Source organism: Rhodococcus (subgen. Prescottella) equi, from assembly GCF_003013675.1.
Lineage (GTDB): Bacteria > Actinomycetota > Actinomycetes > Mycobacteriales > Mycobacteriaceae > Prescottella > Prescottella equi.
The window spans coordinates 461,374-518,895 of sequence record NZ_CP027793.1; the positions used below are offsets into that span (position 1 = coordinate 461,374).

Consider the following 57,522-nt stretch of genomic DNA (forward strand, 5'->3'; position numbering starts at 1 on the left):
CTCCATCCGAAGTCTTCCTTCACGCGGGGCAGGAGCGTGCCGAAGAGGATGAAGTCGTAGACAGCGACCGTCCAGGCCAGGAAGGCGATGATCGTGGACTTGCGGGTCTCCCGAATGCTGAAGCGCGGGAGTTGCTTGGTCGGTTGCGCGGAAGTTTGCGATAGTGGATGTTCCTCGGCCGTCTGGCTCATAGGTGTCCTTCCCGGGACTGATGATGTCGGAGGCTGGGGCGACGGTGGGAGCGCGGGCCTTGCGCTCCCACCGTTTTCGTGCGCTGGAGAGGTCAGTTCCGGCGCGGGAACCGTTCCTTGAAGTCGTCGGCCATCTGGTCGAACGTGACCCACTCGACGCCGTCGTGCTTGTTGATGTGCTCGATGAGGCGCTCGAGCATGAGCAGGGACTGCGGACGGCCGGACACGTCGGGATGGATGGTGATCGGGAAGATCGCGTAGTCCATCTCGCGGTAGACCCAGTCGAACTGGTCGCGCCACATCTCCTCGAGATGCCGCGGGCTGACGAAACCGTGGCTGTTGGGGCTGGACTTGATGAACATCTGCGGCGGCAGATCGTCGAGCAACCAGTTCGCGGGAATCTCGACCAGGTCGGTCTCCGCGCCACGCTCGAGCGGCTTCATCCAGGTCGCGGCCGGCTGGCTGTAGTCGATCTTGGTCCAGGAGTCGCCGACACGCACGTAGTAGGGCGTGAAGTCGTTGTGCATGAGCGAGTGGTCGTACTTGATGCCGCGCTCGACCAGCAGTTCGTTGGTCACCTTGGAGAACTCCCACCACGGTGCCGTGTAACCGGTGGGCTTGCGGCCCGTGAAGGACTCGATCAGCTCGATGCAGCGGTCGAGGACCGCGGTCTCCTGCTCACGCGTCATCGCGATCGGGTTCTCGTGGCTGTAGCCGTGGATGCCGATCTCGTGGCCGGCGGCGACTACCTGCTCGATCTCGCGCGGGAACGTCTCGATCGAGTGGCCGGGCACGAACCAGGACGTCGTGATGCCGTACTTCTCGAACAGCTTGACCAGCCGCGGAACGCCGACCTCTCCTGCGAAGAGGCCGCGGGAGATGTCGCCGGGCGAGTCCTCGCCTCCGTACGACCCGAGCCAGCCGGCGACGGCATCGACGTCGACACCGAAGTTGACGTAGATCTTCTTGGACATGCGTACCTCTTTCATCGGTGGGACGAATGCGACGTGGCCGGGGCGGCCACGGTTGGATGTGTGTGGGAGCGAACGATATTCGCGATCTCGGATACGGGAGCGACGGCCAGGGCAGACGCCAGCAGGATGCGAGCCTGGGCCGGGCGAAGCAGCCCGGCCGGAAGCACGCCCCTATCGGCGAGGTCGGCCCCGCCGCCGTTGCCGTACCGGGCGACGATGTCGCCGTTCGGCACCCGGGTGCCGACGATCACGGGGATCCCGGCCGCGATGCAATCCTGCGCGGCGGCAACGAAGCTCGGATTCGCATTGCCGACGCCGGTGCCGACGATGACCATTCCACGGGCGCCGGCCTCGACGGCGGCATCGAGGAGAGTGCGGTCCGCCCCGGGGTGCACCGCGACGATGTCGACCCGGGGGAGGGCGTCGGGCAGCGGCAGTGGCTGCGGCCGTTCCGGACGGTGGTCGATCGCGACCACTCCGTCGCGCACGTGACCGAGGACTCCGCCCGCTCCGTTGTCGAAGGCATCGAGCGCGGTGGTGTGGCACTTGCGAGTTCCGGCCGCGGGCAGGATCCGACCGTGGAAGACGATGACGGAGCCGATCCCGCGCGCGGTGGGAGCCGCAGCGACCACCACGGCATCGCTCAGATTCCGGGCGCCGTCCCACACCTCGGAATCGGCGGCCAATTGCGCGCCGGTGAACACGACAGGCCGATCGCCCGCCTGGTGGAGATCGCACAGGTACGCAGTCTCCTCCATGGTGTCGGTTCCGTGGGTGACGACGACGCCGCTCACGTCCGGATCGCTCGAGGCATCGGCGATCGCGCGGAGGATCGTCAACTGGTCGTCCGGCGTGAGCAGGTAGCTGCCGGTGGTGAGGACGTCGCGGCCTTCGACACGGATGCCGCTGGGTGCGACGGACGCGAGCAGCGAGGAGACGTCGTCAGCCGCGACGGCATTTCCCGACGAATCGTTGCGGGAGGCGATGGTCCCGCCGGTGGCGAGCACGACAACCTTGCTCATGACGTCCCTTCAGAGATTGCGCAAACGTTTGGGCCAAACGTTTGCGCTCATTAGAATGGTGACCGCGGCCACGTGTCAAGAGGGAGCGGGCTACGTTTCACAGCGTTTACATGGCGTGGAAGGATCGACTGTCGTGGGGAACCCGAAGAAGCCGCGGGCTACGTTGCGGCTCATTGCCGACGAGCTCGGCGTGCACGTGTCGACCGTCTCGCGTGTCCTCAACGGAACGTCGGCGCCCGGCACGCGCACCGCGTCGGCGGCAACCGCCGAACGCATCCGGACACTCGCCGACAGCCTCGGCTACCGTCCGAACCTGCACGCCGCGAGCCTGCGGACGAACCGCACGAACCTCATCGGCGTCCTCGTTCCCCGGTTGTCCGACTACGTGCTTGCCACGATCTACGAGGGGATCGAGGAGGCTGCCGAGGAGTCCGGTCTGTCGACGTTCGTCACGAACTCCCTGGACAATCCGGAGAACCAGTCGACGCGAACGGAGATGCTGCTTGCCAGAAATGTCGACGGGCTCATCTTCGGTGACGCCCATCTCGATCACCGTTTCCTCGACGGTGTCGCCGAACGCGGGACACCGTTCGTCCTGGTGTCCCGGCGTGCGGGGGGCCACCCGTCCGTGACGTGTGACGACTGCGCGGGGGGAGCCCTGGCCGCGGAGCACCTGCTCGCCCGCGGGCACCGTCGGGTGGGGGTGATCGCGGGTCTGCCGTTCGCGAGTACCACGGTGGACCGCACCAGTGGGTTCGTGGATGCGTTCGCCCGTGCGGGTCACGCCGTCCCTGCCGACGACATCGTCTACACCGGGTTCGACGCGGCCGGTGGTCGTCAGGGGGCGACCGCGCTCCTCGAACGATCGCCCGACCTCACCGCGATCTTCGCCACCAACGACTTCGCGGCGATCGGTGCCTACGGGGCGCTGCGCGACGCCGGCAGGGAGGTGGGCCGCGACGTCGCGGTGATCGGGTACAACGACGTGCCCCTCGCCGCGGAGATGACGGTCGCGCTCACCACGGTGCGCTCGCCGATGCACGCGATGGGGCGGGAGAGTGTGCGCATGCTGGTGTCCATCCTCGGAGGAACCGAGGTGGACTCGGAAAGACTTGCGCCCGAACTCGTTCCGCGCGCCTCCAGTGACTTCACCCTGTGAGGCGGAGACGGTTCCGACTCAGCGCACCCGCAACCGCTCGCGGCGCAGCAGATCCACTTCGGGCAGCTCGAGCGGCGCGAGTTCGTCCACACCCAGGGCGCGCTTCAGTAGCAGGTCGGCCAGTTCCGGGTTCCGGGCGAGCACCGGTCCGTGCATGTACGTGCCGATCACCGAGCCCTGCGTGACACCCTCGAGTCCGTCGCCGACGCCGTTGCCGACACCGCGGGTCACCCGCCCCACCGGCTTGGCGTCGGGGCCGAGTGTCGTTCCCCCTCTGTGGTTCTCGAACCCGGACAGTGGTGCGGTGAGGCCGTCTATCAGCGGTGTCGTGACGACCTCGCCGATCGAGCGCGTCGCCTGCGGGGACGTGGTGGCGTCGAGCATCGACACGCCCTCGACCCGCTCGCCCGACGACGTCTCGTACCAGTGCCCGAGAACCTGGATGGCCGCGCAGATCGCAAGCACAGGGGCGCCGCGTTCGGCGGCCTTCTGCAGGCCCGGGTAGGTGGTGAGGTGCCGCGTCGCGAGGCGCTGCGCCGAGTCCTCGGCGCCACCGAGGGTGTAGACGTCGAGCGACTCGGGGACGGGATCGCCGAGCGTGATCTCGACGACCTCGGCGTCGTAGCCGCGCATGCGCAGGCGCTGACGCAGGATGAGGGCGTTTCCGCCGTCGCCGTAGGTGCCCATGACGTCGGGCAGGACCAGGCCGATGCGGACCGTCGACTCAGACATCGCGGCTGTTCTCCTTCGCGATCGCGGTGTTGAGGTCACGGAACGCCGTGTAGTTCGCCAGCACCTCGACCCGTCCGGGCGGGCACGACGCGATCGCACGCATCGGGTCGTGCTCGAGCGTGTGCTCCACGCCCGCGTAGGTGAGCCGGACCGCGAGGTCGGTGCCGCGTTCGCCCGCGGCGACCACCTTGACGCCCTCGAAGTGCTCGAAACGCACGTCCCACAGCCAGGACAGGTCCTCGCCGTCGGGGACCTGGCCGTTGACGGCGATGACGAGGCCGTCGACGCTGTGGTCGATCATCGACAACGCTTCCTGCCAGCCGGCCGGGTTTTTCGCGAGCAGCATGTGCACGGAGTGCGCGCCCACCTGGACGGTGCTGTACCGGCCGGCGACCTCGTCGACGATCGATGCGGCGGCGACCGCGTCCTCGGCTCTCGCCCCCATCGCGACCGCCGCCGCCACGGCCTGTGCCGCGTTGCCGCGGTTCGCCTTGCCGGGCAGTGTCAGCTTCATCGGGATCACGAGCCCGTCCGGGCCGTACAGATTGTCGTCGTCGAGCCACCAGTCCGGCGTGGGGCGCGCGAAGTCGGACCCGGTACTGCGCCAGTGCGGCCCGTCCCACACGATCGGTTCGCCGGTGCGTGGGCAGCTCACCGAGTCGTTGGCCCACCCCCCGCCGGCGGCGACCCACACGACGTTCTTGCAGTCGTACGCGACGGAGGTGACGAGAACGTCGTCGCAGTTCGCGACCACGACGGCGTCGGGGTGCCTCTGGAGTCCGGCGCGCAGCGCGCGCTCGATCATGTTGATCTCACCGACCCGGTCGAGCTGGTCGCGGCTGAGGTTCAGCAGGACCACGACCTCGGGGTTCACGGCGTCGGACACGTGCGGTACGTGCAGCTCGTCGACCTCGAGCGCCGCCAGCGGCGCGTCCGGGCGGGCGGTGAGCGCAGCGACGATGCCCGCGTCCATGTTGGCGCCGTCCGCCTGGGTGGCGACCTCGTCGAGCGTCGCCAGCGCGGCGGCCGTCATCCGGGTCGTGGTGGACTTGCCGTTGGTGCCGGTGATGACCACGCTGCGCCGTCCGCGACCGAGCTGCTGCATGAGCGTCGGATCGATCTTCAGCGCGATGAGGCCACCGATCATCGACCCCTTGCCGCGTCCGGCCTTCTGCGACGCCCAGGCCGCAGCGGCGGCGGCGCGCATGGCGAGGCGTCCACGCAGGTTGATTCGAGTGCTGGTTCCCACGTGACGAGTTTTCCACAGGCCCGAGCGGGCCGTCGCCCTGCGCTGCGGTGCCGCTCCGTGAACGGCGACGCCGCGCCCCCGATCGGGAGCGCGGCGTCGTGAAGAGCGGAGCGTGTGACCGGGTCAGCCCGCCAGCGCTTTGGCCTTGAGCGACTCGAACTCCTGTTGCGTGATGGTGCCCGCGTCGAGGAGCGCCTTCGCGTCGGCGATCTGTTCGGGGCCCGACTTGCCCGCGACCTGGCGGATGTAGGCGTCCTGCGCGCTCTGCATGTCGTGGGCGGCACGAATCGAACGCTTCGTCATGTTGTCGCCGTTGACGATGAGATAGATCAGCGCGGTGATGAACGGCAGGATGATCAGGAAGACCACCCAGATCGCCTTGACCCAGCCGGACGTCTTGTGGTCTCGGAACAGGTCCGTGATGATCGAGAACAGCAGCATCAGGTACGCGACGAACGCGAAGCTGACGAGAATCACCCAGAGAAAATCCCAGAAAGAGTCCATCGGTAGAGCTCCATTCACGTGTCCTGACGAAAGTGCACCTGACTTTGACACATCGGACGCCACAATTGGCTCATTCGCCGCGGATGAAATTCACGTCACTCTCTCCCGCGTTTTGCGCACTTATCGCGCGTTCCCGCCTCCGCACACCGCGTTTTGCGCACTTATCGCGCTCCGGGAGGGCTCAGGCCCGCGTTTTGCGCACTTAGCGCGGGGTGCGGGGCGGGCGTGTGGCGCCGACGTCCCATCCTCTTCCGGGCGTTTCGGTACGAGGAGCCCCGCCGACGTCGCGGCTGCGATAGACGATGTAGGGCCGGAAGAGGTATTTCACCGGCGCGCTGAAGGCATGGACGAGTCGGGTGAAAGGCCACAGGATGAACAGCACGATGCCGATCAATGCGTGCACCTGGTACGTGAGTGGCGCCGATGCGATCAGGTGAATCTCCGGCTGTAGGATGAACAGGCTGCGGAACCAGGGCCCGATGGTCTCGCGGTAGTTGTAGCCCTGGTGCAACGAATTGGCGGCGACCGTGGTCCACAGCCCCGCGCAGATTGTGGCGACGAGGACGAGATACATCATCTTGTCGTTGCGGGTGGTGGCCATGAACACCGGGCCCTTGGTGCGTCTGCGGTACAGCAGGATCGCGATCCCCACGAGGGTGCAGAAGCCGGCGAGGCCGCCGAGGACGTAGGCCACGTAGTGGTACCGCGTCTCGGTCACCCCGAGCGCGGCGGTCCACTCGTCGGGGATGATCAGGCCGAGGACGTGGCCGGCGACGACGAACACCAGACCGAAGTGGAACAGCGGGCTGCCGATCCGCAGCAGCCGGGACTCGTACAGTTCCGACGACCTCGTGGTCCAACCGAACTGGTCGTACCGATACCGCCACGCGACGCCGGTCACGAAGATCCCGACCATCACGTAGGGGAGCACCGCCCACAGCAGGATGTCGGTGAGGCTGCTGTCGGTCATCGGGCACCTCCGGTCGGGAACGGTTCCAGTCCCACGTCTTCCTGTGGAGGACCGCTGCGCGCCAGCGCGAGTACCGCGTCCCGGTCCTCGGCGGTGGGCCCCGGCAGTGTCGACAGCAGCGCATCGAGCACCGCGAGATACGGGCTGTCCACCTCGAGGAGACCGAGCCTGATCAACTGCAGTCCCAGCACGTGCCTGACGAGCAGCGAACGGTCACCGGTGGCAGCCGCGAACTCGAGGACGACGGGCAGGAAGTCGGGCAGGTCGGCGGCGGCGAACTCCACACCGGCCCGCCGGTAGTACTGCTTGAGCCGGACCAGGGTCACCCCGCGTCTGCGCGTGTCGCCGTCGGCGTAGTAGGTCAGGTACAGGCAACTCTTGCGCCGCAGGTCGAAGGTTTCGACGTAGTGCCGGGTGAGATCCGGGAGCGGCTGTGTCCGCAGGTGGCCGACGAATCCGGTGAGCGATCGCGTTGCGGCGGTGCGCGGCAACTCCGACAGTGCCTGCTCGACGGCGGGCAGCCGTCCCGACAGGGCAGGGGTGGGGTAGTCGAGGAACAGTGACGACGCCTGGTCGAGGACGCGCAGGTCCGCGGCCCTCATCGCCGGCCGCCGTTCCGGTCGTCTCCGTCGCGCTTCGGGAACATGCCGTCCACGACACCCTTCCCGTCCCAGTTGAGGAGGTTGACGCGCGCCGACCGGTCCTGCGCGTCCGCGACGTCGTCGGCGGTCTGCCGGTGTTTGAGTGCGTGGAACGTCTCGACCGCGACGGGGACGGGGCGGCCCGACGCCTCCCCGAACGGTCCGCTGTCCAGCATGCCGGGGCCGCCTTCGAAGTCGAGACTGCAGCCGAGTTCCTCGAGTTGATGGGCCTGTTCGGCGTGGGCGGTGGGGATGACGTACCGCTCCTCGTACTTCGCGATCGCGAGTAGGCGGTACATCTCGTAGACCTGTTCGCCGGTCATCCCGACCGCCGTCGCTGTCGACTCGTCCGGTTCGTCGGCCAGATTGAGGTCGCGCATGTACGAGCGCATCGCCGCCAGCCGGTGCAGCACCGCGGTGACGGGCTCGGGGTCGCCCGCACTGAACAACCTCGCGAGATAGTCGACCGGGATACGCAGGGTATCGATCGCCCCGAAGAGATTGTCGAGATCCTCTCCGTCGTGGCCCGTTTCGCTCAGGACATCGACGACGGGGGACAGCGGCGGGACGTACCAGACCATCGGCAGCGTGCGGAATTCCGGATGCAGCGGCAGCGCCACCCGGTACTTCTCGATGAGTGCGTATACCGGCGATCGGCGGGCGGCGTCCATCCAGTCCTCGGGGATTCCCGCGGCGCGGGCGCCCTCGATCACTGCCGGGTCCTCCGGATCGAGCAGCAGGCCGCGTTGGGCGTCGTAGAGATCGCGTTCGTCGGGTGTGGACGCCACCTCGCCCACGCGGTCGAGGTCGTACAGCACGATCCCGATGTACCGCAGACGCCCGACGCACGTCTCCGAGCAGACCGTGGGCAGCCCCACCTCGACGCGCGGATAGCAGAACGTGCACTTCTCCGCCTTGCCGGTGCGGTGATTGAAATACACCTTCTTGTAGGGACATCCGGTGACGCACATGCGCCAACCGCGACACTGGTCCTGGTCGACCAACACGATGCCGTCCTCGGCGCGCTTGTACATCGCGCCGGACGGGCACGATGCCACACACGACGGGTTGAGGCAGTGCTCGCAGATCCGGGGGAGGAAGAACATGAAGGTCTTCTCGTACTCGAGCCGGACCTTCTCGGTGGCCTCCTCCCGCATCTGTTCGAGGATCGGATCGTGTGCCTCGGTGGCGGCGGTGCCGCCCAGGTCGTCGTCCCAGTTGGCGCTCCACTCGATCGGCATGGGTTTGCCGGACAGGAGCGAGATGGGTTGCGCCACCGGGAAGTCGTCGCCGAGCGGGGCCTTGGTGAGGGTGTCGTAGTCGTAGGTCCACGGCTCGTAGTAGTCGCGGATGTTGGGTAGCAACGGGTTCGCGAAGATCGACAGCAGCTTCTTGACCCGTCCGCCGGCGCGCAGCGTCAAGCGTCCGCGCCGGTTCAGTGCCCAGCCGCCCTTCCACAGGTCCTGGTTCTCGTACTTGCGTGGGTATCCCTGCCCCGGGCGGGTTTCCACGTTGTTGAACCACACATACTCGGTGCCCCCGCGGTTGGTCCACGTCTGTTTGCACGTCACCGAACACGTGTGGCAACCGATGCACTTGTCGAGGTTCATCACCATCGCCATCTGCGCTGCGACCTGCATCAGTACTGCACCTCCTGGCTGCGGCGGCGGATCACCGTGACCTCGTCGCGTTGGTTGCCGGTGGGGCCGAGATAGTTCCACGCGAACGACAGCTGCGCGTACCCGCCGATCAGGTGGGTCGGCTTCACCAGCACGCGGGTGAGCGAGTTGTGGATGCCGCCGCGCCGGCCGTCGGTCTCCGACTTGGGCACGTTGATCAGCCGTTCCTGGGCGTGGTGGACGAACACCGTGCCCGGTGGCATCCGGTGCGTGACGACCGCCCGGGCCACCAGGATCCCGTTGCGGTTGACGGCCTCCACCCAGTCGTTGTCCGCCACCCCGATCGCGGCGGCGTCGTCGACGTTCATCCACACGTTCGGCCCGCCCCGCGACAGTGACAGCATCAGCAGGTTGTCCTGGTACTCGGAGTGGATGGACCACTTGGAGTGCGGGGTCAGATAGCGCACCGACAGGGCCTTGCCGTCGGACTCGCCGAGACGCGTCTCCCCGAACAACCGTGTGATGTCGAGCGGGGGCCGGTAGATCGGCAGCACCTCGCCGAACTCGCGCATCCATTCGTGGTCGAGCACGAAATGCATTCGGCCCGTGAGGGTGTGCCAGGGCTTGAGTTCCTCGACGTTGATGCTGAACGGCGCGTACCGCCGGCCCCCCGCTTCGCTGCCGGACCACTCGGGACTGGCCAGTGTGGGCACCGGCCGAGCCTGTGTGTCGGCGAACCGGATCCGGCTTTCCTCGTTTCCTGCCGCCAGATGGGTCAGCGGCCGGCCGACCCGCCGGGACAGTTCCTCGAAGCCGGCGAGCGCCAGCCGGCCGTTCGTGGTCCCGGACAGCGCCAGGATGGCCTCGGCCATCTTCGCGTCGGTGTCCAGCGCGGGGCGTCCGGCGCCCGCACCGGACGACATCACGCCGCACGTTCGTGCCAGTTCCGCGACCTCCTCGTCCGGGTGGAACGTGACGCCCTTGGTGTTCAGCCCCGCCTTCTCCGCCAGTGGACCGAGGGTGGACATCTTCTCGGCGATCGCGGTGTAGTCCCGTTCGACCACCTGCAGTCCCGGCATTGTCCTGCCCGGGAGCGGATCGACCTCGCCGGCTCGCCAGTCGCGTACCTCGCCGAACGGCTGCGCGGTCTCGCCGGGTGTGTCGTGCCCGAGAGCGGTCGCCACCAGATCGTGGCGGGTGCCGAGATGAGTCTTCGCGAGTTCGCTGAAGCGGCGCGCGATCTCGGTGAACGCATCGAAGTCGCTGCGGGCCTCCCAGGGCGGATCGACGGCCGGCGTGAACGCATGCACGAAGGGGTGCATGTCGGTGCTCGACAGGTCGTACTTCTCGTACCACGTCGCGGCCGGCAACACGATGTCCGACAACAGCGTCGAGCTGGTCATCCGGAAGTCCAGCGACACCATCAGATCCAGCTTGCCGCGGGGTGCCTCGTCCCGCCACCGCACCGACGTCGGGCGGTTCTCGGCCGGCGTCTCGTCGGCGCGCAGACTCGAGCCCGCACCGAGGAGATGTTCGAGGAAGTACTCGTTGCCTTTCGCCGACGCGCCGAGCAGGTTCGCCCGCCACAGCGTCAGTACGCGCGGCCAGTTCTCCTCGGCGTCGACATCTTCGACCGCGAAGTGCAGTTTCCCACTGCGGAGTTGGTCCACCACGTAGTCGCCCACGTCGACGCCCGACGCCGCCGCGTCGTCGGCGAGGTCGAGGGGGTTGCGGTCGAATTGCGGATACGACGGCATCCAGCCCATCCGTGCGGACTGCGCGATGGTGTCCGCCGTGTGCTGTCCGGCGAGACGTCCCTCCGCGAGCGGGGAGGCGAGCGCGTCGGCTCGGTAGCCGTCGTAGCGCCACTGGTCGGCGTGCATGTACCAGAAGGCGGTGCCGATGGCCTGTCGCGGCGGCCGGGACCAGTCGGTGGCCATCGCCATCGTCGCCCACCCGGTGATCGGCCGCACCTTCTCCTGGCCCACGTAGTGCGCCCAGCCGCCGCCGTTCCTGCCCATGCTGCCGGTCAGCATCAGCAGGGCCAGCACCGCGCGGTAGGTGGCGTCGCCGTGGAACCACTGGCAGATGCCGGCACCCATGATGATCATCGAACGTCCACCGGATCTCTCGGCGGAGCGGGCGAATTCGCGCGCGATCCGCAACACCGATCCGGCCGGCACCGACGTCAACGATTCCTGCCACGCCGGGGTGTAGGGCTGGTCCGGATCGTCGAAGCCGGCGGGCCACGTTCCCGGTAGGCCGTCGCGCCGCACCCCGTACTGCGCGAGCATCAGGTCCAACGCGGTCGTCACCAGATGGCCGCCCACTTCGCGGACCGGTACGCCTCGGCGCATCGTCGCGCCCTCGCCGACATCGAAGCGCGGCAGCAGGACCTCGACACTCTCGGCGTCGCCCAGTGCATCCCGCACACTCAGCGCCGGGACGGTGTCGCCGAGGTCCAGGTTCCACTGCCCCACACCGGACTCGGTGTGCCGAAATCCCATGCTGCCCCGGGGGACGACGGCCGACCCGTCCCCGGAGTCCAGCAGCACGGTCTTCCAGTCGGCGCCCTCACCGTCGTCACCGAGATCCGACGCGCGCAGGAACCGTCCCGGCACGTACGCGCCGTCGCGTTCGGTGAGTGTGACGAGGAACGGCAGATCCGTGTAGCGCGAAGCGAAGTCGGCGAACATCGGGACTCGTCGGTCGGCGTAGTTCTCCTGCAGGATCACGTGGCCCATCGCCATCGCGAGGGCGCCGTCGGTGCCGGGCTGTGCGGGCAGCCACGCGTCGGCGAACTTGGTGGCGTCCGCATAGTCGGGGGAGACCACCACCACCTTCTGGCCGCGATAACGTGCCTCCGCCATCCAGTGGGCGTCCGGGGTGCGGGTGACCGGGACGTTGGAGCCCCACATGATCAGATAGGCGGCATCCCACCAGTCGCCGGACTCGGGCACGTCGGTCTGGTCGCCGAACACCTGCGGTGACGCCACCGGAAGGTCGGCGTACCAGTCGTAGAACGACGTCATCACCCCGCCGAGCAACTCGATGAAGCGGGACCCCGCCGAGAACGACACCATCGAGAACGCCGGGATCGGCGAGAATCCCGCCACCCGGTCGGGACCGTACTTCGCGATCGTGTGTACGTGTGCGGCGGCGATCATCTCCACCGCGTCCTCCCACGACGCCCGGACCAGCCCGCCCTTGCCACGTGCGCGCTGGTAGCGGGCCCGCCGGCCGGGATCGCCGACGACGTCGGCCCACGCCAGCACGGGGTCGCCCAACCGCTCACGGGCCTCCTGGAACATCTCCAGCAGCAGTCCGCGCACGTACGGGTAGCGAACCCTGGTGGGGGAGTAGGTGTACCAGGAGAAGGCGGCACCACGGGGGCAGCCACGAGGTTCGTATTCGGGACGGTCCGGACCCACCGAGGGATAGTCTGTCGCCTGCGTCTCCCAGGTGATGACGCCGTCCTTGACGTACACCTTCCACGAGCAGGATCCGGTGCAGTTCACGCCGTGCGTCGACCGGACCACTTTGTCGTGACTCCACCGGTCCCGGTAGAAGGCGTCCCCGTCCCGCCCGCCCGTCCGGTACACCGCGCGCAGGTCTGCGGACACGGTGGAGCGGGTGAAGAAACGCCCCGTCTCGAGCAGGGCCGCGCCGAACGGACTTTCGATCGGTGCGGGTGGTGGCGGGGCGGAGCGATCGGGTTCGTCGGTTGCACGCGACATGGCTGCCTCCCTCTGTCGAGGATGGCGCATACGGCCGAGGCGCGCAGCGAAACCCGAGCGGAACCGTCGAATCGGGACCGGCCGCCGCCCGACACGCGCATCATGGGGAGGTGTCCGACGGCCCGGGTGTGAGGACGAGAACCGGCCGCGCGCTGACCGCCATCCCGGCCGGGGCAGGCGCTGCGGCGATGTCGACGGGCATCGTGTCGGTGGCCCTGCATCTCGTTGGATTCGAGTGGTTTTCCCGGTTCTGGTTGATTGTCGGAGCGCTGATCTGGGCACTGCTCGTGGTGGTCTTCGTCGGTCGGTTGTTCGACGACCGCGCGCGCTGGGTGAACGAAGCCGACACCCCGCCGGCGCTCACCGGAGTAGCGGCGACGTGCGTGCTCGGCGCCCGATGCGTGCTGCTCGGCTGGAACCATATGGGCGCCGTGGCGCTCGGCATCGCGTTCGTCGCGTGGCTGGTGCTGATCCCGGCCGTGGTGCGGCACTGGACCTCGCCCACCGTCGGTGTGCACTTCCTGCTCTGTGTCTCGACCCAGGGGCTGGCGGTGCTGGGCGCCTCGCTGGCGGTATCGGCGCCGGCGCACTGGATCGTCGGACCCGCGTTCGTCGCGTTCCTGCTGGGGCTGTTCTTCTACCTGATGGTCCTCATCCGGTTCTCGTTCGACCAGTTCCGGGTCGGCGCCGGCGACCATTGGGTGTTCGCGGGTGGCCTCGCGATCAGTGCTCTGGCCGCGGGGAAGCTGGCGCCCGCGGCAGTCGCGGCAGGGTGGCCCGAGGGTCTCCACGACGCGATCCGCGTGGCCGGGGTGGTGATCGTGTGCATCGTACTGATCGACTACGTGGTGCTGGTGGTCTCCGAGATCAGATGGCCGCGACTGCAATACGACGTGCGCCGCTGGTCCACCGCCTTCCCGATGGGCATGACGTCGGCGGCGTCGCTCACGGTCGCGGTGTCGTCCGACGCCGACTGGTTGCGTCCGATCGGTGAAATCCTGGTGTGGCCGGCCGTCGTGGTGTGTCTGATCCTGCTCGTCGGGTCCGGGCGGCACCTGACGGCCGAGGCGCGTCCGGCGTCGACCTGAGCGAGCGCCGCGTCCGAAACCCGCCAGCGTCACGCCCGGGCACCGAGAAGTGTGGAGCACGGCCCGGCCGGCTCCTTCCTGCACCTCTCGAAAAGGACTAACGCATGTCTGCACGTCTGGAAAACAAGGCCTTCATCGTCACCGGCGGATCGTCCGGCATCGGGTTCGCGGTGGCTCGCCGTCTCACCGCCGAGGGCGCCGCGGTGGTGATCGGCAGCCGCCGCAAGGATGTGGGCGAGGCGGCGGCCGAGAGCCTCCGCACCGCCGGTGGCACAGCGATCTTCGTACCGGCCGACGTCACGATCGAGGACGACGCCGTCCGACTGGTCACCGCTGCAGTCGCAGAGTTCGGGCGTCTGGACGGTGCGTTCAACAATGCGGGCGGAGTCAACGCGTCCGGCCCGATCTCGACCGTCGACGCGGACACGTGGAATGCGGAGCTGACGCAGAACGTCACCAGCGTCTTCCACTGCCTCAAGTACCAGATCCCGGCCGTCCTGGAGACAGGCGGCGCGATCGTGAACAACGCGTCGAACATGGGTGTCGTCGCTCTGCCCGAGGCGGCCCCGTACGTCGCGGCCAAGCACGCGGTCGTGGGTCTGACGCGGTCGGTGGCGCTCGAGGTGGCCGACCGCGGCGTGCGGGTGAACGCGATCACCACCGGCGGCGTCGACACGCCCTTGGCGCGCGGATCGATGGCCACCACACCGGAGGCGCTGGCCTACATCGAGTCGTTGCACCCGGTGAAGCGCATCGCACAGCCCGACGAGATCGCCCCGTTCGTGGCGTTCCTGCTGAGCGACGAAGCTTCGTTCATCACCGGCGCCGCCCTCGCGATCGACGGTGGGTTCACCACGCGCTGAGCAGTATTCGACAAAGACGACGGCCGGCCCCGACGTGAACTGCGGGGCCGGCCGTCGACTGCGAGATCAGATCTCGGTGGCAACCTTCCACGCCGAGTGCATCGCGCCCTCGATGTAGTCGACCTCACCGGCGTCACCGACGACGCGGACGTCGACACCGGCGCGGGCCAGCTCGTCGGCGAGCGGCGCCGCCGCCGAGACGCCCGAGGCGACCACGACCATGCTCGCCGGCGCGGACAGCGACTTGCCGCCGGAGGCGAACTCGACGGTCTTCTTGGTGATGCGCTCGACGGTCGCGTTGCGGTGGATGTCGATGCCCAGCTCCTTGGCGTGCTTGACGGCGGTCCAGCGACGCGGCATCGCCATCGGGACACCGAGCTGCTGGCCCTCCTCGATCAGCGTGACCCGGCTGCCGCGTTCGGCGAGGAATTCCGCGAGCTCGAGACCGACCAGCGACCCGCCGATCACGACCACGTTCTTGCTCATCGGCAGGAACTTGAGGAACTTGCGGCTGAGCGTGCGGATCTTCTCGGGACTCTTGGTGATGCCGACGAGGCCGCCCAGCTTGCCGGCGATCCGCAGGAACAGCGCCTGATCGGAGACGTCACCGGTGCCGGTCATCAGGCCACGCAGGCTGTCACCGGTGTGCACGTGCGGCAGGTTGCCGCCCGGCACGCTCGGTCGCGCCCGCACCGCGCCCGTGGCGACGACGACGGTGTCGGGCGCGAGGGCCTTGATCGTCGCAGCGGTGGCGTCGGTCTTCAGCCGGACGTCGACCCCGGCGCGCCGGATCTCGTTGCTCAGCCAGTTCAGCAGCCGCTCGTTGTCCGGGGTGGTGAGCGTGGAGAACCACAGCGTGCCGCCGAGCCGGTCGGTCTTGTCCAGCAGCGTGACGCGGTGACCGCGTTCGGTGGCGACGCGCGCCGCCTCCATGCCGCCGGGGCCGGCGCCGACCACGACGACGTGCTTGCGCTTGGTGGCGGTCGGGAACGGCAGCAGCTTCTCGTTGCCCAGTGCCGGGTTGACCGCGCACAGCGGGGTGTCGTCCCAGAAGTTCTCCTGCACGCACACGTAGCAGTTGATGCAGGGGCGGACCTGCTCGCTGTGGCCGGCCTTCAGCTTGTCGACCAGCGCGGGATCGGCGAGAAGCTGGCGGCCCATCGCGACGAAGTCGGTGTGGCCCTCGGTGATCATCTGCTCACCGACCTCGGGCAGCATGCGGCCGACGGTGATGACCGGAATCGACACAGCCCGCTTCACGACGGCGGCGTTCTCGGTGTAGTAGCCGACCTTGTTGGGCAGCGGGCCGTCGGTGAAGTTCGCAAACGCGTTGAGCGCGGTGCCGGTGACGTGGATGGCGTCGGCACCTGCCTCCTCGAACATCGCGGCGGCGCGGGCTGCCTCGTCGGGGGTCAGGCCTTCGGACTCGCCGTACTCCTGGCCGGCCAGACGCACGATGACGGCGAGGCTGTCACCGACCTCGGCCTTGACCGCGCGGATCACCTCGCACGACAGCCGCGCCCGATTCTCGAGCGATCCGCCGTACTCGTCGGTGCGCTGGTTCGAGTAGCGGCTCAGGAAGCCGCCGAGCACGTAGTTGTGGGCGGCATGGATCTCGACGGCGTCGCCACCGGCGGCCTTGACCCGGCCCGCCGCCTCGGCGAACATCCGCACGAGCCACTCGAGGTCCTCGTGGGTGGCCTCGTGGTAGGTGGCCTTCTTACCCTCCTGGATGGCGGCCATCTTCCCGAGCTCCTCGGGAGTGCAGTCGATCATCGCGCTCATGTCGCCGGGGGGCTTCGGGATGGACGGCACCAGCTGCGGGCGGCCGTCGAGGGTGTCGATCCGGGCGACCTTGCCGTGGTGCGTCATCTGCACGCACAGCTTGCTGCCGGCGGCGTGGACGGCGTCGGCGAGTGCCTTCAGACCGGGGATGAAGCGGTCCTCGGACAGGCCGGGTTCCTTGCGGCTGGTGCAGCCGGCTGGGTACGCGACCGCGCAGCAACCGGTGATGATCATGCCGGTCCCGCCCTCGGCGCGGCTCGCGAAGTGGTCGATGTCGCCCTGGTGGATCTCGCCGTCCTCGCAGAGGTTCATGTCCATCGCCGGGAGCACGACCCGGTTGTCCAGCGTGATCGGCCCGATCTTTCCGGGCGAAAGGAGTCGGGGGAACGTCGTCTGCTGTCGGATCGTCACGAGCCGAAGCTATTTCGCAACGCTCGTCGCTTGGGACGCCTTCCCGCTGAGCGGGACTTCCGGCCGGGGTCGGACACCCGCGACCGGGTGCCGCGCGGAAGGCGGCGCACGCGGGAAACGTCCAGGTCAGCGCGTGGAGCGGCCGCGGTTGATCCACCAGATGCTGCCCGACAACACGGTCGCGAAGGCGCACCACACCGCGTACGGGGCGAGCGCAGCGCCGGCGGCCGGGCTGGTGCGTGCGGTGCGCCGGACGAGGTCGATGCTGCTCGCGGTGAGCACCCCCGCGACCACGGGCGCGGCCCACAGTCGGTGTGCCCGGAAGAACACCCAACTCCAGCTCGCATTGATGGCGAGATTCGCCGCGAGCGCACGCTGGTAGGCGGCCGCGGACCGGGGGTCCTCCTCCCGCAGCCGGGCCAGGGCGGTTGCCGACGTGACGGCGATGTCGGCGTACAGCGCGGTCCACACCAGTGGGAACGCGACCGGTGGAGGCTGGAACGACGGCTTGCGCAGGTCCGTGAACCAGTCGTCCTCCGCAGGGCGACGGGTGGCGGCCGAGCCCACCAGCGCGGTCCCCGCCGTGAACGCGCCGGTGCGGCCCAGCGATCTGCGCAGGCGTCCGCGGATCGGATGTGAGGTGTGGCTGCGTGTCATCGTCGCTCCCGTCCGTCGGTGGTGGCAGTCAGGCTGCGCCGGCCCTCAGCCCGGCCAGACGGGCGGCGCTCTCGACCCACTGATCGGTGCGGTCGAGTTCGGTGATGACCGCGTCGAATGCGTCGATCAGCCAGAACCGCTGGGCGCGGGCGAGGACGCATTCGGGGTCGTGTCGATGGTCACGAAACTGGACCTGCCAGGAGTCCTCGCCGGCTGCGTCGAAGCTGTGCGTGGCAAGTACGTGTCGCCGGAAGGCGAAGTCCACGCGCACTGCCGATTCCGACTGGAAGCAAACGATTTTCGTCGGGCGGTGCGTGAGGATGGACAGCGCGTGGACCGCGTCGTCGAATCGGCGGTCGTGGACAGGGTCGGTGCTCTTCGATGCGCTCATCGCGCTCTCTTTCTGCTCCGGGAACGAAAACTTCCGCTGTTCCCGGTGTCGTCGCGCTCGAACCCACAGGACGAAAAACCTGCTGGAACCCGAGGGAACGGGGCCCGGCGCCGTGCAGACGGATCTCTGATCCGCGTCGTTCATCGCGGCTTCGTCGGCCGCTTCGATCCAGCCTAACCGACCGGGTGCCCGGCGCAACGTGAGTCGGGTGCGACATGCACCGAGCAGAAGGGCCCGCATCCGTACGGATGCGGGCCCTGGGGCGTCGAAATCTCGGTGCGCCCGAACCAGGGGCGCCCGAAGTCAGTGCGCCCGATTCACCGCCGAGACCACGGCGCGCAGCGACGCGGTGGTGATGGAGGTGGCGATGCCCACACCCCACACGACCTTGCTGGTGCCGTCCGGCAGCGTGACAGCGCACTCGACGTACGCGGCGGCCTGCGCGTCGTCACCGGCGGACATCGCGTGCTCGGAGTAGTCCAGGACCCGGACGTCGAAGCCGACGGTGCCCAGCGCGTCGACGAACGCCGCCAGCGGACCGTTGCCGGCACCCGAGATCTCCTGCTCGACGCCGTTGACCTTGACGACCGCGGTGATCGCGTCGGTGCCGCCGTCCTCCTCCGCCGCCGTGACCTTCTGACGCATGCGCTCGAGCGGGCTGACCGGGGACAGGTACTCCTCGGCGAAGACGTCCCAGATCTCCTTGGGGGAGACCTCGCCGCCCTCACCGTCGGTGATCTTCTGGACGGCCTGCGAGAACTCGATCTGCAGGCGGCGCGGCAGCACCAGCCCGTGGTCGGCCTTCATGATGTAGGCGACGCCGCCCTTGCCGGACTGCGAGTTGACCCGGATGACGGCCTCGTACGTGCGGCCCACGTCCTTGGGGTCGATCGGCAGGTAGGGAACCTCCCACACGATGTCGTCGACGTCGGCGTCCTGCTGGTCCGCCGCGACCTTCATCGCGTCCAGGCCCTTGTTGATCGCGTCCTGGTGGCTGCCCGAGAACGCCGTGTAGACCAGGTCGCCGCCGTACGGGTGGCGCTCGTGTACCGGCAGCTGGTTGCAGTACTCGACGGTGCGACGGATCTCGTCGATGTTCGAGAAGTCGATCTGCGGGTCGACGCCGCGAGTGAACATGTTCAGACCCAGCGTCACCAGGCACACGTTGCCGGTGCGCTCGCCGTTGCCGAACAGGCAGCCCTCGATGCGGTCGGCACCGGCCTGGTAGCCCAGCTCGGCGGCCGCGACGCCGGTGCCGCGGTCGTTGTGCGGGTGCAGCGACAGGATGATGCTCTCGCGCTGGGCCAGGTTGCGGTGCATCCACTCGATCGAGTCGGCGTACACGTTGGGCGTGGCCATCTCGACGGTGGCGGGCAGGTTGATGATGACCCGGTTGTCGGGGGTGGCGCCCAGGGTCTCGACGACCGCGTCGCACACCTCCTTGGCGTACGACAGCTCGGTGCCGGTGTACGACTCGGGCGAGTACTCCCAGCGCCAGTTGGTGTCGGGGTGGTTCTTCGCCTCCTCGAGCACCAGCGCGGCGGCGTCGGTGGCGATCTTCTTGATGGCGTCCTTGTCGGCGCGGAAGACGACACGACGCTGCAGGATGGACGTCGAGTTGTAGAAGTGCACGATCACGTTCTTCGCGCCGTCGCAGGCCTCGAACGTACGCTTGATCAGCTCGGGGCGGGACTGCGTCAGCACCTGGATCGTGACGTCGTCCGGGATCGCGTTGTCCTCGATGATCTCGCGGACGAAGTCGAAGTCCGTCTGGCTCGCCGACGGGAAGCCGACCTCGATCTCCTTGTAACCCATCCGCACCAGCAGCTCGAACATGCGGCGCTTGCGCGCGGGGCTCATCGGGTCGATCAGGGCCTGGTTGCCGTCGCGCAGATCCACGGCACACCACTGGGGAGCGCGGTCGATGACCTTGTCGGGCCACGTGCGGTCCGGCAGCGACACCGTCTCGACCTCTTCACCGAACGGGCGGTAGCGGAAGGTCGGCATGGAGGAGTTCTTCTGGGTGTTCCAGGACGGCTGGTCGGCAGGCGCCGGCTTGGACGGCGGCGTGATGGTGCGCGAACCGGAAGTGAAGGCGTCAGCGGGGGACATGGGAATCGATCTCCAGGTTGGTTGTGGACTGTAGAGAGCCCGACAGCTGAGGCGACCGGCGCACGGAGAGGACCCGCGACGGGTGGCCAGTCTGGATCAGACCCCGCCGCGGCACCCAAGAAGGAGCGCGCGCTGCATAGAAAGCACTGTACCCCTGCCCCCTCTCGGCCGGTGAGAAGTGGGGAGCAAATTCACACTCGGGGTGGGCGTGGCGTGGTCGACTGTGCGCATGACAGCACAGCTCGACGCGGCCCGAACCTACGTGGCCGCCCTGCTCAGCCACGACGGCGACTCCGTGCCCTACGCCCCCGGCGCAGTGCGCTACGAGGTGGGCCTGAAGACCGGGTTCTCGGGAAATCACTTGCGCCGCAGCCTTTCGCGGGGTCCCCAGTTCCGGGTGATCCGGGCGATCCGCGACGAGACTTACCGGGTCGAGGGCGACCGGGTGATTGCCGACTACCTCATCGACGCCGGCCTGTTCGGCCGGACGCTGGTCACTGCGCGTGTGCACGAGACGTTCCTCATTCCTGCCGACGACCCTCGCATCCACCGGATCGAGGCGAAGATCGGACTGGTCGGAAGGTAGCGGCGCCGCACCGGAGGCGAGTCAGTCCGGGAGCCGCCGCATCTCGACCAGGGTGAGGCCGAGGGCGTCGAAGCGCGCGAGCATGCCGCGCAGTTCGGTGGGGCTGCGGACCGGACCGTACAGAGTGGTGTGGGCGTGCGCCGTCTCCGAGACCTGAAGTTCGGGGAAGGCTGCGAGGACCCGATCGGACAGTTCGCCGCCGACGAGAAACGCGTATCGCACGGTGGCGGGCCAGGCCGGGTCGGATGTGGCCATGACGTCTCCCCTCAGTCGATCGCGTGCCCACGTGATCTGTCGAGGATGCCGCCCGCGGGCGGAACGTGCCTCACCCGTCGATGGTGAATCCGGATCTCACAGCAACCCGTGGGTGTGTGCGGCCGTGACGGCGTCCCGCCGGGTGGTGACCCCCAGCTTGCGGTAGATGCCGCGCAGATGGGTCTTGACGGTGTTCACCGACACGCACAGGTCCGCCGCGATCTCCTCGGCGGTACGCCACGTGGGCAGCTCCGCGAGTAGTTGCAGCTCGCGCCTGGTGAGCTTCTCTGCGGTAGCCACCACGGTCCGCGGCAGCGACGCCCAGACTTCGTTCGCGAACCGGTCCCGGGATCCGAAGCGTCCGCGACTGGCGGTGAGTAGCTCCAGACTCGCCGGAGCCATGTCGTGGAACGGCCGCAGCACACGCTCGGGCTCGGCGAGGCGCAGCGCCTCGCCCAGCGCGTCGTGCGCCCGGGCCTCGTGCGCGCGACGGCGAGCGATTTCGGCCTCGACGAGCCACGCCGTGACAGTGTTCGTCGCTGCGACGCAGGGTGTTTCGCCGTCGAGCACCGGTTGCAGGATGGTCCGCGCCCGCTCCAGTTGATTACTGCACAGGTGCAGGACGGCCTCGAGAATGCACACGTCGCCGACCGGCCCCAGTGCCGACGACGCGTTGGTGACCAGTTCGCGAGCCCACGTCGTCTCTCCGATGTGCAGGTACGCGAACTGGATCGACGGCAGGCACACCGCGACCAGCCCCGGAGGATGCGGGGCGGGACGTCCCGCCGTCGTGGCGGCGTGCAGCGTCGCCACCGCGGCGCGGCGGTCCGGCGCAGTGTCGATGCCGAACAGGGCTGCGGCAACGGCGCTGTCCGTGGGCAACGGAGAGTCGGCGTCGACAGTCGCCGTCGCCAGTTCGACGGCCCGAGAGGTGTCGTTGCGGAGATAGTGGCACAGCGCCTCGAGCATGGTCGCGGATCGGTTGCCCGCGGAGGGGGAGGCGTCGGCAGCGGGCGACGCCGCACGGCTCTCGACGGCCAGGCTGTGCGCGTCGCCGAGTAGACCCCTCGCGACCGCGACCACGCCCAGACCCGCGGACGCCTGGGCTGCAAGTCTCGCGGTGTCGAGTTCGCGGGCGTGCGCCCGAGCACGGCCCAGATTCTCGACGGCGCGGTCGAGGTATCCGAGATGCAGGTCTCGGAACCCACTGTGCAGGGCAGCGAATGCATCGAGGAGAAGATCACCCGAAGGCGTCGCGGGCTCGGTCCGATATGTGAGCAGTGTGTCGGAATCGCCGGTGCGTACCGCGAGTTGGAGGCGCAATGCCCGTTCGAGAAGTGCAGTGCGCGCGTTGTTGCCGTCGTCGCGCAAGTGTAGTTCGGTCCCTCCCATGAGTCCGTCGGCGAGTGTCGGATGGCCGGCGTGCAGGTACGCCGCCGCGCGCACCAGGCCGGCGATGGGGCTGCTCCGGATCGGAGGAGGACTTGCGGCGAGCAGGCGCTCGATGGTCTCCCCGTGGCCGTCCAGGACCAGCGCGAGGCCGGATTCGGACAGTACGTCCTCGACGTCGGACGGATCGCCCGCGGTTACGCTGTGTTCGAGGGAGAGCAGCGCGTCGCCGAACCGGGCGTACCAGCGCGCGGTCACGTGCTCGAGTTCGGCCACGGCGCGGCGGCCGAGCAGGCTGATCTCCGCACGAAGATAGCTGCGCAGCAGTGGGTGGTAGCGGAACCGGGTGGGGACGCCCTCGATCCGGCTGATCAGGAAGTTCCGGTGCTCGAGCAGGTCTATGACGGCATGGGCGTCGGCGCATCCGGTGAGTTCCTCGGCCAGGGCGGCGGAGAACGTCTCGGGAACCGACGTCTTGACGAGGAATTGTCGGATCTCGTCGCTCTGTCCTGCCAGGACCTGCTCGATCAGGTAGTCGGCCACCGCCCGGCGGCACCCGCTGAAGTTCTCGATGAGGGCGCTCGGGGCGGGGTGGCCCGCCAGCGACATGCCGGCCAGTCGGATTCCGGCTGCCCAACCCTCGGTGCGCTCCATCAGGGCTGCGAGGTCGTGGTCGTCGAGTTCCACGTCGTGCTCGGCGAGCATGGCCGTGGCCTCGTCGGGAGTGAAGGCGAGGTCGCCGAACGTCACGTCGAGAACCCGGCCGTCGAGCCGCAGCTTCTGGAAGGCGAGCGGTGGTTCGAACCTGCAGCACACCACGACACGCAGCCGTTTCGGTGGTGGCGCCCGAAGCAGCATTTCCAGCTGGGTCAGCGCGTTCCGCTCGTGGAGCAGGTGTGCGTCGTCGACGACGAGCCAGACCGGCTCGTCCACGCCGTCGAGTGCGGATTCGAGCGTGAAATCCTGTGCGCGAGCATGATCCACCGAGTTCTCGCAGTTTTCTCGCAGGCGGGGGTGACCCGCGCCGGCCAACGCGCGAGCCAGTTCCGTGCGGAGGGCGTGGGGTGCGTTGTGTTCCTCGTCGACCGAGGCCCACGCGACGACTGGGGCGCCGGCTTCTTCGCGGGTCCGGTGTGCCCAGTCCGCGAGAAACGTCGTCTTTCCCGAACCCGCTGGCGCACAGACCAGTACGACGGACACGGAGTCGTTCGGATCGGCGAAGGCCGAATGGAGCGCGTCGAACAGGCGGGGACGGAACACGACACGGTCACTGCGTAACACCGGAATCTCGGTGCTCGCAGCGAAACTCCCGCCCTGCGCGATAGACACCCGACATGCCTCCCACATAAACGAGTAATCATCCGGGACAAATGGACGAACCGCCTGCAGCGGGGAAAGTCTAACCCGCGCAGGCGGTTCGTGTCGGCTGTATCGCGTCAGTCGCGCGCCATGGCCGCTTGCATGTGCTTCTCGACATCGATGTACGCGTCGTCGGCGATATCGAATACCACCTTTGCTATTTCGCCTCCCCGGAACTCGAAACGAGGCTCCGGGTAAGCGCTCGAAACTGGGTCCGCACCGTCGTATCCGATGCACAGACCCTCACCGCACAGCGAGAAGTGTCCCAGCACCGTGCGGATCTTCTGCTCGCCCACCTGCTTGTCGTCGATGTACAACCGCAGCGGGCCGATGCCCTCGCGGTTGGGGCCTATGCCCTCCTTCGTGAACTCCACCCCGATGACGTGCCTGCCCGACGTGGGGACGGGCGCCGAGATGCGATCCTCCGGCGGGATGCCGAGGAAGTTGTATGCGTACGTGACGGTCCCGTCCTTGACGAACAGGCAGTGCCCACCGAATCGTGAGCCGAGTGCGAAGATGACGCCCTGGGAGGCGGGAGTGAGGTCGACCTCGGCAAGAATCTTGTACGACACACCGTGTACGTTGGCCGCGGACCGCTCCGGCACCTCACTGGTTCCCGGGTAGTAGACGTACTGACCGCTCGGTGGCACCGGCTGGTGGAACTCCATCCCGATGAACGTCTCGAAGTCCTTCGGGTTACCGATGATCTGCAGGTCGTTCAGGGGCAGCACGTTGTTCGCCTTCGCCTCCTCCATCCACAGCGCCTTCAGCTCCTCGAGTTTCTCGGGATGCTGAGCTGCCAGGTCGTGGGCTTCGGCGCGGTCGACGTCCGCGTGGTACAGCTCCCACACGTCGTCGTCGAAGTTGCCCATGCCCGACACCGGGCCGTGCACCGAGACGGCCTTCCAGCCCTGATGCCACAGACCCCGCTGTCCGAACATCTCGTAGTACTGCGTCTGCTTCGCCGTCGGCCCCTCTGCGGGCGCGTCGAACGAGTATCTCATCGACACGCCGGACAGCGGGGTCTGTTCCACGCCGTTGTACGTGTCCGGCATGGTCACGCCGCACGCCTCGATGATCGTCGGCACGATGTCCGTCGAGCGGTGGTACTGGTGCCGTATCTCACCCCGCGCCTTCATCCCCGCGGGCCAGTGGATGACCAGGGGGTCGCAGACACCGCCCTGGTAGGTGTACCGCTTGAACATCTTGTACGGCGTCGAGAAGGCCGCCGCCCACCCGGTGGGGTAGTGGTTGTAGGTGTCCGGGCTCCCGAGCTTGTCGACCATCGTGAGGTTCTGGGCCTCGTCGTCGGGGTAGCCGCCGAAGATCTTGCCCTCGTTCACCGAACCGTTGGGGCTGCCCTCACCGGACGCCCCGTTGTCGGCGCAGTAGATGATGAGGGTGTTGTCGAGCTGACCGGACTCCTCGAGGTAGTCGACGATGCGGCCGACCTGCGCGTCGGTGTACTCGGAGAAGCCGGCGAAAACCTCCGCCATGCGGCTGAACATGTGCTTCTCGTCGTCGTTCAGGTCGTCCCACGGGCGTACCTCGTCCGTGGGGGAGAACGTGCCGTCCGGCATCGGGTTCAGTGCCGTCAGGTCGGTGTCCGCGGGGAGGACGCCGCGCTCGATCATGCGGGCGAGGACCCACTCGCGGTAGGCCTCGTAGCCGTCGTCGAACATGCCCTCGTACCTGGCGATGTACTCCTGCGGAGCGTGGTGCGGGGCGTGATTCGCGCCGGGGCAGAACCACAGGTACCAGGGCTTCTCCGGCTCGGTCTGCTTGACGTCGCGAATCATCTTCAGTGCCTGGTCTGCCAGGTCCTTCGACTGGTGGTAGCCCTCCTCGGGGGTGTAGGGCTGCTCGATGTAGCGGTTGTCCTCGGCGAGGGACGGGTACCAGTTGTTGGTCTCACCGCCTATGAATCCGTAGAAGCGGTCGTAGCCCTGCGTGAGCGGCCAGTTCTTCTTGGACGCGCCCGCGGTCCACTCGTCGATCGGGACGTTGTGGTTCTTGCCGACCCAGAACGTCGCCCATCCGGCGTCGCGCAACAGATTCGCCATCGTGACGTTCGACCGTGGGATGTGCGAGTTGTATCCGGGGAAGCCGGTGGACGATTCGGAAATCGACGCGAAACCGTTGAGATGGTGATTTCGTCCGGTCAGGAACGTCGAGCGCGTCGGCGAACACAACGCGGTGGTGTGCCACTGGGTGTACGTCAGGCCGTTCTCGGCGAGGCGGTCCATCGTCGGCATCGAGATGCGTCCCCCGTACGGGGTTCACGCTGCCATCCCGGTGTCGTCGTACAGCACGACGCGAACGTTGGGGGCGCCCTGCGGCGCCTTGTCCGGGAGAAAGGCGTCCCAGTCCGAGACCGAATCCCGTACGTCCAGGTTGATGGTGCCGTCGAATTCCTTGGCCATTCCCGATCCTCCGTTCCCTGCGCGAAGCGTGATGCCCTCATCGTCGGAATCTGCGACCGTCCGCGCTTCACCCACCGCGTGTGAAGAACGGCGGGCCGGAACCGGACACGATGGCGACGTGACGCCCCCGACCCGGAACTGGCCCGTGTTCACCTCGCTGCAGCACTATCGGCGAGGCTGGATCAGGCCGGACGTGGTGGCGGGACTGACGGTGTGGGCCGTGCTCGTCCCCGAGGCGCTCGCCTACGCGTCGATCGCCGGTGTACCACCCGTCGTCGGTCTCTACGCTGCCGTTCCTTCCTTGATTCTCTATGCGGCCGTGGGTAGTTCACGATATCTCGTCGTGGGGCCGATGTCGGCGACCGCGGCGCTGTCGGCGGCGATCGTTACGCCGCTGGCCGGCGCGGACGGCGGCAGGTACATCGCGCTGTCGGCCGTCCTGGCGATTGCGACCGGCCTGGTCGGCCTGCTCGCCGGCTTGATCCGGCTGGGCTTCGTCGCCTTCTTCATCTCCGAACCGGTGCTGAAGGGATTCATCGTCGGCCTGGCGCTCACGATCGTGATCGGCCAGGTGCCCAAGCTCTTCGGGGTCGAGAAGTCCGGCGGCAACTTCTTCGAACAGGCGTGGGGCGTCATCACCCGGCTCGGAGACACCCAGTGGCGCACCCTCCTCATCGGTGTCCTCAGCCTGGCGGTGGTGCTCGGTTTCAAGCGTTGGCTACCTCTCGTGCCCGGCTCCCTGCTCGCCGTACTGGTGGGAATCGGGGCCGTGTCCCTGCTCGGCCTCGACGACAAGGGCGTCGACATCGTCGGTCACATCGACGCCGGCCTGCCGGCCGTGGGCCTGCCGGACGGTATCGGGTTCGACGACTACGTCGACCTGCTCGGTCCGGCGGTGGGCGTGCTGCTGATCGGGTTCGCGGAAGGCCTCGGGGCCGCCAAGACGTACGCGGCGAAGGCCGGCTACGAGGTGGACGCCAACCGTGAACTCCTCGGTCTGGGCGCATCCAACGTGGGCGCCGGGCTGGCGTCGGGCATGGTGGTCAACGGCAGCCTCTCCAAGACTGCCGTCAACGGTGGTGCCGGAGCGAAGTCGCAGGTGAGCGGCCTCGTGGTGTCGGTGCTGACGATCCTGACCTTGCTGTTCCTCACCGGACTGTTCGAGAAGCTACCCGAGGCGACTCTCGCGGCCGTCGTGATCGCGGCCGTGATCGAACTCGTCGACATTGCCGCACTGCGCCGGCTGTACGGGGTGTGGACGGCGCGCCTGGGCCGGATCTACGGCCACGCGGCCAGGGCGGACTTCGCGGCGGCGATCGCGGCGATGGCCGGAGTGCTGTTCTTCGACACCCTGCCCGGACTGGTGATCGGCATCGGGGTGTCGATGCTGCTCCTGCTGTACCGCGCCTCCCGGCCGCACGTCGCGCGCCTCGCCAAGCAGGGCACCCTGTGGGTCGACACGGAGAGGCACCCGGAGTTGCCGACCCGCCCCGACGTGCTCGTCGTGCGTGTGGAGGCCGGACTGTTCTTCGCGAACTGCGATCACGTCAAGGACCGGATCGAGGACCTGTGCACCGAGCGGACGCGTTTGGTGGTGCTGGACGCCGAGACATCGCCCTACGTGGACGTCACCGCCGCCGAGATGCTGGTGCAGCTGCGTAACACCCTGTCGCAGAGGGGGATCGACCTCCGGGTCGCCAGGGACATCGGCCAGTTCCGTGACACGCTCCGGCGAAGTGGCTCGGTCGGCGTCTACGCGACCGTCGCCGACGCGCTGGCCGACAGCGCAGTGGGCGAGAGCCCGTGACGGCAACTCGGGAGACGGTGCTCGCGCCCACGCTCGTCGGTTATCGGAGGACGTGGCTCCGCGCGGACCTCGTCGCGGGCCTCAGCGCCGGCGCGGTGGTGATCCCGCAGGCCATGGCGTACGCGACGATCGCCGACATGCCGGTGCAGATCGGCCTCTACACCTGCTTGGTGCCGCCCTGATGACGCTGACGCTGATGGTCGGTCTGATCCTCAGTCGCAGCTCGCGTGCTGCGACTGGGCGCGATCATCGAGAACATCAGCGAGGCAACGATGTCCGGAATCAAGGCCGGAGTCGGGTCGACCGTCGCGGCGAGTCAGCTGCCGAAACTGCTCGGGGTACCCGGTGATCCGGATGCCACCGGCTTCTTCCACGTGCTGAACGGGGTGCTGCGGCAGGTCGGCGACGCCAACGGTGCGACGGTGGTGCTGTCGATCGTGTCCGTCGCGGCGCTGCTCGCGATGGGGCGGCTGGTGCCGCGTGTTCCGGGTCCGCTCATCGTGGTGGCGGCCGGTATCGCGCTGATCGCTTTCACTGGCCTCCGTGATCGAGGTGTCGCGCTCATTGCCGAAGTTCCACAAGGGATCCCGCTTCCTGGGGTACCCTCACTGCACGATGTCGTGGATCTCCTGCCGGGGGCGCTGGCGATCTCGGTGATGGCGTTCCTGGAAACCGTCGCGGTGGCACGAGGGGTGCGACGGCCCACGGAACCTCAGAACGACAGTGGTCGCGTACACCGCGATCGGCGGCGCGGCATTGCTCGGGGGCGCGACCCACGACACGTCGCGCTCCGGAGACGTCAGTCACTGGGCGGGTCTGGCGTCGGTCTGATCTTCGTCGCCTTCGGTGTGGGACAACTGGTCCGGCGACGGTCGCCGTCGGACATCGGGCCGGAATGGATGCAGCAACTCTCCAACGCGAAGCCGCGCGGAGCGTTCATCATGGGCGCCGCCCTGTCGATCGTGAACCCGAATCTGGCGATCATGATCTCCGGAACGACCGTGATCGCCGTCGCCGACACCACGCCTGGGACGGCGGTTTTCGGGACGGTGCTTCTACTTTCTACTCCTCGCGGCGGGCCTCGACTTCCTCGTCCCGGTCGGCGTCTACCTGGCGTTCGGAGACCGTGCGAAGAGCGCGCTCTCCGCGGTCAAGGAGTGGATGATCACGCACGAGCGGCCGCTCACGCTCACTGTCTTCTTCGGTTTCGGCGCGTTGTTCGTGGTGCGGAACGTGGTGGCCCTGATCTGACGCTCAGGCTCGGATGGTGCGTCGACCCTCCGCGAACGCGCGCGTCTCGTAGGCGATGAGGAGTAGCAGCACCGCGGTGAGGATGCCGAGCGTGACGAGGGCCGGTAGGTGCCACACCACCGGGATCAGCGCCACCAGGACGACGACGGTGACGGTCCGCGGAACGCTGAACGCGCCCACCCCGTACAGCTTGAAGACGACCAGCGCCGCGAGGTACAGCGCTGCACCGCCGAACAGGGCCACGAGCGGCCAGCCCTGCAGCGGGTCGGTGAGCCGGTGGTGGTTGCCGTCGCCGACGTAGTAGAGGATCTTCTTGAGCCCGAGGGAGAGCATCACGACGCCGATCACCATCGGCAGGTGGGCGTAGCTGTAGCAACGCTGCGCGATCTGGATGCGGCGCCGGCCTCGAGCCTCCTCGAACGCGTGCTCGACCATCAGCGACGTCACGTCGAAGTACGCCCACCACAGCAGTGACGACACCGCGAGCCCGAGCAGTGACGCGACGATGATCGCCCAGGTGATCGGCAGGGTCGCCACGCCGATGCCGATCGAGACGATCGACTCGCCCAGCGCGATGATGACGAACAGGCCGTGGCGTTCCGCGAAGTGGCTCACCGAACGCAGCCGCCAGTCGAGCCCGCCGACGAGCGTGCCCAAATAGTCGCCGGCCAGCGCGAGGAACCACAACACCGTCTGCCACGGTCCCGTGACCTGCGACGCGATCAGCAGGAACGTCGTGCCGGTCAGCATCGACGGCACGAACCGTTTGACCTGCCCGCGCAGCTGCGCATCGTCCTTGCTGATCACCAGGAACACCAGGATGTGCAGCAGTCGGACCGCGAAGTAGCCGAGCGCGAAGACCATCGGGCCGTCGAGTCCGCCGGGCAGGTCGTCGAAGGCCTCCGGAATGGTGAGCGCGACGACGAACACCGCCGACATCGCCGCGAGCATGACCAGCCGGACGACGCCCTCGTCGGCACGCACGAGATTGGCCACCCAGGAGTAGCCGACCCAGCTCCACCACAGGACCGCCATCACCAGGATGCCGTGCAGGAGGTTGATGCCTGTGGGATCGTCGGCCATGAGATCGGTGACTCTGGTGATCGCGAAGACGAACACCAGGTCGAAGAAGAGCTCGAGAGGTGAGACGGATGCGCGCTCCTCGGTGGGGCGCGTGGTCAAGCGGCGGGTGATGTCCACGGCGGCGATGCTGCCACCTGTCCGCGGCAGTCGTCGTGCGAACGCTCGGTGAGGACGCCCTGCACTGACCCGGACACCCCTCGGTAAGCTCGACAACTGGACTGCATCAATCCATCTAACCGGAGGTACACACGCGTGGCTCTCGTCGTCCAGAAGTACGGGGGATCCTCGGTCGCGAGCGCCGAGCGCATCCGACGCGTCGCTGAACGGATCGTCGAGACCAAGAAGGCGGGCAACGACGTCGTCGTGGTCGTCTCGGCGATGGGCGACACCACCGACGAGCTGCTCGATCTGGCGCAGCAGGTGTGCCCGGTGCCGCCGGCTCGCGAGATGGACATGCTGCTCACGTCGGGTGAGCGCATCTCGAACGCACTCGTCGCGATGGCGATCCACTCGCTCGGCGCGCAGGCCCGGTCCTTCACCGGCTCGCAGGCCGGCGTCATCACGACCGGCAGCCACGGCAACGCCAAGATCATCGACGTCACGCCGGGCCGTGTCCGTGCCGCGCTCGACGAGGGTTCGATCGTGCTGGTCGCCGGATTCCAGGGCGTCAGCCAGGACAGCAAGGACGTCACCACCCTCGGCCGTGGTGGTTCGGACACCACCGCCGTCGCGTTGGCCGCGGCGCTGAAGGCCGACGTCTGCGAGATCTACACCGACGTCGACGGTGTCTTCACCGCCGACCCGCGCATCGTCCCCGACGCCCAGCGCCTCGACACCGTCTCCTTCGAGGAGATGCTCGAGATGGCCGCCTGCGGCGCCAAGGTGCTCATGCTGCGCTGCGTCGAGTACGCCCGCCGCTACAACGTGCCCGTGCACGTCCGCTCGTCATACACGACCAAGCCCGGAACGATCGTGTCCGGATCGATGGAGGACATCCCCGTGGAAGAAGCCCTGATCACCGGTGTCGCACACGACCGCGGCGAGGCCAAGGTCACCGTCGTCGGCCTGCCCGATACGCCGGGTCACGCCGCCAAGGTCTTCCGCGCCATCGCCGAGGCCGAGATCAACATCGACATGGTTCTGCAGAACATCTCCAAGGTCGAGACCGGCAAGACCGACATCACCTTCACGCTGCCCAAGGCGGACGGCCCGCGCGCCGTGGAGAAGCTGACGGCCCTGCAGTCGGAGATCGATTTCACGCAGATCCTGTTCGACGACCTCATCGGCAAGGTGTCGCTCGTCGGCGCCGGAATGAAGAGCCACCCGGGCGTCACCGCCAAGTTCTGCGAGGCCCTCGCCGAGGCGGACGTCAACATCGACCTCATCTCGACGTCGGAGATCCGCATCTCGGTGCTGGTCAAGGACACCGATCTGGACGACGCCGTGCGCGCCATCCACGCAGCTTTCGACCTCGGCGGCGAGGAAGCGGCCGTCGTACACGCAGGAACGGGACGGTAATTCGAATGACCACCATTGCTGTCGTCGGTGCCACCGGGCAGGTCGGCATCGTCATGCGCACCCTGCTCGAGGAGCGGAACTTCCCGGCCGACAAGGTCCGGTTCTTCGCCTCCGCTCGTTCGGCCGGTAAAAAGCTGCCGTTCCGCGGCGAGGAGATCGTGGTCGAGGACGTCGCCGCGACGTCCGACGAGGATCTGAAGGGCATCGACATCGCGCTGTTCTCGGCCGGTGCGGCGCTGTCCCGGGCACAGGCCCCGCGCTTCGCCTCGGCCGGTGCGATCGTCGTCGACAACTCGTCGGCGTGGCGCAAGGACCCCGAGGTCCCCCTCGTCGTCAGCGAGGTGAACCCGGAAGCGTTGCAGAACCCGCCGAAGGGCATCATCGCCAACCCGAACTGCACCACGATGGCCGCGATGCCGGTCCTCAAGGTGCTGCACGACGAGGCCGGCCTGCAGCGCCTGATCGTCAGCAGCTACCAGGCGGTGTCGGGCAGTGGCATCGCCGGTGTCGAGGAGCTCGTCGGCCAGGTGCGCGCCGTCGCCGACGACGCCGAGAAGCTGGTGCACTCCGGTGCGGCCGCCGACTTCCCCGCGCCGGACAAGTACGTCGCCCCCATCGCGTTCAACGTGGTGCCGCTCGCCGGTGCGCTCGTCGACGACGGTAGCGGCGAGACCGACGAGGACCAGAAGCTCCGCAACGAGAGCCGCAAGATCCTCGGCCTGCCGGACCTGCTGGTGTCGGGTACGTGCGTGCGCGTCCCGGTCGTCACCGGTCACTCGCTGGCGATCAACGCCGAGTTCGAGCGTCCGCTGTCGGTGGAGCGCGCCGAGGAACTGCTCGCCGATGCCCCCGGTGTCGAGCTGGTGGACGTGCCGACCCCGCTCGCGGCCGCCGGCGGCGACGTGTCCCTCGTCGGCCGGATCCGTCAGGACCCGGGTGCACCCGAGGGCCGCGGTCTGGCGCTGTTCGTCTCGGGTGACAACCTGCGAAAGGGCGCTGCGCTCAACACTATTCAGATCGCCGAGCTGCTCGTCTAGCTCGCCCGGTCCCTTCCTGCGTGCGCGCTCGCACCGGCCTTCCGTCCGGGGCGTGCGCGCACGCGGCGTCTCGGCACCCGGACGGGCGGGGACGCGATCCGGCTCTCGGTTTGCCGACGATTGTTCGAATCGTCACTGACGTGGAACGAAATCGCAGGTCGGAACGATCGCGTGGGACCGGTGCCCAGCACCTTGCCGTCATCTGTGTTTGCCTCGGTGACAAAGTTCGCCGAGGCCGCCGACTCGTGTGCAGGCCCGGCTCGACGCACACGCTGAAGGGACCGACGTGGCAGCGATACGAGAAGCCTGGCGAGGGTTGAAGAAGCCGGTGTTCGTGCCGGCCTCCCTGGTGATTTTCGCGATGATCGCCTTCGCGGTCGTCTACTCGGGCACCGCGAGCGACGCGTTCGGCAGCCTGAACACCGCCATCACCGACGGCGTCGGATGGTGGTACGTGCTGGCGGCGACCGGATTCGTACTGTTCGCCCTCTACTGCGGGCTCTCCCGGATCGGCAACATCCGGCTCGGTGACGACGACGAGAAGCCCGAGTTCGGCATGCTGTCGTGGTTCGCGATGCTGTTCAGCGCCGGCATGGGAATCGGTCTCGTCTTCTACGGGGTCGCCGAACCGCTCTCGCACTATGTCGATCCGCCCGAGGCGGGGCGTGTTCCCGGCTCCACCGATGCGGCCGCCAACCAGGCGATGGAACTGACGCTGTTCCATTGGGGTCTGCACGCGTGGGCGATCTACGTCGTGGTCGGCCTCGGCCTGGCCTACATGACTTACCGCAAGGGGCGGCCGCTGTCGATCCGCTGGCTGCTCGAGCCGCTGCTGGGACGCAAGCGCGTCGAGGGGCCGATCGGGCACGCCATCGACGCGATCGCGATCGTGGGCACCCTGTTCGGTGTCGCGACGTCGCTGGGCTTCGGGGTGCAGCAGATCTCGGCAGGCCTCGAGTATCTGGGCTGGGTCGATCCCGACAACTGGTTCGTCGTCGGGCTCATCGTGCTCGTCACCGGACTTGCCACCTTTTCGGTCGTCACCGGCGTGACCAAGGGGCTGCGGTGGCTCTCGAACATCAACATGGTCCTCGCCGCCGGCCTGGCGTTGTTCGTCCTGCTGCTCGGTCCGACGCTGTTCCTGCTGCAGTCGTGGGTGCAGAACCTCGGCGGCTACACCCAGGCCTTCCCGAAGATGATGCTCCGCACGTCACCGTTCGCGGACGACGGGTGGGCCGGAACCTGGACGATCTTCTACTGGGGCTGGTGGATGAGCTGGGCGCCGTTCGTCGGCATGTTCATCGCCCGCATCTCGCGGGGCCGCACCGTCCGCGAGTTCGTCTTCGGTGTCCTGCTGGCGCCGACACTGATCGGGTCCCTGTGGTTCACGGTGTTCGGCGACTCGGGGATCCTCCGTCAGCGCAACGACGGCGACATGCTCGCGGCCGACGGCTCGGTCGACACCAACACCACGCTGTTCCATCTCCTCGACGGCTTGCCGTTGGGGACGATCACCAGTGTGCTGGCGATCGCCGTGGTCGTGTTCTTCTTCGTCACGTCCGCCGACTCGGGCTCGCTGGTCATCGACATCCTCGCCACCGGTGGGGATCTCGAGACCCCGAAGGTGACCCGCGTGTACTGGTCGGTGCTGGAAGGCGTCGCGGCCGCGGTGCTGCTGCTGGTCGGGGGCGCCGGATCGCTGACCGCCCTGCAGACCGCCTCGATCGCCACCGCGGTGCCGTTCTCGATCGTCATGGTGCTCGCGTGTGTGTCGATGCTCAAGGCGTTCCGCTACGAATTGGCCACCACTCCAAGGTATCTGCGGGTGTCGACTCGCGCCGGTGCGGACGGTGAGCACGTGCTTGCGGCGCCGAACGCGGACGGTGCGTCGCGTCGTCGGCCCGCCGGGGTGTCCGCGACGCTCGCCGGGTTGCCGCGGTCGTCCCGGGCCGGCGCGGGACCGGCGCCCGAACAGCATTTCGTCGTCGCGGTCCACGAACTGCCGTCGCACGCCGTCGAAGTGGACCCCGACACCGGCCGCCTGCACCACGCGGAGGCCGACGCCGTGCGGGACCCGCTGCCGCAGTGAGTGCCGCCGCGTGCGCTCGCGCGGCGGCGTCCGGCGTAGCCCCTCGGGGGTTGGTCGTCCGCCGTTTCCGGTGAGCGGGGGCGTCTGTTGCAGGCCCCCGCGTTCCTTCGTACATTCACCTCGCCGGTCGTCGACGTGACCCGGCTCACTCGGTGTCGAGGAGGGTCGAGGGTGAATGCGGGAAACGGCGCCGACTGGGCGCCGCTGCTCGAGCAACTGGCCGAGCGGAGGGCGGCGGCCCGGGCGATGGGCGGCGCCGACAAACTCGCGCGGTACCGGGCGACGGGGCGCCTCGACGCCCGCAGCCGTCTCGCCGGTCTGCTGGATCCGGAATCCTTCGTCGAGTTGGGGCCGCTCACAGGTGATCCCGCGATTCCCGCGGACGCCTTCGTCGCCGGGTCCGGGACGATCGACGGGCGGCCGGTGATGGTCGGCGCCGAGGACTTCACCGTCGCCGGCGGGTCGATCGGCACCGCGGCCGCATCCAAGCGCACTCGAGCCGCGCAGCTCGCGCTGCGCAACCGGACGCCGCTCGTGATGATGCTCGAGGGTGCCGGACATCGCGCCACCAACGCGCTCGAGCGGAACCGTCCCGCGCCCAACGACCTTCAGGCGATGGCCGATCTGTCGGGGCTGGTGCCCACCGTGGCGATCGTGACGGGTCCGTCGGCCGGACACGGCGCGCTCGCTGCGCCGCTCTCGGATTTCGTGATCATGGTCGGTGGGCACGGCGCGCTGTTCACCGCGGGCCCGCCACTGGTCGCCGCTTCCACCGGCGAGCAGATCGACAAGCAGACGCTCGGCGGTCCGCGGGTCGCGATCGACACGTCGGGTGTGGCGCACAACCTCGCGGAGTCCGACGACGCCGCGCTGGCGCTGGCCCGCCGGTACCTGTCGTATTTCCCGAGCAGCGCGTGGCAGCGGCCACCGTGGGTGGGGCCGGACGGCGGCAACCACGACGTGGGGGAGCGGGCACTACCGGAACTGCTCGACCTGGTCCCGGTCAACCAGAAGCGACCCTACGACATGCGGGCGATGCTCGCGGCCGTCGCGGACGCGGGCACCGTCACCGAGATCCAGCCGACGTACGGGACGTCGATCATCACCGCGCTGGTGCGCATCGGTGGACATGCCGTCGCGGTCGTCGCGAATCAGCCGACGGTGACGGCGGGCGCGGTGACGGTGGCGGCCGCGGACAAGGCGGCGGCCTTCCTCCAACTCGCGGGCGCCTTCCACCTGCCGGTGCTGTTCCTCGCCGACAACCCGGGTGTGATGGCGGGCAGCGCATCCGAGAAGGCCGGGATCCTCAAGGCGAGTGCTCGCATGTTCGCCGCGCAGCACCGGTTGCGGACACCGAAGTTCCACGTGACGGTACGCAAGGCGTTCGGGTTCGGCAGTTCGGTGATGGGCGCGAATCCCTACGACAACCAGACGATGACGCTCGCCTTCCCCGCGGTCACGCTCGGCGGCATCCCCGCCGACGTCGGTGGACGCACCGCGAAGGAGGACGACGACACCCGCCGGGCTCTCGTCGAGAACGAGGCGTCGGGGCCGTGGGCGTTGGCGCAAACGCTGTTCTACGACGACGTGATCGACCCGCGGGAGTTGCGGAACATCCTGCTCCGCGGCCTGGACGGGGCCTTCCGGGGCGGCGCGGCCGAACCGGTGGCACACCACGGCTACCTGCGCTGACCTCGAATCCTGCGCTGACCTCGAAACGAAAGGAACACGACATGTCGACGAATTGGGAAGAAGAGTACGGCTATTCGAACGCCGTGCGCAGCGGAGACCTGCTGTTCTGCTCCGGCCAGGTCGGACTCGAGGCGGACGGCAGTGCGCCGGCCGATCCGGAGCGGCAGTACGACCTCGCGTTCGCGACGCTCGCGAAGCTGCTCGCCGAACACGGCGCCCGGCCGTCGGATCTGGTGGAACTCACGAGTTTCCACGTGGACTTCCCCCAACACATGACGGAGTTCATGGCGGCGAAGACACGCTTCCAGAACGGTGCCCGACCCGCCTGGACCGCGGTGGGCGTCACGGCCCTCGGGATGCCGGGCATCTTGGTGGAGGTCAAGGCGACGGCCCGGATCGGGACTTAGTCCCGACGATCAGTCGATCCCCCGCCCGTCGCGGGGCGCAGGTTGCCGTCCCGGTCAGGGCCGCGCGGTGAACGTGCTCTGCGCGGACGCCGCGACCCCCGACAGCAGCGACACGATCGCGATGCCGACCACGAGGTAGATGGCACCGCTCGCGATCTGCGACTTGGTGGTGGCGTCGACGCTGAACGGCCACAACGCGAAGGCGGCTGTCGCCAGGATGCCGATCCACGTGAAGAAGGTGGAGGCGCGTGGCGTCGAGATCACCAGCAGGTGCAGCAGTCCGGTGGCGATCAGGGCCGCGATCGCGGCGTAGACCGCCACCGTGGTGACCTGTGAGTCCCACGGCGTGTGCGGCGGCGAGATCACAGGGGTATCGATGGGGCCGTGTACGGCCAGCACCCCCACCACTCCGGCCAGCGCCGCGACGATCGCAGTCGCGACCCCGCCCGCCCAGAGTCGTTTCCAGTTGACTGCCGTGCGAGTGACGCGAACCGTCGATTCCGTGCTCGTCGAGTGGCTCATCGAGTGCTCCTTACGGATCTCGAACCGGATGTGCCGTGCTGTTCAGGCTATGCCGGGAGCCGTGGTTCGCGGGCGGGCTCGGGGAGAATCGTGGCCGGACCGAACCGAACGTTGCCGACGGGTGAAATCGGAGGGTGAAATCTGTCCGGTTCGAGAGTTTGGGTGGGATCGAAAATCATTGCCTCTCTTGGCCGGATCCCGTTGACCCGACAGTCGTGACCCGTGCAAACTTTCGCAGCGGCGCGAACGACGGGGACGCGCTTGTCACCGTGGGTGGCATCGTTTCGATCGAATCGAGAACAGTGAACATGAAGCGCATCGCTCTGGCCTCCCTCGCGCTCGGCGTGGGCCTGGTTGCGGCTCTTCCGGGAATCGCGTCGGCGCGGTCGGACGACTCGGTCGCGGGAACGTTGGTCAACACCTGTGACCCGATGGGGAACGCCGGAGGCATCTGGGTCGAGCTGTGGGACGACTCGGGCCGACTCGATTCGGTGACCACCGACGCCGAAGGGGACTATGCCTTCGTCGACCGGGCGCCCGGCAACTATGTCGTCAAGCCGTACATCGGTGCGGGCTGCGGTGCCTTCCCCGGAACCCGGGCGGTGGACACCACCAACGGACCGGCCTACGACGTCGATTTCCGTGTCACCACAGTTCACGACATCACCGGAGCCGTGACAGGGTGCCCGCAGCCCGAGGGAGTGGGCGCGCCCGGAGTGACGGTGAACGTGAGCGACGACAGCGGCCTTCTCGCGACGACCGAGACCGACGACTTCGGCTTCTACTTCTTCCAGTGGCTCGAGGCGAAGACGGATTACACCGTCGAGGTGGTCGCGCCGGCCGGCTGCGGGGCCGACGACCCGACCCGCTCGGTCGATCTGGATCTGGGCGATGCGAATCGTGTCGACTTCCAGCTCGTGCCGCAGTACACGGGCTCCTTCCAGAGCGTCTTCTCCGGATTCGCATTCGGCAGCTGACCACCGGACTCCCTGGGGAGGGAAAAGGCGCCGACACCCGATCGGGTGTCGGCGCCGCCCAGGGAAGCGCGAAAGGCTGCGTTACTGAGCCGGGGCCGTGGAGCCGAGGGGCAGACCCGCGAGCAGATCGCCGAGATCGGCGGGGAGCAGATCCTGGAGGCTACCCAGGTCGAGGTCGGCCGGCAGCAGGCCCTGCAGGCTGCCGAGGTCGACGCTGCCGAGCAGGCCGCCGACGGGCACGATCTGCGGGTCGCCCACGGCGGGCAGTTCCGGGTTGGTCAGCGAGATGCACTCGCCCACAACCGCGTACACGCCGTCCTGGAGATCGGTCGTGAACGTGTCCTCGGCGCCCGCGCCGACCCGCTCGGCCACATCCGTCTGCCACGCCAGGAAGCCCGGTTCCGTGATCTTGCTCGGATCCGCTTGCAGCGCAGGAAGCTTGGTGGCGTCGAGGGCGAAGGCGCCGCAGCTGGTGGTGGGATCTTCGTTGGTGTTCGCCACGGTGACCGAAAGCGTGTTGCCGTCGACGCCGGTCGTCACCGTCGGGCTGGCCAGCTCGACCGGTTCGGCCGAGGCCAGGGCGGGTGCCGCGAGCGCTGCCGCGGCGACGATCGCAGCCCCGCCGAACGCGTGACCGAGAGTCTTCCGATTACGCAACTGCATGTTCATCCCCTTCCAAATGTGAACCATCGGAACGTGATCGAGGCTGTCGCAGTCCGAAGACCAAGATCACCCCTCCACCATTGACGCAGTGGGACGGGGCTGCAACAGCAAAGTCGGTCGAACGGGGCGAATCGGTCGAGGGATCGAGGCGCGGCCGGAGGTCGGAGGCGCGCGGACAGCGCTGCGAACAGGGCAAACCGAGCGGTCAGTCGCCGCGGTAACGATGCTGTAACGGTATGAGCTGGACGGGTGATCGCTCTTTGCCACGCTTCGGGTTTCGCGCCTCACCGCGAGGCGAGCTGGGCGCGTAGCCGGTTCAGCGCCCGGTGCTGCGCCACTCGGACGGCGCCCGCCGTCGTGTTCAGCACGCGCGCGGTCTCGGCCGCGCTCTGATGCTCGACGATGCGCAGGCGGAGGATGGTGCGTTCGCGCGCGGTGAGGACATCGATCAGCGACCACGCATGTTGCGTGTCGTGGGCCCGCATTGCGTGCTCCTCGGGCGTATCGAACTCCACGGGGACCTCCGGAACGATATCGACCGGAACCGATTTGTCGCGACCGAACGCGCGTAACGCATCGACGATCTTGTGCGAGGCGATCCCGAACACGAACGCCGTGAATCTGCCGCGGTCCTCGTAGCCCGGGAGTGCACGCATCACGGCGATGCACACCTCCTGGGTGACGTCCTCGGCCGACAGGCAGCGCGACCCGCGCAGCCTCGACCTGCAGAAGCGCAACACCATCGGCCGCACACGAGCCATCAGCTCCGCCATCGCGTCGTCGTGCCCGGCGCAGGCGGCGGCCGCGACGGCATCGAGGTCGACGGCGCGGACCGGAGGAGGAGTGAAGGTGGAACTCACATCCGACAGGTAACCCGCGGAAGCTGGCGTCTTCCTTCAGCGAATCATGGAAGTCTCTGTGAGTGGTTCCCCCGGACCGCGCAGGTAACGCCCGACCGGTCCCTCGTCGAGGGCCAGTGCCTTCGTGATCACCGAGGCGCCGACCACGATGCCGCACGCGACGAACATCCACCCGATCGCGGTGAAGACCAGGCCGAGATCCCCGAACTTGGATTCGGCGGTCGCGACCGTCCGCGGCAGGACGACGTTGCCGCCGATCCGCAGCACAGTCAGACCCGCCGCGGTGATCAATCCGGTCGACCACAGGACGCGCGCCGACAGGCGACGCTCGGTGAGCAGATACGGCACCAGGGTCCACAGCCCCGCCCAGACCGCGAACTGGGCGACCAGGACCAGGGAACTGCCCAGGTACGGAACTCCGAGGAGCACCCGTGTGGCACCGATCAGCGCGGCGCACGACGCCACAGACAGCAGCACCGCGATCCACCGCCACCAGCTCGCGAACTTCAGCGTCGGCACGTGCCACACCCGCCCGTACATCCGGCCGAGGGCGCGGGCGAAGGACGTCCCGCCGAGCAGCACCATCAACAGACCGACGATCCCGAAAGCCGCGAACGAGGGTTCGTCGACGCCGAGGCCGTCGGTGCTCACGTCGACGCTGTCCATGTCGATGCCGAACTGGTCGAAGAAGCCCTTCGTGAACGTGTCGTGGCTGCCGATCGTCGAGGCCACGATCACCACCGGCAGCACCGACGTGAACGATTGGGCCGCGAGCGTCATGGACCGGTCCGCCCATTCGATGTCGACGAAGCCCGACAGCATGCGCTGAACCGTCCGTCCCGGAGCGGTGCCGCGCAACCAGCCCTGTGCGGATTCGGACCGGGCGGCGAGCGCCTCCCGAGCCAGCGCGACATTGAACCTCGACGACCGCACGGCATCCCCTTCGGAACGAGCAGCGCCGGGGAGGCGGTCGCCACCCGACGGATTCCGACAGCGTAGGCGAACCGGGCGTGGCTGGTGGGCAGGCGAATCGGATGACGCACCGGGTGCCACGTCGGCGCAGTACGGTGACGAGGCGCCCGATCCCGAGTCGTCGGAGGCGCCGTTGCAGGACGAGGAGCGCGACCAGGAACGCCCGGACGCCCGCGTGATCGCGCGCGAGGCGATGCTCGCCCTGTTCGTCGGAGTCGGGGCGACCGCGATGCCTGTCGCCGTCCTCGCCGTCGCGCGCGCGGTCGCGGACTTCCTCTACGAGACACTCCCGAGCGCGCTGGGGTTCGCCGGCGATGCCCGCTGGTGGATCGCGATCGTGCTGACGGTCGCCGGCATCACCGTCGGCCTGGTCGTGTGGCTGGTGCCCGGGCACGCCGGCCGAGACTCGGCGACCGCGGGTCTGATCGGACCGCCGATCCCGCTGCGGGTGCTGCCGAGCCTGCTGCTCGCGCTGGTCGTCGCGCTCGGTGCCGGCGTCGGTCTCAGCCCCGAGAACGTCCTCATCTCGGTCAACGCCGCCCTCTCCGTGTGGGTGGTGGCTCGGGTGGGGCCCGCGATCGCGTCGGACCGGGTCGCGGCGCTGGCGACCGCCGCGACGATCGGCGTGCAGTTCGGTACCCCCGTCGCGGCCCCCCTGGCGTACCTGGAACTCACCGGGCGGCGCGTACAGGGCAACCTGTGGGACGCGATCCTCGCACCGCTGGTCGCGGCCGGGGCGGGGGCCGTGACGATGGCGGTCCTCGACCGGCCCGTCCTCGCGCTCGACCTGCCGGGCTACGCGACGGTGACGGTGTGGGCCGTGCTCGGCGGGGTCGCGATAGCGACGGTCACCGCCGTGACAGTGCTCGGAGCGGTGTACGCCTACCGCATTCTGCACGCGTCGTTCCACCGCCTTCGGAACCCGGTCCTGATGACGGGGCTGGGCGGCGTCGTGCTCGGTCTGCTCGGGGCGCTCGGAGGCCGGGAGTCGATGTTCCGGGACATCGGGACGATGCGCGACGTCGTGGCGTCGGCGCCGGAGACGTCCGTTCCCCGGCTGCTCGTGCTCGGCGGGTGCAGTCTCGCGGCCTTCGCGGTAGCTGCCTCCAGCGGGTTCCGCGGAGGACGCGTCATCGCGTCGGCAGCCGTCGGCGTGACCGCGGGAATGATCGGGCACGCGCTCGTTCCGGGGGTGCCGGTGCCGCCCGCGATCGCGTGCGGGGTACTCGGCGCGATCGTGGTCGCGGTGCGTAGTTGCTGGCTCGGGATCTTCGTCCCGGTGGCGATGGTCGGCTCGGTGACGGTCCTGCCGATCCTGTGCCTCGCCGTGCTGCCGGTGTGGCTGCTGGTGAAGAATCGCCCGACCATGACCGTTCGCCTTCCCCGCGGGTCACCCGACGATCGGTGACCCGCGGAGACGGCTGTCGATTACGTGCGGTCGCGCAACAGGAAGGAGAGCACCGACGCCAGCCAGGCGTCGCGGGCCTCGATCATGGTCCAGTGCCCGCAGTTCGGGAACACGTGGAACTCGGCGTTGGGGATGTCGCGCATCGGCAGCAGACCCATGTCGACGGGGCTGACGCGGTCGTCGCGTCCCCACGTGATGAGGGTCGGGGCCTTGATCTTGCCGAGCTTCGCCCAGTACGGGGTGATGTCGGCCTGCGCGGCCGCGGCGGCCATCGCCTTCATCGCGTTGCTGCTGTACATGCGGCGGGCGATCTCGAGGGTCTTGGGCTCGGTCGCGAGCGCCCAGCGTTCCTCGATGAGCTGCTCGGTCACCACGGCCGGGTTGTAGACCATCGAGTGCAGCCAGCGGATCAGACTCTCGCGGGAGGGATTGTCCGTGAACTCGGTGAGCAGCTTGATGCCCTCACCGGGGAAGGGGGACACGACGTTCTTGCCGATGCCGCCGATCGAGACGAGCTTGTTCACCCGCTCGGGGTGGGAGATCGCGATGTTCGCGCCGACACCGCCGCCCATCGAGTTGCCGATGATGTCGACGGTGTCGAGGCCGAGCCCGTCGAGGAAGACCGGCACGGCACCCACGGCCTCGACCATCGGGTGGCCGTCGCACGGGTCGGAGACGCCGAAGCCGGGGAACTCGAGCACGTAGCAGGTGAAGTGCTCCGCGAAGTCGGCGAGGACGCCGCGGTAGTTGCGCCAACCGGTGACGCCGGGACCGGAACCGTGCAGCAGCAGCAGCGGAGGACCGTCGCCGGCCTGGTGGTACCGGAGCACACCCTGATCGGTGTGCAGTTCCCGCTTGGAGTCCTCGTAACTGATCTCAGTAGTCATCGTCCGCCTCTGTTGGTCGCGAATGTCATCCGGGTCACCAGCCTGTCGTGAATCTCCACCGAGCACCACATCACCTCCCGCGCAGTGAAAACCTTTCGCGGGGCGATTCGCCCGGGTCGCCGGAAATCCGCCGGTCGATCCCGGTTGATCCACGCAAAGCGCCAGGGCGGCAGTCGGTTCCGGCGTACCGTCGGGCGGGCGTGCTCCGGCAGGGCGACCACGGGGGAGTGTGACGTGACATGAGCGGACGGATCTCGCGACGCGCGTTCAATCGAGGACTGGTGTGGACGGCCGGGGCGATCGGGGCCGGTGCTGCGGGAATGGCCGCGGTGCGCGCCCAGGATCTCGGCGATCTCGGCAACATCGATCCCGCGCGTCCGCTGCTGTTCGCATCGCCCGAGCTCGAACCGTTCGTCGATCCGCTACCCCGGCTCCCGGTGCTCACCGGCTCGCAACTCGAGCTGCGGGCCGCGAGTACCAGCCACCGGTTCCACCGCGACCTCGCACCGTCCCCGGCTCTCGCGTACGGGGGAATGGACTACCTCGGCCCCACCGTCGAGGCACATGCCGGAGACGCGATGACCGTCGCCTACCGCAACGAGATCGGCGTGCACCCGCTGGCGGCGGACTTCGACACGACACTGCACGGCGTCACCGAGCAGGACCGGACGTCGGTGCCGACGTCGATGCACCTCCACGGGGCCGTCACGCCGCCCGAACACGACGGTCATCCAGCGTTCCTGCAGCGTCCCGGGCAAGGGCACGTGCACCACTATCCGAACGGGCACGAGGCCACCCAGCTCTGGTATCACGACCACGCGATGGGTATCACCCGACTCAACGTGTACGCGGGGCTGGCCGGCATGTTCCTGCTGCGCGACGAATTCGACACGGGCACAACCTCCAACGCGTGGGGATTGCCGTCCGGCGAGTTCGAGCTGCCGCTGGTTCTGCAGGAGAAGATCTTCACCGCCGACGGACGGCAGAGCATCCGAGCGACGCCGGTGGTGCCGCAGGGACGCTGGGACGGCGGCACCCCGGGCGACGTCGGCGTCGTGAACGGCAAGATCTGGCCCGAACTCGAGGTGGCGCGGGGAATGTACCGGCTGCGCCTGGTCAACGCGGCGTCGTTCAGCGTGTGGAACCTCTTCTTCGGCAACCGGATGCGGTTCTGGGTCTTGGGCATGGAGAGCGGCATGCTCGCCGCTCCGGTACCCACGACCCGGATACGCCTCGCGCCCGGTGAGCGCGCCGACCTGCTCGTCGATTTCGGCGCGGTGGAGCCCGGCGGCACCGTGGAGTTGTGCAACGACGAACCGCCGCCGCTGGCGGCGTCGCAGCGCGGGGCGCGGGCCATGCCGTTGTTCTGCCGATTCCGCATGGCCGACGGGCGCGGATTCACCGCGGCCGTCCCGGAAACCCTGCGCGGCGGGGCCGGACAGCCTTCGGACCTCGAGCCGGTCCCGGCGCCACAGGTGCAGCGGACCGTCACCGTCATGCAACTGCCCGATCCGTCGACCGGCAGTGTGCTGATGTCGCTCAACAACCTTCGCTTCGGTGACGCCGACATCGAGATGCCGCGGCAGGGTGCGGTCGAGCAATGGGACATCGTCAACGTCACACCCGAGCCGCATCCGATTCATCTGCACCTGGTCAACTTCCGGGTTCTCGGGCGGCAGGACTTCGACGTGGCGCGGTACACCCGGGAGAACCCGGCACCACCGGTCGGGACCAAGTGGGCCCCGCCCGTCGACGCGTTCGTCACCGGACCGCTGATTCCGCCGGAACCGTGGGAGGCCGGTCCCAAGGACACCGTCGTCGCGAATCCGGGAACCGTCACCCGGATCGTCGCGGTGTTCCCCACCGCCGGCCGGCTGGGATTCGACCCCGACGCGACCTTCGGTGTCGGCGAGCTCGCGGCTCCGGTGCCGCCGCAGCACGGCGGCCACGGCACGCCCGCCCACGCCGGGCACGATGCGGCACCGGCCGCGTCCGGCCCGTTGCAGGGGTACGTCTGGCACTGCCACATGCTCGACCACGAGGACCACGACATGATGCTCGGTTTCCGCACCGTCGCCGAGTGACCCTACGGACGGCACCCCGGTCGGGAGCGGTGATTCGATCAGTGTCAATATAGATACATGTCGAATCAAGAGCCCGTGGGGACGTGCTGCGCCCCGCTCGGGGTCCGGCCGCTGGCGGAGGACCGGGCGAACGATCTCGCTCGGATGTTCAAGGCGCTCGGCGATCCGGTACGTCTGCGGATGCTGAGTCTGATCGCCGCCCACGAGGGCGGCGAGAGCTGTGTCTGCGACATCTCGCCCGCGTTCGACCTGTCCCAGCCGACGATCTCCCACCACCTGAAGGTGCTCCGGGAGGCGGGTCTGCTCGACTCGGAGCGGCGCGGAACCTGGGTGTACTACCGCGTGATTCCGTCGGCCCTGGAGCAGCTTTCGACGGTGCTGTCCGCGGAATGGGGTGGCGTCGCCGGCTCGGCCTGCCCGCCGGTCGTGGAGATCGTCCGGTGACCGACACGAGCAACCGGACCGCGGTGGTCGGCAAGCTCTCGACGCTCGATCGGTTCCTGCCGGTGTGGATCGGCGTCGCGATGGTCGTAGGCCTGCTGCTGGGGCGGACGGTGCCCGGCCTGGGCGATGCGCTGTCGTCGGTGGAACTCGACGGCATCTCGCTGCCGATCGCCCTCGGCCTGCTGATCATGATGTACCCGGTACTGGCGAAGGTCCGCTACGACCGCCTCGACACCGTCACGGGTGACCGGCGGTTGCTGCTCGGATCGCTGCTGCTCAACTGGGTTCTCGGTCCGGCGCTGATGTTCGCGCTCGCATGGATCTTCCTGCCCGACCTGCCGGAATATCGGACCGGCCTCATCATCGTGGGCCTCGCCCGCTGTATCGCCATGGTGATCATCTGGAACGACCTTGCGTGTGGCGACCGGGAGGCAGCCGCGGTACTCGTGGCGCTCAACTCGGTGTTCCAGGTGATCATGTTCGCGGTGCTCGGCTGGTTCTACCTGTCGGTGCTGCCCGGCTGGCTCGGCTTGGAGCAGACCACGATCGACACCTCGCCGTGGCAGATCGCGAAATCCGTTCTGATCTTCCTCGGAATCCCACTTCTGGCCGGGTTCCTCACTCGATACTTCGGTGAGAAGTCCAGGGGCCGAGCGTGGTACGAGTCGGTCTTCCTGCCGCGAATCGGTCCGTGGGCGCTCTACGGGTTGCTGTTCACGATCGTGATCCTCTTCGCGCTGCAGGGCGAGCAGATCACCTCGCAGCCAATGGACGTGGTGCGGATCGCGATCCCGCTGCTGGCGTACTTCGCGATCATGTGGGGTGGCGGCTACCTGCTCGGCGCGGTCGCCGGACTGGGCTACGAACGCACCACCACGCTCGCGTTCACCGCGGCGGGCAACAACTTCGAACTCGCCATCGCCGTGGCCATCGCCACCTACGGCGCCACCTCCGGTCAGGCGCTCGCCGGCGTCGTGGGCCCGCTGATCGAGGTTCCAGTGCTCGTCGGACTCGTCTACGTCTCCCTGGCGTTGCGTAAGCGGTTCGCGCGCCCCGCGTTCGCGCAGGCGTCGTCGAAGGAGGCCTGAACAGATGACCGTGCCCAGCGTGCTGTTCGTCTGCGTGCACAACGCCGGCCGGTCCCAGATGGCCGCCGGATTCCTGGCTCACCTCGCGGGGAATCGGATCGAGGTCCGCTCCGCCGGCAGTGCACCGGCCGACCAGATCAACCCTGCAGCCGTCGAGGCGATGGCCGAGGTCGGCATCGACATCTCGGCGCAGTCCCCGAAGATCCTCGACGTCGGCGCGGTGCAGGCATCGGACGTCGTGATCACGATGGGCTGCGGCGACACCTGCCCGGTCTTTCCTGGAAAGTCCTACCGCGACTGGGTGCTGGACGACCCGGCCGGGCAGGGGTTGGCCACCGTCCGACCCATCCGTGACGAAATCCTCGTCCGGGTGAAAGCGCTGATTGCCGAACTCCTGCCCTAGTCGGTGGGTGCCGTGCCGGAGGATGGGCAACTGAAGGTTATTACCGCTGGCGCGCTTTGCATCGGGGGTCTCTTTTATCGATTGCGAAGACCTTTCCTCTGCGCCGCACCAGGTGGGAATTTCGAATCTTCATTCGGTACTCGCATTCGATCGGTGCGGTCGCAGGTCGAACGCGGCCGGGCCGGGGTGGCACTGCGGGCTCGATGAAGTCGCAGTGGCACCCCGGCCCGGTTGAGTAATCGCCTAGCCGAGCAGTTGGCCGGCAGATTCCGCGGATCCGGAGAAGAAGCTCAACGCGCCGAACAGGTCGGCAGCAGCGCCGGCGAAGTCGGCGATGAAGTCGAGGTAGGGAATGAACTCGGCGGAACCCATCAGTGATCTCCTATGTATCGGTGGTGAATGGGGAAATCCCTCGAACAGCTTCCGGAATTCGGCGATCGATGGCAAGAGAATGTGTCCCGCACCACTCGATATAGGAATGTATTCACATTTGGCGATATCTCTATATCGAACGGTGCGGGTGAGAATGGGCGGAGGAGAGTGCTCAGCAGCAGGAGGATTCGTTCTCTGTATCCGTTCCGCAGCACACGTCGCCCTGGGCTTCCCGTGGGCCGCCCAGATGTTGCGGGCTGGCACCGAAGGTCTCCGAGTCGGCGAGCACGGTGTAGACCTCCCACTTCTCGCCGGCCGGCCCGGTGACCCACACCTTGTCCTGCGTGGCGAAGCAGCAGGTGGTGCCGATCTCCTCGTCGGTGAACAGGCCCTCGTCGGTGAGCCGCGCGATCTCCGCGTGGACCTTCTCCGACGATTCGACCTCCACGCCGAGGTGGTTGATCGTGCCGCCCTTGCCCGGGTTTTCGAGCAGGACCAGCTTGAGCGGCGGTTCCGCGATCGCGAAGTTCGCGTATCCGGGCTTCAGTTTGGCGGGCCGGGTGCCGAACAGTTTCGAGTAGAACGTGACCGCCTCTTCGAGGTCGTCGACGTTGAGGGCGAGTTGAGCGCGTGACATGACGGTTCCCACCTATGCGATATATGTCGAATTGCCTACCTCTACAGGTTGCCCACCTCTTCGACATAAGTCAAGGGGCTGCGTAGGATCGTCGTCATGCCGAAAGCCCTGCCGGTCCTCGACGTCAGTGCGCCGATCTGCTGCGCGCCGGTGTCTGCCGCTCCCATGGGCGACGACGAGGCGCTGCAGGTCGCGCTCCGATTGAAGGCGCTCGCGGATCCGGTCCGGATCAAGCTCGTGTCACTCCTGCTCACCGCGGATGCCGGTGAGGTCTGCACGTGCGATCTCGCCGTCGGCGTCGGGCTCGCGGAGTCCACCGTCAGCCATCATCTGGGCCAGCTCCGGAAAGCCGGCATGGTCGAGTCCACTCGCCGGGGCATGAACGTCTACTACCGGGTGCGCGGTGAATCACTGGACGCCCTGCGGCTCGTGCTCGACCCCAACTGCTGCGCAGAGTCGCGGTAGCGCCGTTCGTCCCCACTGTGCAAGGTTGCGGGCGGATATCAACATGCCAACGAACGCCGCAAGGTGTGTCTCGGCGGGGCCGATGGTGCGAACACTGATTCGGGCGCCCGGTTGAAATCCTGGCGGCCGGGGTAAGCATCGACGAGTCGGTCGTATGCGGAGGTTGCGCATTCCCGGAGCACTGGCCGACGGACAGGGAGGACCCTGGATGAGCGGGCGCAAGCTCGGTGTCGAGGAGGAGTTCCACCTCATCGACGCCGAGACCAGGCGGCTCGTCACGCGTGCGCCGGAACTGCTCGAGCAACTGCCCGGCGACGTGTACGTCGAGGAACTGCAGCGCTGCGTCGTCGAGGTCAACAGCGGCGTCTTCCTGCATCTGGCCGATCTACGCGCCGACCTGACCCATCGGCGTCGGGTCCTCGTCGACACCGCCGCGGAACTCGGTGTCGGGGTGGTCGCCGCGGGGGCGGTGCCCCTCTCGGTGCCCGCCGAGATGGCCGTCACCGAGACACCGAGATACCGGCGGATGCTGGCCGACTATCAGCTCCTTGCCCGCGAGCAACTGATCTGCGGCACCCAGGTGCACGTCGACGTGGTGGACCGCGACGAGGCCGTGCGCATCGCGAACCGGGTGGTCCCGTACCTGCCGATCTTCCTGGCGCTGAGCGCGAGCTCGCCGTTCTGGGCCGACGGCACCGACACGGGGTACGCCAGCATGCGGTCACTGGTCTGGAGCCGCTGGCCCACCACCGGGCCCGCGGCGCCAGTGGAGTCCGCCGCGGAGTACGACCGACTGATCGCCGACCTCGTCGCGAGCGGGGTGATCAGCGGACCCGGGATGGTCTACTTCGACCTGCGGCCGTCCGACCGCTACTCGACGCTCGAGCTGCGGGTGTGCGACAGCTGCCCGTCGGTCGACACCATCGCGCTCGTTGCCGGCCTCTTCCGCGCGCTCGTCGAGCGCGAGGCCGAGGCTCTCGACGCCGGCAGGCCGGGGCTGCAGGTCTCGCCCACACTGGTGCGGGCGGCCATGTGGCGGGCGGCGCGCTCGGGCCTCGAGGGCGAGCTGGTCGACGTGGAGGCGATCGCGCCGCGCCCCGCGCCGCACGTGGTGGACGGCCTGATCGGTTCCCTGCGCCCCCAGCTCGAGTCCTCCGGCGACTGGGACGTCGTCTCCGGGCTGGCGGCGACCACCCTGCGGGTGGGAAGTTCGTCCGCGCGGCAGCGCCGGACCCTGCTACGGCGGGGTCGATTGACCGACGTCGTCGACCTGCTCGCCGCCGAGACGGCCGGTCGCTTCGACCTGGACGCGGGTCTTCCCGACCCGAACGCGTCGCGGCGAGGTGGCCGGGACACCTGGACCGTGACCGGGAACGACATCCCGGGAGGAGTAGCCGAACATGTGTGGCATATGCGGTGAGGTGCGATTCGACGGGAGGCGGCCCGACGTCGGCGCCGTCGCCCGGATGTCCGACGCGATGGTGACGCGCGGACCGGACACGTCCGGCGCGTACGCGCAGCAGTCGGTGGCGTTCGGTCATCGCCGCCTGTGCATCATCGACCTCTCCGCCCGCGGCGGGCAGCCGATGGTCGACAGCGAGCTCCGCCTGTCGCTGGTCTTCAACGGCTGCATCTACAACTACAAGGAGTTGCGCGAGGAGCTCCGTCAGGCCGGGTACCGGTTCTTCTCGACCGCGGACAGCGAGGTGGTGCTCAAGAGCTTCCACCGTTGGGGCCCCGACTGCGTCCACCGCTTCAAGGGCATGTTCGCCTTCGCGGTGCACGAGATCGACTCCGGGGTGGTGACGTTCGCCCGCGACCGGCTCGGGATAAAACCTCTCTACTTCGCGCAGACGCCGGAGCGGTTGCGGTTCGCCTCGACGTTGCAGGCGCTGTTGCGCGGCGGCGGCGTGGACACGACGATCGATCGTGCGGCGTTGCACCACTACCTGAGCTTCGCGGCGGCCGTGCCGGCCCCGCTCACCATGTTCGAGGGCGTCCGCAAGCTGCCGCCGGCGACGATCCGGGTAGTGCAACCGGACGGTAGTTCCACCGAGAGGCGCTACTGGGAGCCGAGTTTCGAACCCGCCCCGGATCGGGCGTCGTGGACGCCGCAGCAGTGGCAGACGGCTCTGATGGACTCGCTGCGCACCGCCGTCTCCCGCCGGATGGTCGCCGATGTGCCGGTCGGGGTGTTGCTCTCGGGCGGTATCGATTCGAGTCTGCTGGTGGCACTGCTCGCCGAGCAGGGGCAGCGGGACCTCGCCACCTTCAGCATCGGATTCGATTCGGCCGGAGGAGAATCCGGAAACGAGTACTTCTACTCCGACCTGGTCGCCCGAACGTTCGCCACCGACCACCACCAGATCCACATCGACCCGGCCCGGCTGCCGGCGGCGGTTCCTCGCGCGATCGAGGCGATGAGCGAACCGATGCTCAGCCACGATTGCGTCGCCTTCTTCCTCCTGTCGGAAGAGGTTTCCAAGTCGGTCAAGGTGGTGCAGTCCGGCCAGGGCGCCGACGAGATCCTCGCCGGCTACCACTGGTATCCGCCGCTGGTCGGGGTGGCTCGGGAACAGTCCGCCGAGGCGTACGCCAAGGTGTACTTCGACCGGACCCACGACGACATCGCGATGATGCTCGGGCCCGACTACCTTGTCGATCACGACGTCAGTACGGAGTTCGTCGTCCGGCACCACGATGCTCCCGGCGCCGACACCGCCGTGGACGCGGCGCTGCGGCTCGACACGACAGTGATGCTCGTGGAGGACCCGGTCAAGCGGGTCGACACGATGACGATGGCGTGGGGGCTCGAGGCCCGCGTGCCGTTCCTCGACCACGAGTTCGTCGAGTTGGCCGCCACGTGTCCGCCGGACCTCAAGCTGGACGGAGGCGGTAAGGGCGTGCTCAAGGAGGCCAGCCGCGGTCTGCTCCCGGACGCCGTGATCGACCGGACCAAGGGGTACTTCCCGGTCCCGGGCATCCGGCACCTCGAGGGCGGGGTCCTCGATCTGGTGCGGGATGCTCTGCGAAGTCGCAGTGCCCGTGAACGAGGGTTGTTCCGGCCCGAGTTGATCGACGCGTTGTTCGCTGCTCCCAACGACATCCGGACCGCCCGCGGTGTCAACACCATGTGGCAGGTGGGGCTGCTGGAGATGTGGTTGCAGGCCATGGAGCGGTTGTGACCGCTGACCGGCCGGCCGAACCGTCGCGCGGACAGCACATCCGCTTCACGTCGGGTGCGTCGGTGTCGCCGGACGCGACAGGTTTCGCGCACCTCGTGGACGACGGTGGCTATCCCTGGGCCGTTCAGCGGTTCCTGACGGGGCGGCACGGCAGCACGGACCGTCGGGTCGAGCTGCCGGTCCCTGGCCCCGTCACGAAGATCGTGCACTCCGCGGACAGCGGATGGCTCGCGTGCCAGGTGGCCCCGCACGCCGGCAACCGCACCCAGGTGTGGGTGGTGCGCACCGACCCGCTGGACCGCTCGGCCCGCCGCGTCGGGGCGCAGGACGCTGTCTCGGCCGAACTCATCGGGTGGGACGGGAACCGGGTCGCGCTCACCGCGACCGACGAGGAAGGCGTCGCGGAGGCGCGGTTGGTCGATCCGCAGACGCAGGAGGCCGTCACGCTCGACCGCCGCGTGGGCTCCTTCCTTGTCGACTCGTGGGCCGGAGCGGCACTGTTGCGGGTGGGCCCTCGCGGACACCGCGAACTACTGCTCCAACGGGACGACGGAACTCGTATCCCTCTGCTGCCGTCCGACTTCGGATCCACCACCGACATGGGCGTCCTGCTCGACGACCACCGACTGCTCGGCGTACTCGGCCGGTACCGGTCGCCGTGGGCGTCGAGCGAGGGGGAGCCGGACCAGTACATCCGGGCGCTGGTACGCAGCGACAACGGCGCGGAGTTCGCGCGGCTGCTGGGGGTCGCGGTCTCCGCGGAGGGCGTCTCCTACCGAGTGCTGGCCGAACGGGACTACTGCGGCCTCGACGAGTTCGTCGTCAGTGACGACCACACCACCGTGGCGTTGCTGTGGAACTACAAGGGGCTGAGTGAGTTACAGATCCTGCACCTCGCTGACGGCACGCTCGACTCGCCGATCCAGCTGCCCGGACTGGTGGCGTCGGAGCTGAGCATCAGCGCCGACGGGTCGCTGCTGGCGGTCACGGTCGAAGGGCCCGGGATGCCGCCGTCGGTGGAGATCGTCGACCCGCGGACGGGCGAGTGGGGTCCAGTGGAGCCCGCGCGGACGCGAATCGCCCGGGCCGACGCCCCGATCCTCGCCGAGTTCACCGCGCGCGACGGGCTGCCCCTCAGTGGATGGCTGTACCGGGCGGCGGGGGAGGGCCCCGGGCCGGTGATGCTGTGGTTCCACGGCGGACCGGAACTGCAGGAGCGCCCCGGCTACAGCGACTACTTCCCGGCCCTCGTCCAGGCCGGCATCACGGTTTTCGCGCCCAACGTGCGTGGTTCGGGCGGATTCGGGCGCACCTTCGTCCACGCCGACGAGCGGTACGGCCGGTTCGCCGGTATCGACGACGTGGCGGACTGCGTGCGTTACGTCGTCGACAACGGTGTGGCCGACCCGGCGCGGATCGCGTGCGCCGGGCATTCGTACGGCGGCTATCTGACGCTGGCGGCCCTGACGTTCCACCCCGACCTGTTCGCGACGGGCATCGCGGTCTGCGGGATGAGCAATCTCGAGACGTTCTACGCCAACACCGAGCCGTGGATCGCGGCCGCGGCGTATCCCAAGTACGGGCATCCCGAACACGATCGGGAACTGCTTGCCGAGCTGTCACCGATCCACCGTGTCGACGCCCTGACCGCACCGGTGCTCGTGGTGCACGGCGCGCACGACACGAACGTTCCGGTCAGCGAGTCGGAGCAGGTGGTGGCATCGGTTCGGGCCCGCGGTGGTGTCGCCGAACTGCTGCTGTTCGACGACGAGGGCCACGACATCGTCAAGCGGGAGAATCGGGACGCGCTCGCCGAGAAGATGGTGACCTGGCTGACCAGCCGACTGGCCCGATCCGACGCCCCGGTGTCGGCGATCTGACGGGGTGGCGCATGGGTATCGATCACGACCGGCTCGTTACCTGGCGACGGGATCTGCACGCCCATCCCGAACTGTCCTTCGAGGAGTTCCGGACTACCGACCTCGTCCACGATCAGCTTCGCCGGGTGGGGCTCGATCCGGTGCTGCTGCCGAGCGGCACCGGGTTGTGGTGCGACGTCGGCCCGGACACCGCCACCTGCCTCGCGTTGCGGGCCGACCTCGACGCGCTCCCGTTGACGGAGACCACCGGAGCGCCGTACGCGTCCACAGTCGACGGGGTGTGTCACGCCTGCGGGCACGATGCGCACACCGCGATGCTGCTCGAGGCCGCGACCGTTCTGGCGGCCGAGCCGCCCCCGCATCGGGTGCGCCTGATCTTCCAGCCGGGGGAGGAGACGACACCGGGGGGTTCCGTCGGAGTCGTCGCCGCCGGTGCGCTCGAGGGCGTCTCGCGGATCTTCGCCCTGCACTGCGCTCCACAGCTCGAGGCCGGCAAGATGGCCACACGGGCCGGCCCGATCACTTCGTCCGGTGCCATGCTCACGGTCCGGCTGTCCTCTCCCGGAGGCCATTCGGCGCGCCCACACCTGACGGGTGATCTGATCTTCGCTGCCGCCGTGTTGGTGACCGGGCTGGCGTCGGTGCTCGACCGCCGCCTCGACGCCCGCACCGCTACCGTGTTGACGTGGGGCCGGATCCAGGCCGGACGGGTCCACAACGCGATACCCGAGTCCGGGGAGCTGGTGGGCACCCTGCGCAGCGCGTCGCATCGGACGTGGGCCACGGTGGAGCCGCTGGTGCGGCGAGCCGTCACAGACCTTCTCGCGCCCTACGGCGTCGAGCACGAACTCGAGTACGTGCAGGGCGTGCCGCCGGTGGTCAACGACCCGGAGGCGACGGCCGAGATGATCTCCGCGATCCAATCCGTCGTCGGGCTGGAAAACCTGGCCGAGGCCGGGCAGTCCAGCGGCGGCGAGGATTTCGCGTGGTACCTCGAGCACGTTCCCGGTGCCATGGCGCGGCTGGGCGTCTGGGACGGCATCGGTCCGCGGCGCGATCTCCACACACCCGACTTCGACCTGGACGAGCGTGCCCTCGTGGACGGGGTGCGGACTTTCCTCGCCCTCGCCTACGGTGGGGACGTCGATCGGTCGGGGGAGTGAGGAACGGGAGGCTGTGGTGGGGTTCTACGCGGATCGGATCGTCCCGCGCCTGGTGGACGTGTCGTGCGGGATGTCGCTGACGGAAGCGTCCCGGAGGCGGGCGTGCGCGGGCCTGCACGGTCGCGTGCTCGAGATCGGTTTCGGCTCGGGCCTCAACATCCCCTTCTACCCGGACGCGGTCGAATCCGTCAGCGCCGTCGAACCGGCCGACGAGGCATGGAAGCTCGCCGCGAAGCGCCTGGCCCGGTCCCGCGTCCCGGTCGAACGGTCCGGCCTCGACGGTCAGGCCCTGCCGTTCGCCGACAACACCTTCGACACCGCGCTGTCCACCTGGACGATGTGCACCATCCCGGACGTCGACGCGGCATTGCGTGAGGTGCGACGTGTCCTGAAGCCCGGGGGGACACTGCACTTCGTCGAGCACGGGCTCGCGCCGCACGACAAGGTTCGGCGTTGGCAGCGCCGCTTCGAACCGATCCAGAAGGCGGTCGCCGGTGGCTGCCATCTCACGCGCGACATCCCGGCGCTCCTGCGCGGGGCGGGCTTCGAGGTTCGTGATCTGGACACCTTCTACGAAAAGGGCGCGCCGAAGATCATGGGTGCGCTGTCGTTGGGCGTCACGGAGCCGGTCGCAGGTTGATCGGCGGCGCCGGGGTGTGGGTCGCACCGTCTCGACGCATCCGGAGCGACCGGGTGGCTCGGGACTTCATCCGAAAGGTGTGAGTTCTCGCGAGGGTTCAGCTTCTACGGTGCTGACAGGGCCGATCCGGCTCTCGATCCCGAGGAGATGATCATGGCAGGAACACTGACTGTCTGGAAGTTCGCGTCCCCCACCGGAGCCGATACCGCCGTCGCGACGTTGGAAGACCTGCGCAAGCAGGAACTGCTCACCGTTCACGATGCGGCAGTGGTGAGCTGGCCGGAGGGCCGCAAGAAGCCGAAGACCCGGCAGCTGCACAATCTGGCCGGCGCGGGCGCACTCGGTGGCGCCTTCTGGGGACTGCTCTTCGGCATTCTGTTCTTCGTCCCCCTGATCGGCGTCGCCGTCGGGGCGGCCGTCGGGGCGCTGACCGGGGCGCTGACCGACGTCGGAATCGACGACGACTTCATCAAGCGACTCAAGGACCAGATCACCCCGGGGACGTCGGCGCTCTTCGTGCTCACCTCGGATGCGACGCTCGACCGAGTGCACGACGAGTTCCACGGCCAGCACGCCGAACTGATCTCCACCAATCTGTCCCACGAGCAGGAGGCGCACCTCCGGGAGGTGTTCGCGGACTGACCGGTAACCCACTCTCGGTCCGGGAGGGACGATGACCCGCTCACCCAGAACTCGATCCGACCGGACCGCGCCCGCGGTGCCGGTGCCCACCCTGACGCCGGCGCCGTGGGCGATCCCGCGCGGGCTGATCGTGCTCCTCGCCGGCGCGGGCGCCGTGGTGTCGATCGCCGGGATCAAGGTCTTCGCGGGGATCCTCGGCCCGGTGTTCCTGGCGCTCATGCTCACCGTCGCGGTGCAGCCGATCCAGTCCTGGATGCAGCGTCGCGGGCTTCCGGCGTGGATCGGAATGATCACCACGGTGCTCGTGGTGTACCTGATCCTCATCGGGCTGATCGCGGCCCTGGCGGTGTCCGCCGCGCAACTGGCCACCCAGCTGCCGCAGTATTCGGACACGGTGGACGACCTGCTGGAGGACGTCCGATCGTTCCTGGCCGGGGCGGGTGTGAACTCCGAGCAGATCCACAACATGCTCAGCAGCGTCGACGTCGGTAAGGTCGTCGGACTGATCGAATCGGCGCTGCAGGGTCTTCTCGGGGTGTTCTCCAACCTCTTCTTCATCCTGGCGCTGCTGTTGTTCATGGCGTTCGACGGGATGAGCATCGGCAGGAAGATGCAGATCGTCGCCCGAAGTCGGCCCGAGATCGCCTACGCACTATCGACTTTCGCTGCGGGAACCCGTAAGTACCTGGTCGTGTCCACCGTGTTCGGCCTCATCGTGGCGGTGCTCGACGGCGGGGCGCTGTGGCTGATGGGAGTGCCACTTCCGGTGCTGTGGGCGCTGCTGTCTTTCATCACGAACTACATACCCAACATCGGATTCGTGATCGGCGTGATCCCGCCGGCATTGCTCGCACTGCTCGACGGCGGTCCCGGCCTGATGGTGTGGGTCATCGTGGTCTACTGCGTGATCAACTTCGTCATCCAGTCGATCATCCAGCCGAAGTTCGTCGGCGATGCCGTCGGGATGAGTGTGACGGTGACGTTCCTGGCGTTGGTGTTCTGGGCCTGGGTACTCGGCCCGCTCGGCGCGTTGCTCGCCATTCCGATGACCCTGCTCGTCAAGGCCATGCTTCTCGACATCGATCCGGCCAGCCGATGGGTGAACGTCCTGATCGGAGGGGACGTGCGGAGCGTTGCGGTTGCGGCGGAGGTCGACCCGCCGCCTCCCGCACCGGACACCGACCGGCGAGAACCGGACCCACAGCCCGTCCTTCCGGCCACCTGACGGG

Annotated in this window: 51 protein-coding genes and 2 pseudogenes (1 of these 53 only partly in view); 27 read left to right on the forward strand and 26 right to left on the reverse strand. The window is 68.2% G+C overall.

Annotated features, from left to right (window positions below):
- The 3 genes from C7H75_RS02085 to C7H75_RS02095 form a co-directional block, all read right to left on the reverse strand.
- On the reverse strand, positions 1-191 hold the beginning of the coding sequence (locus C7H75_RS02085) for an MFS transporter (RefSeq protein WP_005516035.1). It extends 1,165 nt beyond the left edge of the window; 191 of the gene's 1,356 nt are visible here — the first part of the coding sequence; its start codon is at positions 189-191; its stop codon lies off the left edge, out of view.
- A 92-nt stretch (positions 192-283) separates the two neighbouring features.
- Positions 284-1,165 (reverse strand): polysaccharide deacetylase family protein, encoded by an 882-nt coding sequence (locus C7H75_RS02090; protein ID WP_106850886.1) that lies wholly within the window; start codon positions 1,163-1,165, stop codon positions 284-286.
- An 11-nt stretch (positions 1,166-1,176) separates the two neighbouring features.
- The gene (locus C7H75_RS02095; protein WP_106850887.1) at positions 1,177-2,187 is read right to left on the reverse strand and encodes an asparaginase; all 1,011 of its coding nucleotides are present in this window, start codon (positions 2,185-2,187) and stop codon (positions 1,177-1,179) included.
- 133 nt (positions 2,188-2,320) lie between these two features.
- Between C7H75_RS02095 and C7H75_RS02100 the strand changes: the two genes are divergently transcribed.
- Positions 2,321-3,346: a LacI family DNA-binding transcriptional regulator gene (locus C7H75_RS02100; protein WP_005516032.1), complete on the forward strand. Its 1,026-nt coding sequence runs from the start codon at positions 2,321-2,323 to the stop codon at positions 3,344-3,346.
- An 18-nt stretch (positions 3,347-3,364) separates the two neighbouring features.
- Here C7H75_RS02100 and C7H75_RS02105 read toward each other — a convergent pair whose 3' ends face one another.
- From C7H75_RS02105 to C7H75_RS02135, 7 genes are all read right to left on the reverse strand, one after another.
- Positions 3,365-4,078, reverse strand: coding sequence for a type 1 glutamine amidotransferase (locus tag C7H75_RS02105; protein ID WP_005516031.1), 714 nt, complete (start codon positions 4,076-4,078; stop codon positions 3,365-3,367).
- A complete protein-coding gene (locus tag C7H75_RS02110; protein WP_005516030.1) occupies positions 4,071-5,327 on the reverse strand; it encodes a Mur ligase family protein in 1,257 nt (418 codons plus the stop codon). The genes C7H75_RS02105 and C7H75_RS02110 overlap by 8 nt, the downstream gene beginning before the upstream one ends.
- A 123-nt stretch (positions 5,328-5,450) precedes the next feature.
- Positions 5,451-5,831 (reverse strand): SHOCT domain-containing protein, encoded by a 381-nt coding sequence (locus C7H75_RS02115; RefSeq protein ID WP_005516029.1) that lies wholly within the window; start codon positions 5,829-5,831, stop codon positions 5,451-5,453.
- A 202-nt stretch (positions 5,832-6,033) separates the two neighbouring features.
- Positions 6,034-6,801 (reverse strand): respiratory nitrate reductase subunit gamma, encoded by a 768-nt coding sequence (gene narI / locus C7H75_RS02120; RefSeq protein WP_013414674.1) that lies wholly within the window; start codon positions 6,799-6,801, stop codon positions 6,034-6,036.
- Positions 6,798-7,403 carry a nitrate reductase molybdenum cofactor assembly chaperone gene (gene narJ, locus C7H75_RS02125; RefSeq protein WP_081185786.1) on the reverse strand — a complete coding sequence of 202 codons (606 nt, stop codon included), beginning with the start codon at positions 7,401-7,403 and terminating at the stop codon, positions 6,798-6,800. The genes narI and narJ overlap by 4 nt, the downstream gene beginning before the upstream one ends.
- Positions 7,400-9,082 (reverse strand): nitrate reductase subunit beta, encoded by a 1,683-nt coding sequence (gene narH, locus C7H75_RS02130; protein WP_081185789.1) that lies wholly within the window; start codon positions 9,080-9,082, stop codon positions 7,400-7,402. The genes narJ and narH overlap by 4 nt, the downstream gene beginning before the upstream one ends.
- Positions 9,082-12,798, reverse strand: coding sequence for a nitrate reductase subunit alpha (locus tag C7H75_RS02135; RefSeq protein ID WP_106850888.1), 3,717 nt, complete (start codon positions 12,796-12,798; stop codon positions 9,082-9,084). Before C7H75_RS02135 ends, narH begins: the two co-directional genes overlap by 1 nt.
- Before the next feature lie 128 nt (positions 12,799-12,926).
- Between C7H75_RS02135 and C7H75_RS02140 the strand changes: the two genes are divergently transcribed.
- Both C7H75_RS02140 and C7H75_RS02145 read left to right on the forward strand, forming a co-directional pair.
- Positions 12,927-13,886 (forward strand): tellurite resistance/C4-dicarboxylate transporter family protein, encoded by a 960-nt coding sequence (locus C7H75_RS02140; protein ID WP_233281848.1) that lies wholly within the window; start codon positions 12,927-12,929, stop codon positions 13,884-13,886.
- 104 nt (positions 13,887-13,990) lie between these two features.
- A complete protein-coding gene (locus C7H75_RS02145) occupies positions 13,991-14,749 on the forward strand; it encodes an SDR family NAD(P)-dependent oxidoreductase (protein WP_064058245.1) in 759 nt (252 codons plus the stop codon).
- A 66-nt stretch (positions 14,750-14,815) separates the two neighbouring features.
- Here C7H75_RS02145 and C7H75_RS02150 read toward each other — a convergent pair whose 3' ends face one another.
- The 4 genes from C7H75_RS02150 to leuA all read right to left on the reverse strand — a co-directional run bounded on the left by C7H75_RS02150 (position 14,816) and on the right by leuA (position 20,105).
- Entirely contained in the window at positions 14,816-16,945 is a 2,130-nt protein-coding gene (locus C7H75_RS02150) for an oxidoreductase (protein WP_005516022.1), read from the reverse strand.
- 126 nt (positions 16,946-17,071) lie between these two features.
- A complete protein-coding gene (locus C7H75_RS02155) occupies positions 17,072-17,602 on the reverse strand; it encodes a TspO/MBR family protein (RefSeq protein ID WP_106850889.1) in 531 nt (176 codons plus the stop codon).
- A gap of 28 nt (positions 17,603-17,630) precedes the next feature.
- Positions 17,631-17,993, reverse strand: a complete 363-nt coding sequence (locus C7H75_RS02160) for a hypothetical protein (protein WP_022593726.1) — start codon at positions 17,991-17,993, stop codon at positions 17,631-17,633.
- A 303-nt stretch (positions 17,994-18,296) separates the two neighbouring features.
- Positions 18,297-20,105, reverse strand: a complete 1,809-nt coding sequence (gene leuA / locus C7H75_RS02165; RefSeq protein ID WP_013414683.1) for a 2-isopropylmalate synthase — start codon at positions 20,103-20,105, stop codon at positions 18,297-18,299.
- A gap of 229 nt (positions 20,106-20,334) precedes the next feature.
- Here leuA and C7H75_RS02170 point away from each other — a divergent pair, with 229 nt between their 5' ends.
- The gene (locus C7H75_RS02170) at positions 20,335-20,691 is read left to right on the forward strand and encodes a DUF8021 domain-containing protein (RefSeq protein WP_084847074.1); all 357 of its coding nucleotides are present in this window, start codon (positions 20,335-20,337) and stop codon (positions 20,689-20,691) included.
- Positions 20,692-20,712: 21 nt separating this feature from the next.
- On the opposite strand, the gene C7H75_RS02175 is transcribed toward C7H75_RS02170, so the two are convergent.
- The 3 genes and pseudogenes from C7H75_RS02175 to C7H75_RS02185 all read right to left on the reverse strand — a co-directional run bounded on the left by C7H75_RS02175 (position 20,713) and on the right by C7H75_RS02185 (position 26,117).
- On the reverse strand, positions 20,713-20,946 hold the full coding sequence (locus C7H75_RS02175; RefSeq protein WP_005516015.1) for a DUF8691 family protein: 234 nt from the start codon (positions 20,944-20,946) through the stop codon (positions 20,713-20,715).
- Between the two features lie 96 nt (positions 20,947-21,042).
- Positions 21,043-23,664, reverse strand: coding sequence for a winged helix-turn-helix domain-containing protein (locus tag C7H75_RS02180; protein ID WP_233281849.1), 2,622 nt, complete (start codon positions 23,662-23,664; stop codon positions 21,043-21,045).
- 107 nt (positions 23,665-23,771) lie between these two features.
- A pseudogene (locus tag C7H75_RS02185) lies at positions 23,772-26,117 on the reverse strand (arylsulfatase).
- Positions 26,118-26,235: 118 nt separating this feature from the next.
- Between C7H75_RS02185 and C7H75_RS02190 the strand changes: the two are divergent.
- The 4 genes and pseudogenes from C7H75_RS02190 (at position 26,236) to C7H75_RS26270 (ending at position 29,175) form a co-directional block, all read left to right on the forward strand.
- The gene (locus C7H75_RS02190; protein WP_394342295.1) at positions 26,236-27,924 is read left to right on the forward strand and encodes a SulP family inorganic anion transporter; all 1,689 of its coding nucleotides are present in this window, start codon (positions 26,236-26,238) and stop codon (positions 27,922-27,924) included.
- Complete coding sequence (locus tag C7H75_RS26110; RefSeq protein ID WP_049909974.1) at positions 27,921-28,106, forward strand: SulP family inorganic anion transporter; 186 nt, start codon at positions 27,921-27,923, stop codon at positions 28,104-28,106. The genes C7H75_RS02190 and C7H75_RS26110 overlap by 4 nt, the downstream gene beginning before the upstream one ends.
- 90 nt (positions 28,107-28,196) lie before the next feature.
- Positions 28,197-28,589: pseudogene (locus C7H75_RS26115) on the forward strand (SulP family inorganic anion transporter); the annotation flags it as partial.
- A 361-nt stretch (positions 28,590-28,950) separates the two neighbouring features.
- A complete protein-coding gene (locus C7H75_RS26270) occupies positions 28,951-29,175 on the forward strand; it encodes a GAP family protein (protein WP_106851974.1) in 225 nt (74 codons plus the stop codon).
- Between the two features lie 3 nt (positions 29,176-29,178).
- On the opposite strand, the gene C7H75_RS02205 is transcribed toward C7H75_RS26270, so the two are convergent.
- On the reverse strand, positions 29,179-30,375 hold the full coding sequence (locus C7H75_RS02205) for a low temperature requirement protein A (RefSeq protein WP_069854738.1): 1,197 nt from the start codon (positions 30,373-30,375) through the stop codon (positions 29,179-29,181).
- 135 nt (positions 30,376-30,510) lie between these two features.
- Between C7H75_RS02205 and C7H75_RS02210 the strand changes: the two genes are divergently transcribed.
- The 5 genes from C7H75_RS02210 (at position 30,511) to C7H75_RS02230 (ending at position 37,001) form a co-directional block, all read left to right on the forward strand.
- Positions 30,511-31,776, forward strand: a complete 1,266-nt coding sequence (locus C7H75_RS02210; protein WP_005515988.1) for an aspartate kinase — start codon at positions 30,511-30,513, stop codon at positions 31,774-31,776.
- A gap of 5 nt (positions 31,777-31,781) precedes the next feature.
- Positions 31,782-32,813, forward strand: coding sequence for an aspartate-semialdehyde dehydrogenase (locus tag C7H75_RS02215; RefSeq protein WP_106850892.1), 1,032 nt, complete (start codon positions 31,782-31,784; stop codon positions 32,811-32,813).
- Between the two features lie 286 nt (positions 32,814-33,099).
- Positions 33,100-34,902 (forward strand): BCCT family transporter, encoded by a 1,803-nt coding sequence (locus C7H75_RS02220; RefSeq protein WP_175280010.1) that lies wholly within the window; start codon positions 33,100-33,102, stop codon positions 34,900-34,902.
- A 171-nt stretch (positions 34,903-35,073) separates the two neighbouring features.
- Positions 35,074-36,594 (forward strand): acyl-CoA carboxylase subunit beta, encoded by a 1,521-nt coding sequence (locus tag C7H75_RS02225; RefSeq protein WP_106850894.1) that lies wholly within the window; start codon positions 35,074-35,076, stop codon positions 36,592-36,594.
- A gap of 41 nt (positions 36,595-36,635) precedes the next feature.
- On the forward strand, positions 36,636-37,001 hold the full coding sequence (locus C7H75_RS02230) for a RidA family protein (protein ID WP_106850895.1): 366 nt from the start codon (positions 36,636-36,638) through the stop codon (positions 36,999-37,001).
- A 54-nt stretch (positions 37,002-37,055) separates the two neighbouring features.
- On the opposite strand, the gene C7H75_RS02235 is transcribed toward C7H75_RS02230, so the two are convergent.
- The gene (locus C7H75_RS02235; RefSeq protein ID WP_106850896.1) at positions 37,056-37,523 is read right to left on the reverse strand and encodes a DUF6069 family protein; all 468 of its coding nucleotides are present in this window, start codon (positions 37,521-37,523) and stop codon (positions 37,056-37,058) included.
- 308 nt (positions 37,524-37,831) lie between these two features.
- On the opposite strand from C7H75_RS02235, the gene C7H75_RS02240 reads away from it, so the two are divergent.
- Complete coding sequence (locus tag C7H75_RS02240; protein WP_106850897.1) at positions 37,832-38,500, forward strand: collagen binding domain-containing protein; 669 nt, start codon at positions 37,832-37,834, stop codon at positions 38,498-38,500.
- 81 nt (positions 38,501-38,581) lie between these two features.
- Here C7H75_RS02240 and C7H75_RS02245 read toward each other — a convergent pair whose 3' ends face one another.
- From C7H75_RS02245 to C7H75_RS02255, 3 genes are all read right to left on the reverse strand, one after another.
- Positions 38,582-39,163, reverse strand: coding sequence for a hypothetical protein (locus C7H75_RS02245; RefSeq protein ID WP_044990407.1), 582 nt, complete (start codon positions 39,161-39,163; stop codon positions 38,582-38,584).
- 284 nt (positions 39,164-39,447) lie between these two features.
- On the reverse strand, positions 39,448-40,023 hold the full coding sequence (gene shbA / locus C7H75_RS02250) for an RNA polymerase sigma factor ShbA (protein ID WP_022593743.1): 576 nt from the start codon (positions 40,021-40,023) through the stop codon (positions 39,448-39,450).
- A gap of 36 nt (positions 40,024-40,059) precedes the next feature.
- On the reverse strand, positions 40,060-40,956 hold the full coding sequence (locus tag C7H75_RS02255; protein ID WP_022593744.1) for a hypothetical protein: 897 nt from the start codon (positions 40,954-40,956) through the stop codon (positions 40,060-40,062).
- 172 nt (positions 40,957-41,128) lie between these two features.
- Here C7H75_RS02255 and C7H75_RS02260 point away from each other — a divergent pair, with 172 nt between their 5' ends.
- Positions 41,129-42,403: an ion channel protein gene (locus C7H75_RS02260; protein ID WP_081206568.1), complete on the forward strand. Its 1,275-nt coding sequence runs from the start codon at positions 41,129-41,131 to the stop codon at positions 42,401-42,403.
- A 20-nt stretch (positions 42,404-42,423) separates the two neighbouring features.
- Here C7H75_RS02260 and C7H75_RS02265 read toward each other — a convergent pair whose 3' ends face one another.
- Positions 42,424-43,290 carry an alpha/beta fold hydrolase gene (locus C7H75_RS02265; protein WP_022593746.1) on the reverse strand — a complete coding sequence of 289 codons (867 nt, stop codon included), beginning with the start codon at positions 43,288-43,290 and terminating at the stop codon, positions 42,424-42,426.
- A 239-nt stretch (positions 43,291-43,529) separates the two neighbouring features.
- On the opposite strand from C7H75_RS02265, the gene C7H75_RS02270 reads away from it, so the two are divergent.
- Genes C7H75_RS02270 through C7H75_RS02285 form a run of 4 tightly spaced genes read left to right on the forward strand, consistent with a single transcriptional unit; the run spans position 43,530 to position 47,309 of the window.
- The gene (locus tag C7H75_RS02270; protein ID WP_081188171.1) at positions 43,530-45,374 is read left to right on the forward strand and encodes a multicopper oxidase family protein; all 1,845 of its coding nucleotides are present in this window, start codon (positions 43,530-43,532) and stop codon (positions 45,372-45,374) included.
- Positions 45,375-45,431: 57 nt separating this feature from the next.
- A complete protein-coding gene (locus tag C7H75_RS02275; RefSeq protein WP_064078722.1) occupies positions 45,432-45,818 on the forward strand; it encodes an ArsR/SmtB family transcription factor in 387 nt (128 codons plus the stop codon).
- Positions 45,764-46,906, forward strand: a complete 1,143-nt coding sequence (gene arsB, locus C7H75_RS02280; RefSeq protein ID WP_275073132.1) for an ACR3 family arsenite efflux transporter — start codon at positions 45,764-45,766, stop codon at positions 46,904-46,906. The genes C7H75_RS02275 and arsB overlap by 55 nt, the downstream gene beginning before the upstream one ends.
- Before the next feature lie 4 nt (positions 46,907-46,910).
- A complete protein-coding gene (locus C7H75_RS02285; RefSeq protein ID WP_064078721.1) occupies positions 46,911-47,309 on the forward strand; it encodes an arsenate reductase ArsC in 399 nt (132 codons plus the stop codon).
- Positions 47,310-47,349: 40 nt separating this feature from the next.
- On the opposite strand, the gene C7H75_RS02290 is transcribed toward C7H75_RS02285, so the two are convergent.
- From C7H75_RS02290 to C7H75_RS02295, 3 genes are all read right to left on the reverse strand, one after another.
- Complete coding sequence (locus C7H75_RS02290; RefSeq protein WP_106850898.1) at positions 47,350-47,442, reverse strand: 50S ribosomal protein L36; 93 nt, start codon at positions 47,440-47,442, stop codon at positions 47,350-47,352.
- A gap of 110 nt (positions 47,443-47,552) precedes the next feature.
- A complete protein-coding gene (locus tag C7H75_RS26275; protein ID WP_005515964.1) occupies positions 47,553-47,681 on the reverse strand; it encodes a hypothetical protein in 129 nt (42 codons plus the stop codon).
- A 172-nt stretch (positions 47,682-47,853) separates the two neighbouring features.
- Positions 47,854-48,318 carry an ArsI/CadI family heavy metal resistance metalloenzyme gene (locus C7H75_RS02295; RefSeq protein WP_084846970.1) on the reverse strand — a complete coding sequence of 155 codons (465 nt, stop codon included), beginning with the start codon at positions 48,316-48,318 and terminating at the stop codon, positions 47,854-47,856.
- Positions 48,319-48,414: 96 nt separating this feature from the next.
- On the opposite strand from C7H75_RS02295, the gene C7H75_RS02300 reads away from it, so the two are divergent.
- The 8 genes from C7H75_RS02300 to C7H75_RS02335 all read left to right on the forward strand — a co-directional run bounded on the left by C7H75_RS02300 (position 48,415) and on the right by C7H75_RS02335 (position 57,518).
- Positions 48,415-48,783: an Rv2640c family ArsR-like transcriptional regulator gene (locus tag C7H75_RS02300; protein ID WP_005515962.1), complete on the forward strand. Its 369-nt coding sequence runs from the start codon at positions 48,415-48,417 to the stop codon at positions 48,781-48,783.
- 208 nt (positions 48,784-48,991) lie between these two features.
- Entirely contained in the window at positions 48,992-50,203 is a 1,212-nt protein-coding gene (locus C7H75_RS02305; RefSeq protein WP_013414701.1) for a carboxylate-amine ligase, read from the forward strand.
- Positions 50,184-51,968: an N-acetylglutaminylglutamine amidotransferase gene (locus tag C7H75_RS02310; RefSeq protein WP_106850899.1), complete on the forward strand. Its 1,785-nt coding sequence runs from the start codon at positions 50,184-50,186 to the stop codon at positions 51,966-51,968. Before C7H75_RS02305 ends, C7H75_RS02310 begins: the two co-directional genes overlap by 20 nt.
- On the forward strand, positions 51,965-53,848 hold the full coding sequence (locus tag C7H75_RS02315) for an alpha/beta hydrolase family protein (protein WP_049799395.1): 1,884 nt from the start codon (positions 51,965-51,967) through the stop codon (positions 53,846-53,848). The genes C7H75_RS02310 and C7H75_RS02315 overlap by 4 nt, the downstream gene beginning before the upstream one ends.
- An 11-nt stretch (positions 53,849-53,859) precedes the next feature.
- Positions 53,860-55,011 (forward strand): amidohydrolase, encoded by a 1,152-nt coding sequence (locus C7H75_RS02320; protein WP_106850900.1) that lies wholly within the window; start codon positions 53,860-53,862, stop codon positions 55,009-55,011.
- Positions 55,012-55,027: 16 nt separating this feature from the next.
- Entirely contained in the window at positions 55,028-55,651 is a 624-nt protein-coding gene (locus C7H75_RS02325) for a class I SAM-dependent methyltransferase (RefSeq protein ID WP_064058322.1), read from the forward strand.
- 153 nt (positions 55,652-55,804) lie between these two features.
- On the forward strand, positions 55,805-56,293 hold the full coding sequence (locus C7H75_RS02330; RefSeq protein ID WP_022593766.1) for a DUF1269 domain-containing protein: 489 nt from the start codon (positions 55,805-55,807) through the stop codon (positions 56,291-56,293).
- Between the two features lie 31 nt (positions 56,294-56,324).
- Positions 56,325-57,518 carry an AI-2E family transporter gene (locus C7H75_RS02335; RefSeq protein ID WP_080668351.1) on the forward strand — a complete coding sequence of 398 codons (1,194 nt, stop codon included), beginning with the start codon at positions 56,325-56,327 and terminating at the stop codon, positions 57,516-57,518.
- Positions 57,519-57,522 lie beyond the last annotated feature (4 nt).

Bases quoted from the DNA above. Each gene is read 5' to 3' on its own strand.
- C7H75_RS02160 (WP_022593726.1), bottom strand. From the start codon at position 17,993: ATGAGCGCATCGAAGAGCACCGACCCTGTCCACGACCGCCGATTCGAC.
- C7H75_RS02245 (WP_044990407.1), bottom strand. From the start codon at position 39,163: ATGCAGTTGCGTAATCGGAAGACTCTCGGTCACGCGTTCGGCGGGGCT.
- C7H75_RS02265 (WP_022593746.1), bottom strand. From the start codon at position 43,290: ATGACTACTGAGATCAGTTACGAGGACTCCAAGCGGGAACTGCACACC.
- C7H75_RS02330 (WP_022593766.1), top strand. From the start codon at position 55,805: ATGGCAGGAACACTGACTGTCTGGAAGTTCGCGTCCCCCACCGGAGCC.
- C7H75_RS02285 (WP_064078721.1), top strand. From the start codon at position 46,911: ATGACCGTGCCCAGCGTGCTGTTCGTCTGCGTGCACAACGCCGGCCGG.
- C7H75_RS02305 (WP_013414701.1), top strand. From the start codon at position 48,992: ATGAGCGGGCGCAAGCTCGGTGTCGAGGAGGAGTTCCACCTCATCGAC.
- C7H75_RS02090 (WP_106850886.1), bottom strand. From the start codon at position 1,165: ATGTCCAAGAAGATCTACGTCAACTTCGGTGTCGACGTCGATGCCGTC.
- C7H75_RS02335 (WP_080668351.1), top strand. From the start codon at position 56,325: ATGACCCGCTCACCCAGAACTCGATCCGACCGGACCGCGCCCGCGGTG.
- C7H75_RS02320 (WP_106850900.1), top strand. From the start codon at position 53,860: ATGGGTATCGATCACGACCGGCTCGTTACCTGGCGACGGGATCTGCAC.
- C7H75_RS02275 (WP_064078722.1), top strand. From the start codon at position 45,432: ATGTCGAATCAAGAGCCCGTGGGGACGTGCTGCGCCCCGCTCGGGGTC.
- C7H75_RS02095 (WP_106850887.1), bottom strand. From the start codon at position 2,187: ATGAGCAAGGTTGTCGTGCTCGCCACCGGCGGGACCATCGCCTCCCGC.
- C7H75_RS02310 (WP_106850899.1), top strand. From the start codon at position 50,184: ATGTGTGGCATATGCGGTGAGGTGCGATTCGACGGGAGGCGGCCCGAC.
- C7H75_RS02115 (WP_005516029.1), bottom strand. From the start codon at position 5,831: ATGGACTCTTTCTGGGATTTTCTCTGGGTGATTCTCGTCAGCTTCGCG.
- leuA (WP_013414683.1), bottom strand. From the start codon at position 20,105: ATGTCCCCCGCTGACGCCTTCACTTCCGGTTCGCGCACCATCACGCCG.
- narJ (WP_081185786.1), bottom strand. From the start codon at position 7,403: ATGAGGGCCGCGGACCTGCGCGTCCTCGACCAGGCGTCGTCACTGTTC.
- narH (WP_081185789.1), bottom strand. From the start codon at position 9,082: ATGCAGGTCGCAGCGCAGATGGCGATGGTGATGAACCTCGACAAGTGC.
- C7H75_RS02105 (WP_005516031.1), bottom strand. From the start codon at position 4,078: ATGTCTGAGTCGACGGTCCGCATCGGCCTGGTCCTGCCCGACGTCATG.
- narI (WP_013414674.1), bottom strand. From the start codon at position 6,801: ATGACCGACAGCAGCCTCACCGACATCCTGCTGTGGGCGGTGCTCCCC.
- C7H75_RS02135 (WP_106850888.1), bottom strand. From the start codon at position 12,798: ATGTCGCGTGCAACCGACGAACCCGATCGCTCCGCCCCGCCACCACCC.
- arsB (WP_275073132.1), top strand. From the start codon at position 45,764: ATGGGGTGGCGTCGCCGGCTCGGCCTGCCCGCCGGTCGTGGAGATCGT.
- C7H75_RS02155 (WP_106850889.1), bottom strand. From the start codon at position 17,602: ATGACACGCAGCCACACCTCACATCCGATCCGCGGACGCCTGCGCAGA.
- C7H75_RS02290 (WP_106850898.1), bottom strand. From the start codon at position 47,442: ATGAAGATTCGAAATTCCCACCTGGTGCGGCGCAGAGGAAAGGTCTTC.
- C7H75_RS02270 (WP_081188171.1), top strand. From the start codon at position 43,530: ATGAGCGGACGGATCTCGCGACGCGCGTTCAATCGAGGACTGGTGTGG.
- C7H75_RS02145 (WP_064058245.1), top strand. From the start codon at position 13,991: ATGTCTGCACGTCTGGAAAACAAGGCCTTCATCGTCACCGGCGGATCG.
- C7H75_RS26275 (WP_005515964.1), bottom strand. From the start codon at position 47,681: ATGGGTTCCGCCGAGTTCATTCCCTACCTCGACTTCATCGCCGACTTC.
- C7H75_RS02235 (WP_106850896.1), bottom strand. From the start codon at position 37,523: ATGAGCCACTCGACGAGCACGGAATCGACGGTTCGCGTCACTCGCACG.
- C7H75_RS02240 (WP_106850897.1), top strand. From the start codon at position 37,832: ATGAAGCGCATCGCTCTGGCCTCCCTCGCGCTCGGCGTGGGCCTGGTT.
- C7H75_RS02170 (WP_084847074.1), top strand. From the start codon at position 20,335: ATGACAGCACAGCTCGACGCGGCCCGAACCTACGTGGCCGCCCTGCTC.
- C7H75_RS02215 (WP_106850892.1), top strand. From the start codon at position 31,782: ATGACCACCATTGCTGTCGTCGGTGCCACCGGGCAGGTCGGCATCGTC.
- C7H75_RS02295 (WP_084846970.1), bottom strand. From the start codon at position 48,318: ATGTCACGCGCTCAACTCGCCCTCAACGTCGACGACCTCGAAGAGGCG.
- C7H75_RS02230 (WP_106850895.1), top strand. From the start codon at position 36,636: ATGTCGACGAATTGGGAAGAAGAGTACGGCTATTCGAACGCCGTGCGC.
- C7H75_RS02300 (WP_005515962.1), top strand. From the start codon at position 48,415: ATGCCGAAAGCCCTGCCGGTCCTCGACGTCAGTGCGCCGATCTGCTGC.
- C7H75_RS02175 (WP_005516015.1), bottom strand. From the start codon at position 20,946: ATGGCCACATCCGACCCGGCCTGGCCCGCCACCGTGCGATACGCGTTT.